Source organism: Desulfobotulus pelophilus (assembly GCF_026155325.1).
Taxonomy (GTDB): domain Bacteria; phylum Desulfobacterota; class Desulfobacteria; order Desulfobacterales; family ASO4-4; genus Desulfobotulus; species Desulfobotulus pelophilus.
The window spans coordinates 115,344-173,014 of record NZ_JAPFPW010000005.1 but is presented as its reverse complement, the minus strand read 5'-3'; the positions used below and the strand labels follow the sequence as shown (position 1 = coordinate 173,014).

General features: G+C 52.1%; 52 protein-coding genes, 6 tRNA genes and 1 riboswitch (1 of these 59 only partly in view). Of the genes, 36 read left to right on the top strand and 22 right to left on the bottom strand.

The window, feature by feature from the left end; genetic code table 11:
- Positions 1-90 precede the first annotated feature (90 nt).
- Together OOT00_RS06505 and OOT00_RS06500 are read left to right on the top strand one after the other, a co-directional pair.
- Positions 91-696 carry a MarC family protein gene (locus OOT00_RS06505; RefSeq protein WP_265424505.1) on the top strand — a complete coding sequence of 202 codons (606 nt, stop codon included), beginning with the start codon at positions 91-93 and terminating at the stop codon, positions 694-696.
- Positions 693-1,889, top strand: a complete 1,197-nt coding sequence (locus tag OOT00_RS06500) for a multidrug effflux MFS transporter (RefSeq protein ID WP_265424504.1) — start codon at positions 693-695, stop codon at positions 1,887-1,889. Before OOT00_RS06505 ends, OOT00_RS06500 begins: the two co-directional genes overlap by 4 nt.
- 98 nt (positions 1,890-1,987) lie before the next feature.
- On the opposite strand, the gene divK is transcribed toward OOT00_RS06500, so the two are convergent.
- From divK to OOT00_RS06470, 6 genes are all read right to left on the bottom strand, one after another.
- On the bottom strand, positions 1,988-2,341 hold the full coding sequence (gene divK, locus OOT00_RS06495) for a DVU0259 family response regulator domain-containing protein (RefSeq protein WP_265424503.1): 354 nt from the start codon (positions 2,339-2,341) through the stop codon (positions 1,988-1,990).
- A gap of 109 nt (positions 2,342-2,450) precedes the next feature.
- Positions 2,451-2,837, bottom strand: a complete 387-nt coding sequence (gene tmcA, locus OOT00_RS06490) for an acidic tetraheme cytochrome c3 TmcA (RefSeq protein WP_265424502.1) — start codon at positions 2,835-2,837, stop codon at positions 2,451-2,453.
- 17 nt (positions 2,838-2,854) lie between these two features.
- Complete coding sequence (tmcB, locus tag OOT00_RS06485) at positions 2,855-4,189, bottom strand: electron transfer complex ferredoxin TmcB (protein ID WP_265424501.1); 1,335 nt, start codon at positions 4,187-4,189, stop codon at positions 2,855-2,857.
- 10 nt (positions 4,190-4,199) lie between these two features.
- The gene (gene tmcC, locus OOT00_RS06480) at positions 4,200-4,862 is read right to left on the bottom strand and encodes a TmcC family electron transfer complex membrane anchor subunit (protein ID WP_265424500.1); all 663 of its coding nucleotides are present in this window, start codon (positions 4,860-4,862) and stop codon (positions 4,200-4,202) included.
- Positions 4,863-4,964: 102 nt separating this feature from the next.
- Entirely contained in the window at positions 4,965-6,242 is a 1,278-nt protein-coding gene (gene tmcD, locus OOT00_RS06475) for an electron transfer complex subunit TmcD (protein ID WP_265424499.1), read from the bottom strand.
- A gap of 487 nt (positions 6,243-6,729) precedes the next feature.
- The gene (locus tag OOT00_RS06470) at positions 6,730-8,196 is read right to left on the bottom strand and encodes a PAS domain-containing sensor histidine kinase (protein ID WP_265424498.1); all 1,467 of its coding nucleotides are present in this window, start codon (positions 8,194-8,196) and stop codon (positions 6,730-6,732) included.
- 246 nt (positions 8,197-8,442) lie between these two features.
- Between OOT00_RS06470 and OOT00_RS06465 the strand changes: the two genes are divergently transcribed.
- On the top strand, positions 8,443-8,799 hold the full coding sequence (locus OOT00_RS06465; RefSeq protein WP_265424497.1) for a hypothetical protein: 357 nt from the start codon (positions 8,443-8,445) through the stop codon (positions 8,797-8,799).
- On the opposite strand, the gene OOT00_RS06460 is transcribed toward OOT00_RS06465, so the two are convergent.
- Positions 8,789-9,154, bottom strand: coding sequence for a flagellar basal body protein (locus OOT00_RS06460; RefSeq protein ID WP_265424496.1), 366 nt, complete (start codon positions 9,152-9,154; stop codon positions 8,789-8,791). The two genes, OOT00_RS06465 and OOT00_RS06460, sit on opposite strands and share 11 nt — an antisense overlap.
- 125 nt (positions 9,155-9,279) lie before the next feature.
- On the opposite strand from OOT00_RS06460, the gene OOT00_RS06455 reads away from it, so the two are divergent.
- On the top strand, positions 9,280-10,257 hold the full coding sequence (locus OOT00_RS06455; RefSeq protein ID WP_265424495.1) for an alpha/beta fold hydrolase: 978 nt from the start codon (positions 9,280-9,282) through the stop codon (positions 10,255-10,257).
- On the opposite strand, the gene tsaD is transcribed toward OOT00_RS06455, so the two are convergent.
- Both tsaD and purM read right to left on the bottom strand, forming a co-directional pair.
- Positions 10,241-11,266: a tRNA (adenosine(37)-N6)-threonylcarbamoyltransferase complex transferase subunit TsaD gene (gene tsaD, locus OOT00_RS06450; protein WP_265424494.1), complete on the bottom strand. Its 1,026-nt coding sequence runs from the start codon at positions 11,264-11,266 to the stop codon at positions 10,241-10,243. The two genes, OOT00_RS06455 and tsaD, sit on opposite strands and share 17 nt — an antisense overlap.
- A gap of 78 nt (positions 11,267-11,344) precedes the next feature.
- The gene (gene purM / locus OOT00_RS06445; RefSeq protein ID WP_265424493.1) at positions 11,345-12,391 is read right to left on the bottom strand and encodes a phosphoribosylformylglycinamidine cyclo-ligase; all 1,047 of its coding nucleotides are present in this window, start codon (positions 12,389-12,391) and stop codon (positions 11,345-11,347) included.
- Positions 12,392-12,754: 363 nt separating this feature from the next.
- Between purM and OOT00_RS06440 the strand changes: the two genes are divergently transcribed.
- The 4 genes from OOT00_RS06440 to OOT00_RS06425 all read left to right on the top strand — a co-directional run bounded on the left by OOT00_RS06440 (position 12,755) and on the right by OOT00_RS06425 (position 15,384).
- Positions 12,755-14,119 (top strand): homoserine dehydrogenase, encoded by a 1,365-nt coding sequence (locus OOT00_RS06440; RefSeq protein WP_265424492.1) that lies wholly within the window; start codon positions 12,755-12,757, stop codon positions 14,117-14,119.
- Positions 14,120-14,197: 78 nt separating this feature from the next.
- Complete coding sequence (gene thrH / locus OOT00_RS06435; protein WP_265424491.1) at positions 14,198-14,806, top strand: bifunctional phosphoserine phosphatase/homoserine phosphotransferase ThrH; 609 nt, start codon at positions 14,198-14,200, stop codon at positions 14,804-14,806.
- An 18-nt stretch (positions 14,807-14,824) separates the two neighbouring features.
- The gene (locus OOT00_RS06430) at positions 14,825-15,145 is read left to right on the top strand and encodes a DUF167 domain-containing protein (RefSeq protein ID WP_265424490.1); all 321 of its coding nucleotides are present in this window, start codon (positions 14,825-14,827) and stop codon (positions 15,143-15,145) included.
- Between the two features lie 162 nt (positions 15,146-15,307).
- Positions 15,308-15,384: transfer RNA gene (locus tag OOT00_RS06425), tRNA-Met, on the top strand.
- Between the two features lie 58 nt (positions 15,385-15,442).
- On the opposite strand, the gene OOT00_RS06420 is transcribed toward OOT00_RS06425, so the two are convergent.
- The 6 genes from OOT00_RS06420 to OOT00_RS06395 form a co-directional block, all read right to left on the bottom strand.
- Entirely contained in the window at positions 15,443-16,276 is an 834-nt protein-coding gene (locus OOT00_RS06420; RefSeq protein WP_265424489.1) for a HesA/MoeB/ThiF family protein, read from the bottom strand.
- A gap of 4 nt (positions 16,277-16,280) precedes the next feature.
- Positions 16,281-16,505 (bottom strand): MoaD/ThiS family protein, encoded by a 225-nt coding sequence (locus OOT00_RS06415; RefSeq protein WP_265424488.1) that lies wholly within the window; start codon positions 16,503-16,505, stop codon positions 16,281-16,283.
- Positions 16,506-16,571: 66 nt separating this feature from the next.
- Complete coding sequence (locus tag OOT00_RS06410) at positions 16,572-18,308, bottom strand: aldehyde ferredoxin oxidoreductase family protein (protein ID WP_265424487.1); 1,737 nt, start codon at positions 18,306-18,308, stop codon at positions 16,572-16,574.
- Between the two features lie 29 nt (positions 18,309-18,337).
- Positions 18,338-18,459, bottom strand: a riboswitch (molybdenum cofactor riboswitch).
- A 97-nt stretch (positions 18,460-18,556) separates the two neighbouring features.
- Complete coding sequence (locus OOT00_RS06405; RefSeq protein WP_265424486.1) at positions 18,557-19,309, bottom strand: endonuclease/exonuclease/phosphatase family protein; 753 nt, start codon at positions 19,307-19,309, stop codon at positions 18,557-18,559.
- 4 nt (positions 19,310-19,313) lie between these two features.
- Entirely contained in the window at positions 19,314-20,285 is a 972-nt protein-coding gene (locus OOT00_RS06400) for an NAD(P)H-dependent flavin oxidoreductase (protein WP_265424485.1), read from the bottom strand.
- Positions 20,282-21,064: a M48 family metallopeptidase gene (locus tag OOT00_RS06395; RefSeq protein WP_265424484.1), complete on the bottom strand. Its 783-nt coding sequence runs from the start codon at positions 21,062-21,064 to the stop codon at positions 20,282-20,284. The genes OOT00_RS06400 and OOT00_RS06395 overlap by 4 nt, the downstream gene beginning before the upstream one ends.
- A gap of 182 nt (positions 21,065-21,246) precedes the next feature.
- On the opposite strand from OOT00_RS06395, the gene OOT00_RS06390 reads away from it, so the two are divergent.
- Both OOT00_RS06390 and lgt read left to right on the top strand, forming a co-directional pair.
- On the top strand, positions 21,247-21,876 hold the full coding sequence (locus OOT00_RS06390) for a nitroreductase family protein (protein WP_265424483.1): 630 nt from the start codon (positions 21,247-21,249) through the stop codon (positions 21,874-21,876).
- A 4-nt stretch (positions 21,877-21,880) separates the two neighbouring features.
- Positions 21,881-22,714 carry a prolipoprotein diacylglyceryl transferase gene (gene lgt, locus OOT00_RS06385; protein ID WP_265424482.1) on the top strand — a complete coding sequence of 278 codons (834 nt, stop codon included), beginning with the start codon at positions 21,881-21,883 and terminating at the stop codon, positions 22,712-22,714.
- A 105-nt stretch (positions 22,715-22,819) separates the two neighbouring features.
- Here the strand turns inward: lgt and OOT00_RS06380 are convergent, their stop codons facing one another.
- Positions 22,820-24,670 (bottom strand): peptidase U32 family protein, encoded by a 1,851-nt coding sequence (locus OOT00_RS06380; protein WP_265424481.1) that lies wholly within the window; start codon positions 24,668-24,670, stop codon positions 22,820-22,822.
- A gap of 247 nt (positions 24,671-24,917) precedes the next feature.
- On the opposite strand from OOT00_RS06380, the gene OOT00_RS06375 reads away from it, so the two are divergent.
- Together OOT00_RS06375 and glpK are read left to right on the top strand one after the other, a co-directional pair.
- Positions 24,918-24,993: transfer RNA gene (locus OOT00_RS06375), tRNA-Arg, on the top strand.
- A 115-nt stretch (positions 24,994-25,108) separates the two neighbouring features.
- Positions 25,109-26,608: a glycerol kinase GlpK gene (glpK, locus tag OOT00_RS06370; RefSeq protein ID WP_265424480.1), complete on the top strand. Its 1,500-nt coding sequence runs from the start codon at positions 25,109-25,111 to the stop codon at positions 26,606-26,608.
- A 43-nt stretch (positions 26,609-26,651) separates the two neighbouring features.
- On the opposite strand, the gene OOT00_RS06365 is transcribed toward glpK, so the two are convergent.
- The 3 genes from OOT00_RS06365 to OOT00_RS06355 form a co-directional block, all read right to left on the bottom strand.
- A tRNA-Gly gene (locus OOT00_RS06365) sits at positions 26,652-26,726 on the bottom strand.
- 29 nt (positions 26,727-26,755) lie between these two features.
- Positions 26,756-26,830, bottom strand: a tRNA-Gly gene (locus tag OOT00_RS06360).
- A gap of 18 nt (positions 26,831-26,848) precedes the next feature.
- A tRNA-Arg gene (locus tag OOT00_RS06355) sits at positions 26,849-26,925 on the bottom strand.
- Positions 26,926-27,292: 367 nt separating this feature from the next.
- Between OOT00_RS06355 and OOT00_RS06350 the strand changes: the two genes are divergently transcribed.
- The 17 genes from OOT00_RS06350 (at position 27,293) to OOT00_RS06270 (ending at position 51,098) form a co-directional block, all read left to right on the top strand.
- Complete coding sequence (locus OOT00_RS06350) at positions 27,293-28,231, top strand: sigma-70 family RNA polymerase sigma factor (RefSeq protein WP_265424479.1); 939 nt, start codon at positions 27,293-27,295, stop codon at positions 28,229-28,231.
- 257 nt (positions 28,232-28,488) lie between these two features.
- The gene (locus OOT00_RS06345; RefSeq protein ID WP_265424478.1) at positions 28,489-30,342 is read left to right on the top strand and encodes a tetratricopeptide repeat protein; all 1,854 of its coding nucleotides are present in this window, start codon (positions 28,489-28,491) and stop codon (positions 30,340-30,342) included.
- The gene (locus OOT00_RS06340; RefSeq protein ID WP_265424477.1) at positions 30,339-31,070 is read left to right on the top strand and encodes a hypothetical protein; all 732 of its coding nucleotides are present in this window, start codon (positions 30,339-30,341) and stop codon (positions 31,068-31,070) included. The genes OOT00_RS06345 and OOT00_RS06340 overlap by 4 nt, the downstream gene beginning before the upstream one ends.
- A gap of 208 nt (positions 31,071-31,278) precedes the next feature.
- Positions 31,279-32,106, top strand: coding sequence for an Mrp/NBP35 family ATP-binding protein (locus OOT00_RS06335; protein ID WP_265424476.1), 828 nt, complete (start codon positions 31,279-31,281; stop codon positions 32,104-32,106).
- A 46-nt stretch (positions 32,107-32,152) separates the two neighbouring features.
- The gene (locus OOT00_RS06330) at positions 32,153-33,295 is read left to right on the top strand and encodes a deoxyguanosinetriphosphate triphosphohydrolase family protein (RefSeq protein WP_265424475.1); all 1,143 of its coding nucleotides are present in this window, start codon (positions 32,153-32,155) and stop codon (positions 33,293-33,295) included.
- Positions 33,296-33,309: 14 nt separating this feature from the next.
- Entirely contained in the window at positions 33,310-33,612 is a 303-nt protein-coding gene (locus OOT00_RS06325; RefSeq protein ID WP_265424474.1) for a transcriptional regulator, read from the top strand.
- Positions 33,609-35,801 (top strand): hypothetical protein, encoded by a 2,193-nt coding sequence (locus OOT00_RS06320; protein WP_265424473.1) that lies wholly within the window; start codon positions 33,609-33,611, stop codon positions 35,799-35,801. Before OOT00_RS06325 ends, OOT00_RS06320 begins: the two co-directional genes overlap by 4 nt.
- A 537-nt stretch (positions 35,802-36,338) precedes the next feature.
- Positions 36,339-37,010 carry a substrate-binding periplasmic protein gene (locus OOT00_RS06315; protein WP_265424472.1) on the top strand — a complete coding sequence of 224 codons (672 nt, stop codon included), beginning with the start codon at positions 36,339-36,341 and terminating at the stop codon, positions 37,008-37,010.
- A complete protein-coding gene (locus OOT00_RS06310) occupies positions 37,007-38,986 on the top strand; it encodes an ATP-binding protein (protein ID WP_265424471.1) in 1,980 nt (659 codons plus the stop codon). Before OOT00_RS06315 ends, OOT00_RS06310 begins: the two co-directional genes overlap by 4 nt.
- Positions 38,987-39,019: 33 nt before the next feature.
- Entirely contained in the window at positions 39,020-39,775 is a 756-nt protein-coding gene (locus tag OOT00_RS06305; protein ID WP_265424470.1) for an IclR family transcriptional regulator, read from the top strand.
- A gap of 232 nt (positions 39,776-40,007) precedes the next feature.
- Positions 40,008-41,945 (top strand): DNA topoisomerase IV subunit B, encoded by a 1,938-nt coding sequence (gene parE, locus OOT00_RS06300; protein WP_265424469.1) that lies wholly within the window; start codon positions 40,008-40,010, stop codon positions 41,943-41,945.
- Positions 41,945-44,266, top strand: a complete 2,322-nt coding sequence (parC, locus tag OOT00_RS06295) for a DNA topoisomerase IV subunit A (protein WP_265424468.1) — start codon at positions 41,945-41,947, stop codon at positions 44,264-44,266. The genes parE and parC overlap by 1 nt, the downstream gene beginning before the upstream one ends.
- Positions 44,267-44,280: 14 nt before the next feature.
- Positions 44,281-46,458 (top strand): DUF4388 domain-containing protein, encoded by a 2,178-nt coding sequence (locus tag OOT00_RS06290; RefSeq protein ID WP_265424467.1) that lies wholly within the window; start codon positions 44,281-44,283, stop codon positions 46,456-46,458.
- A 93-nt stretch (positions 46,459-46,551) separates the two neighbouring features.
- Positions 46,552-48,546: a DNA translocase FtsK gene (locus OOT00_RS06285; RefSeq protein WP_265424466.1), complete on the top strand. Its 1,995-nt coding sequence runs from the start codon at positions 46,552-46,554 to the stop codon at positions 48,544-48,546.
- 1 nt (position 48,547) lies between these two features.
- Complete coding sequence (locus OOT00_RS06280; protein ID WP_265424465.1) at positions 48,548-49,594, top strand: Smr/MutS family protein; 1,047 nt, start codon at positions 48,548-48,550, stop codon at positions 49,592-49,594.
- A 34-nt stretch (positions 49,595-49,628) separates the two neighbouring features.
- Entirely contained in the window at positions 49,629-50,417 is a 789-nt protein-coding gene (locus OOT00_RS06275; RefSeq protein WP_265424464.1) for a substrate-binding periplasmic protein, read from the top strand.
- Positions 50,418-50,480: 63 nt separating this feature from the next.
- Positions 50,481-51,098 carry a tyrosine-type recombinase/integrase gene (locus tag OOT00_RS06270; RefSeq protein WP_265424463.1) on the top strand — a complete coding sequence of 206 codons (618 nt, stop codon included), beginning with the start codon at positions 50,481-50,483 and terminating at the stop codon, positions 51,096-51,098.
- Positions 51,099-51,835: 737 nt separating this feature from the next.
- Here OOT00_RS06270 and OOT00_RS06265 read toward each other — a convergent pair.
- From OOT00_RS06265 to OOT00_RS06255, 3 genes are all read right to left on the bottom strand, one after another.
- Positions 51,836-51,910, bottom strand: a tRNA-Gly gene (locus tag OOT00_RS06265).
- Between the two features lie 114 nt (positions 51,911-52,024).
- The gene (locus tag OOT00_RS06260; protein ID WP_265424462.1) at positions 52,025-52,234 is read right to left on the bottom strand and encodes an FmdB family zinc ribbon protein; all 210 of its coding nucleotides are present in this window, start codon (positions 52,232-52,234) and stop codon (positions 52,025-52,027) included.
- A gap of 90 nt (positions 52,235-52,324) precedes the next feature.
- Positions 52,325-52,954 carry a CDP-alcohol phosphatidyltransferase family protein gene (locus tag OOT00_RS06255; RefSeq protein ID WP_265424461.1) on the bottom strand — a complete coding sequence of 210 codons (630 nt, stop codon included), beginning with the start codon at positions 52,952-52,954 and terminating at the stop codon, positions 52,325-52,327.
- A 269-nt stretch (positions 52,955-53,223) separates the two neighbouring features.
- Between OOT00_RS06255 and OOT00_RS06250 the strand changes: the two genes are divergently transcribed.
- The 7 genes from OOT00_RS06250 to dnaB form a co-directional block, all read left to right on the top strand.
- Complete coding sequence (locus tag OOT00_RS06250) at positions 53,224-53,700, top strand: chemotaxis protein CheW (protein WP_265424460.1); 477 nt, start codon at positions 53,224-53,226, stop codon at positions 53,698-53,700.
- Positions 53,701-53,714: 14 nt separating this feature from the next.
- Positions 53,715-54,701 carry a DUF2804 domain-containing protein gene (locus tag OOT00_RS06245; RefSeq protein WP_265424459.1) on the top strand — a complete coding sequence of 329 codons (987 nt, stop codon included), beginning with the start codon at positions 53,715-53,717 and terminating at the stop codon, positions 54,699-54,701.
- A gap of 190 nt (positions 54,702-54,891) precedes the next feature.
- Positions 54,892-55,320, top strand: coding sequence for a 30S ribosomal protein S6 (rpsF, locus tag OOT00_RS06240; protein ID WP_265424458.1), 429 nt, complete (start codon positions 54,892-54,894; stop codon positions 55,318-55,320).
- Positions 55,321-55,325: 5 nt separating this feature from the next.
- A complete protein-coding gene (rpsR, locus tag OOT00_RS06235; protein WP_265424457.1) occupies positions 55,326-55,592 on the top strand; it encodes a 30S ribosomal protein S18 in 267 nt (88 codons plus the stop codon).
- 24 nt (positions 55,593-55,616) lie between these two features.
- Entirely contained in the window at positions 55,617-56,579 is a 963-nt protein-coding gene (locus OOT00_RS06230) for a DUF2232 domain-containing protein (RefSeq protein WP_265424456.1), read from the top strand.
- A 31-nt stretch (positions 56,580-56,610) separates the two neighbouring features.
- Positions 56,611-57,057, top strand: coding sequence for a 50S ribosomal protein L9 (gene rplI / locus OOT00_RS06225; protein ID WP_265424455.1), 447 nt, complete (start codon positions 56,611-56,613; stop codon positions 57,055-57,057).
- Positions 57,058-57,149: 92 nt separating this feature from the next.
- Positions 57,150-57,671, top strand: partial view of a replicative DNA helicase gene (dnaB, locus tag OOT00_RS06220; protein ID WP_265424454.1) — the start only. The gene runs 849 nt beyond the window's last position; only the first 522 of its 1,371 coding nucleotides appear in the window; its start codon is at positions 57,150-57,152; the stop codon falls past the right edge of the window.

The window sequence follows — 57,671 nt, the reverse complement described above, 5'->3', positions numbered from 1 at the left end:
ATCCCCTTCCCACTCAGATCCTTACCGGATACAAGAAGTTGGACCTGCAAGAAGCCGGATACAAAGGCTGCACCTGCCATTGGAGTTTTCATGCTACAAAATTTCATCAACCTTTACCTGAAAATATTTCTCCTTCTCACCCCTTTTTTTGTTTTATCCGTTTTTCTTTCCATGACCGCCGGCATGGCAAATGGAGAACGCCGTAAAATTGCTTGCAAAATCACCATTGCCGTGCTGATTGCCTCTTTTATTCTTTTTTTCTTCGGCCATTACATCTTTCAGATCTTTGGTATTACTATCGATGCTTTCCGCATCGGTGCAGGGGCCATTCTTTTTCTTTCCGCCGTCAGCCTGGTTCGCGGACCCGCTCCCGGTCCCTCGCTCCCGGGTACGGAAGGTGACTTTTCCGTTGTTCCCCTTGCTATCCCCATTACCGTAGGGCCCGGCACCATAGGCGCCCTCCTTGTTATGGGTACGGGGTATCAGAGTCTTAGCGACAAGCTTATGGCCTGCCTCTCCCTAACCGCCGCTGCCCTTTCCGTAGGCGCTCTTCTGTGGTGTGCAGGTGGTGTTGAGCGCATCATCGGCCGCCTTGGCCTCTCCATACTCACCAAGCTCACCGGACTCTTCGTTGCTTCCATCGCTGCCCAGATAATTTTCACCGGAATCCGAAACTTCATGGGGCCACTGCCATGAAAAAAAACACCATGGGCCATCTGATCGCTCTCATTGCCCTTCTATCGGCGTTTCCTCCCCTTGCCACAGACATGTATCTTCCGGCTCTTCCCACGCTGCAACGCCAGTGGAATCAGCCCCTCAGCACAGTCAACCTCACCCTTGTGGGCTTTTTTGTCACATACTGTTTCTTTTTGCTGGTTTACGGCCCCCTTTCCGACAGGTTCGGCCGCAAACCGCCCCTTATGGTCGGCATTATCATTTATGTAATTGCCTGCTTCCTCTGCGCCACTGCCCCATCCATTTATCACCTGATTCTTTACCGCGTACTTCAGGCATCCGGTGCAGCAGCCGCGTCCGCCATAGCCCTTGCCATTATCAAAGACCGCATACCGGGCCTGAAAAGAGAGCAGGTTATGGCGCACGTTGCCATCATCACCGCGATGGCTCCCATGATCGCTCCCGTAATCGGAGGCCTGCTCATGATGCGGTTTTCATGGCCATGGATTTTTATTCTGCAAGGAGTCCTCGGCATCATCTCCCTTGGCGGTGTTCTCATGATGGAGGAATCGCTCAAAAGAAACGATCAGACACCAAGCTCTTTCCTTCAACGATACATCGGTGTTCTCAAAAACCGCCGATTCATCTCTCTTGTTCTGGTCATCTCCCTTGTGGGACTACCGCTCTTCAGTTTCATCGGCGGCTCTTCCTATATCTATATTACGGCCATGGGCCTCTCAGAAAGCACCTTTGGCTTCCTTTTTGGCGGTAATGCCCTCTGCTTTATGATCGGGTCCTTCTGCTGCTCCAAACTCGCCCCTCGTATGGGCGGTATGCGCCTTATCACCATAGGTTTTTCCGGCATGCTGCTCGGCGGCCTGGGGATTCTCTTTCTGCCCTTGTCCGGGCCTGCAAAAATGGCCCTGCCCATGGCTTTCATAACCTTCTGCATCGGACTGAGCCGCCCTCCATCCAATAATATTGCCCTGGAGCAGGTGGATGTGGATGCGGGCAGCGCATCCTCCATTCTGATCTTCATCTACTTTGTCATGGGAGCCCTTGCCATGGCCTTCATATCACTGGACTGGGCTGATAAAATCCGGACTATAGGTTTAATGGCCACATTCAGTGGCGGTACATGCCTGCTCTGCTGGCAGCTTCTGAAACCCCACATACGCCTGCCGGTCATCGAAGCAGGCGCACAACGGGTATAGCCCCTTTCATGCATTCATAAAAAAACCAAGGGCAGCCCGTTTACGGTCTGTCCTTGGTTTTTTTTATGCAATCTGACAAATATTCCCGAAGGGAAAGTTCAACCTATGGTATTTTTGATAATGCCAATCAGCTTTTCCGGATCAAAAGGCTTATCCAGATAAGCGATGGCCTTATTGATGGAAAGATGGCGGCTCTGCATACCGGAAATCACAATTACAGGGATATTGGCAAAGGCAGGATTTTTGGTCATGCGCCGGTAAAAACGTGGCCCCCACTCATCAGGCATTTCAAGATCCAGAGTGATAAGATCCGGCATTTCCCTTTCCAGAATCTCTGAGGCCTCTGGCCCCGAAGCGGCACCACAAGCCTCATACCCATTATCATTAAATACGTTCATCAGGTACTTGCGAATAATAGGATCATCATCCACTACCATGATTTTTTTGCGCATAATTATCTCCTCCAGGGATGGGATTGCACCGGATAATTTCCGGCCAGCTCCGGAACAAAGGCCGACCTCAGGCTGGATGCCGTGCCATGAGCACAACATCCGGCCTGAATCAGGGAGCCTGATGGCAGCCCGCGCAGGTTACAGGGCCGGCTTTTTGCTCAATATGGCAGCTGCGGCACTGCTGATGATAGGCTTCAATAAGAGGCAAAGTATTACCGCCATCGCCCATATGACATTCAGAACAGCTCAATCCTTCGGACGACTCAAACTCCACCAGTTCACCGTCTTCATAGTAATGATGGCAGGTGGCACAATCCATGACACCTGGCGCATCCATATGCATATCATGATCAAAGAAAACAGCCCCACGGGTTTTTCGCTCAAATGCGGGATCGGTCACAGTACCTTCATCTATACCGGAAAAGGCATTCATGGAAAAGACAATACAGGCCAGGACCCCGACTACAGACAGAAAGGCGACGGATTTTTTTAACATAAACACTCCTTTGCGGCTCATTCTGGCTTCTCCATGACTTCATAGATAATATCACCGAAAAACTTCAGATCCATCTCCACACCATAATGGTGAATAATATCTTCCAGCCCTCCATGACAGTTGTGACAGGGTGCAATGATCACCTCTGCCCCCAGAGCTTTGGCATCAAACAGCTGCCTGGCTTTCACAGAGTTGGATTCCACACGTTTATCCTTGAAAGGAGGCCCGCAGTTAATGATACCTCCACCTGCATTACAGCAGATGTTGTGTTCACGGTTGGGTGTCATCTCCACAACCGTATCACAGAGAGCATGGGCCAGCTCTCGGGCCTTTTCATAAAGGCCCATTCCCCTTGCTATATTGCAGGGGTCATGCAGGGTAACGGGCTGACTGAATTTTTTGGTAATGCGGATTTTTCCATTACATACAAGATCATGATAAAATTCAACCGCATGAATAACTGGGATTGGCGGCATCTTGAAGCCCAGCCATCGATTGCCCACATCATAAACAGAACGGAAGGCATGGCCACATTCTCCCATCACAATCTTTTTTACCCGCAGGCGGGCAGCTGCTTCAAAATGAGCCCGCTTGATTCGGCCCATCATTTCATTGTCACCGCTGAACATGCACAGATCCGAGTTATCCCAGCCCGGAGAACCCGGCATGGTCCAGTCAGAGCCCGCAGCCTCAAAAATCATGGCTGCCTGATAAATCAGCTGGGCACGGAACTTTGGTTCCGGTCCTATAACGGAATAAAATATGTCTGCCCCCTCCTTATCCACTGGAATACGGATATCGGGTGCCTCATCCCTGGCCTCTTCTTCCTGCCAGAAAAGGGTATCCACCCATTCGTCTCCGTTAATCCACATCTGGTTGAAGTGCACGGACTGGCTATGGGCTGTATCCTGCATATACCTGGGCACCACCCCGAGAAGGTGACAGATACGACGCACAAGGGTCATAAGGTAACCCACATCAATACCGAAGGGGCAGTACAGCACACATTTTTTGCAGAGATTGCATTCACTGTATGCAACCATAGCTGCTTCTCGGATAAAATCCGCTGATACCTTTCCCTTTTTCTGCATCATCACACCGATGGTGCGCTTTACCTTCCCGGCGGGGGACAATTTAGGATCCCGGTTCATGGAAAGAAAATGATGACAGGCATCGGAGCAGAGACCGCAATGAACACAGGTCCGGGCATAGGTTCTGAGACGCGCTCCTGCCTCACGGTTCAGTACCCGTATAATCACGGATTCAATGCGCTCCGGCGTCAGACGGGCAAGGCCCGCCTCAATGCCTTCATCAACAATATTTTTTGTTGCCTGTATTGCCTGCTGTGTCATGACGCCTCCCTTACCAGTCGCGGGCATGGCGGATACCGCCGAATTCAGAGCCCATATAACCACGAGTCATGAAAAATAAAACCATATGCCCCAAACGCGTAAAGGGAATGGCCACCAGAAGAATTTCCCCGGACAGCATGTGGAGAAGGGTGATCCATTCAGCAGCCCACCATCCTTTAAACGCCCAGATACCCGTCAGAAAAGGCAGGGCAATCAGGATGAGAATCAGATAATCCGAAACCGTTGTCAGATAGCGCACTTCCGGCAGAATCAGCCTCCTGCCCATAAAAAAAAGCAGGGCAAGCAGCACAGCCCAGCTCACCCACTCCACAAAAACATCCGGAAGGGTTGGCCATGAAAGCCCGAAGGCCTCATACACCATGATCATGTGCGCAAAAATCAAAAAGGGCATCACCACCATTCCAAGGTGAAAAACAAAAGTCACCACTGTCATGATCGGATGGCGCCGCATGTTCACCGTGGCAAAGGGGGTCAGCCAGCGAAGAATGGATCGCAGGGCATAGCGGGGATGAAAATACTCGATCACCATCCGGTCCGATGCCGTCTGTCGGACCGCCATGGTAATTCGGTATACGCAGCCAATGACAAAGCCGATGATTGCCGCAACAGCCAGAGGGCCGGCAATAAAGGCATACAAGGTTTGCAGGGTCATGGATCCTCCTTTATCAACGTCCGGAAAAGGGCTTTTAGCACCTGCCAACGTTGTGTACAGTGCTTAAACAAAAAGCCCGAAGGCTGTCCGTTTCATCAGCATTTATCCGATCTCAAGAACTTCCCGGAAAATTTTACCAGCAAGGTCCCCCTCACTACCCACACCACGAATCAGAACACGCTGACCATCCGGGCTGAAAACCGGATCCCAGGCGAAAGCAAGTCCGGACACCATCGTTTTTCCATTTACATATACCCCAAAGCGTCCCTTATCCCGAGCACGGCAACCAACATGGTTCCCGTCGGGTGAAAACACCGGTGCCCATATCTGATCAAATCGCTGGTCCCATACCTTATCATCACAGGCAATGGTCCACATATCACCGTTTTTACCCGTGCATGCCAGCCGCCTGCCATCCGGACTGAATACGGGATCCATAACCATTTCGCCAAAACGCTGGCTCCAGACTTTCCCGTCTTCCACCAGAGTCCACTTACCAAACTCCGGAGCACAAACCCCGGCAATCTTTCCGCCTGCATCACTGACCACCAGCTGCCAGAGCTGCACAAAACTTTCCGCCCACAGAGGCTCTCCGTCAACACACAATCGCCATTTGCCTCCGGAACGGGCGGGGACAGCTATACGGCCATCTTTCAGAAACAGCGGCTCCCAAACACCATCAAAACGCTGCTTCCAGCTTTTGCCATCCACAACAACCGTGTAATCATAAAGGGTTGACCGGGCGGCAGCGGCAACCCTCCTGCCATCTTCTGAAAAACGCACATCCCAGAGATTCACAAAGTTCTGGTTCCAGGCTTCTCCGTTCACAGCAACCGTAAAACAGCCGCTCTGAAACTTTTCTATATCCCCCTCCTGCAGGGCCACGGTCTGCACAACAGCAGCCAACTGGTCACCAGCAGATGCCATGGCAAGATCATTAATGGCAAAAAAAGTCTTTTCCCACATGTTACCATCCAGAACGGCAGCATACTGCCGCCCCTGTTGCACAGCTGCACCGATACGGGTGCCATCCCGGCTCTGCAGGGGTGTCCATAAAAAATCAAAGCTTTCGTCCCACACCCTGTCATCCACGGCAACGGACCAGGCTCCCAGCTCGGAAACAAGGCAGGAAAAACGTCCGTCCGTACCATAGCCAGGTTTCCAGATTTTATCCCAACGACCTTCCCACAACTCCGTTCCGCAGATAACAGAATATTCCGCTTCATCCGTTCGTACAATGGCAGCGGCCTCTTCTCCATCAGGACGCATGAAGGGTTCTTCCACATAGCCATACTCTTTTTTCCACTGGTCCAGATCCGCCACTATGCGGCGACCGGTCTGCCAGTCCCATGCTGCTTGCGATATTGCATTCTGCATCATCGGCGCATCTCCTCAGAAATACGGTGGTTACTAACCACCGGCTGGATTGGAATGCTGGCCCTGCCACCCTGGCAGGCCTGCAGACGCCATTCTTGATGGTAGATCAAAAAGCAAATTGCAGGCCAAAGGATCAGAAAACCCCCTTTGCCAATCAAACTTTCTTTTACAAAAAAGAATCAGCCATTAGTTTTATTGATACAAAACAGAAAAAAACTCAGACCGGGCAATATAGACAGCAGGCAGGATACAGATAAAATAAAGGTGCCGTTTCCTTTTTCCTTTCTCACCGCATCCATCAATGCCGCCAGATACACGAGACAGAAAACAACAGAAAGATTATTCCAGAAAAAGATAACTGGCATCATACCATAAAAACACAAAGGGCAGGACCAAAATACAAAAGCAAAACGTTTCTGTTTTTTCTGCAGGCCATGCATACCTGCCAAAAGACTTAATTTTCGGACTCTTTTTCCAAAAAGTACGTTTTTCAGGACTTCTCCTGCTCAAGGATCTCCCGCTTTCCCCGTACCATTTCCCCCAGAATCTTCGGCATGCGAAGGGTAAAAACGGTTCCTTCTCCTGGTGTGGACTGAACACGGATATCGCCTCCATGCTGATGCACAATTCTGCTTGTGATAAACAGCCCGAGTCCCGTACCGCTCCTCCCTTTGGAGGAAAAAAAGATGGTAAACATACGCTTGCGGGTTTCCTCATCAATACCGGTGCCGTTATCCCGTATTTCAATGAGCACATCATTGGCATCATCCGATTCCCGGGCATGCATTTCTATGCGGTGCATATCTTTCTCAGCATCAGCTACACAGGCATCCAATGCGTTCTCCAGAAGATTGATCAGGGCCGTTCTGAAAATACCGGTATCCACCTCGAAAAAATCCAGGCCGGAATCGAAAAAAGGAATGAAGTGAATTCCTTGAACCCGAATTCTCGGAGCCATGGTCTGAAAAACATCCTCAAAAAAACTCAAGGCATCCACGCGCTCCCAATCCACCGGCCTGTCCTTTGCATAGAAAAGGATATCCAGAACAAGACTTCGCAAACGCTGTGTAATGTGCTTGACCGCCTCAAAGCCTTCCTCCATGTCCTCGGTTCTGTTTTTCAAAAAACCTGAGCTCATGAGATAAATACCCCCATCCATACCCGTAAGCAGTCCTTTGATACTGTGGGAAAGGGTACTGATCATCAACCCGAGATGGGAAAGGTGCTCACGCTCTCTGTGAAAATTGGTAACATCCGTACTCACCATCATGATTTCCTGAAAACCACCGCTCTCATCATAAATGGGGGCTGTCCAGACCAACAGTCTGACCTCCTCCCCCTTACGGTTGATCATCAGCATTTCTGACTGATGCATGGTCCCGTCCTGAATAGTTTTTTTTAAGGGGCAATTGGGACAGGGTGCGGACCGGACCTGAGGATCATCCCTGTAAACCATATAACAGGGCAGCCCCGCACGCACTCCGAAATCCTGGGCAAACCTCCTGTTTACCGCCCTGATATTACATTCTTTGCCCTGAATGGTGATATAACAGGGGGCACTGTGAAAAATCCGCTCCAGACGGAGGAATTCCCCTTCTTTCTGCCTGCGCTGTATGTGCCGACGGAGCAAAGCCGTCATATCCGAAGCCCTCAGGGGAAGAAACAGGAGATCCACAGCTCCCCTGTCCATGCATCGCAACATGTCTTCCTCCTGAGCAGTTTCCCCCAGAATAACAAGATCACAACGACCCGCCAGGCTCCGCACACGGTCCGCAAGTACCTTTGCCAGCTGGATGTCCGCTGGCATCTGCCAAATTACCAGATCAGCATCCCAGGCAAAAGGCTCCGCACTTTCCGGAGGATAAATGTGCAGCTGCACCGTATCCGTATCCAGAAAGGGAGAAAGCAAAAAAGTATTCTGGCTGTCTTTGGGTATCCACATGATACTCAGAACCATATGTCTATTCCATAAAAATATAATATAAATTGCATTTTCAGCAGTTTTCTGCTGTCTTGAACCCGGATTGTCCGTCCATTACGTCATGCAAAATATCAGCCACAAACTACTGGCTGCAAAACTCCCCACTCACAAAAAGCAATAGAACACGGCAGCCCCTAAAGAAAATGACCGTTTGTCCCGAAGAAATCATACGCAGGACTCTAAAAAAACAGATGGTAAAAAGTCTAGCACAGGAGACAGGAAATGGCACTCACCAGAAAAGAAAAAAAAATACCCGATAAGCTTTTCGAAGCAATTTTTACCAGAAAAACACTCATGGCTCTGGCCTTCTGCCTTCTTCTATTTCCGCCTCATCTCAAAGCGCAGGCCCCCCCGCGCCATCCCAGCCCGGACTGGACGCCTCCGGGGAACAGAGCCAATTACCCCGGCTATGAAATGAGGGAGCAGAAAAAGCAAAATCATCCGACCTGGCAACGCAACACAAACCGCCCCGGTGGCAACACACGAGGCGGCGGAACAACGAATTATTATGATTACCGATCCATTTCAGAGCAGACAGGAAAAATGGAAAACCGCAGGGCTGAAAAAATTATTCCCTGATGGAAAGAAGAGAACCCAGCATTTCGTCAGCAGTTCGGATCTGGCCCGCATTCGCTGCATAGCCATTTTTATCTTTGATCGAGCGGGCTGTTTCCACGGCCAGATCGGTCTCGGATGGCAAGGGTTGAGTTGTCAGCTGACGCCCTTTTTCACCGGCAAGCTGTGGAGGTACGGAACCGGCGCCCCTTTGAGGAAAATGCACCGTTGGGCCAGCATCTTTCTGCCCTTCTACCAGCACGGCCTCCTGAGACTTAAAACCGTTCGTGTTCACATTGGCAACATTATGGGCTGTCGCAGAAAACCGCGCGGCGATGGCCTTCATGGCAACTACACCGGTTCCGACAGATCTCAGCATGGCGTCCTCCTTTCGGGCTGCTCGGACTGAAAACCAAACAATATGCTTATTACAGTACGCATTCCCAAAGCAAGGGTCAACACCCGGCCACCGGCTCTCATCTTTACAAACAAGGAGCACACCTTTTGAAAACAGCACGGATTCTCATAGCCATCATCATTCTTCTTGTGGCCATTCCTTATGGCTTGTTGCAACTGTTTCCTGAAAAGGCATTTGAGCTGGCGCTGGATGCTGAACGGAAGCAATCCGGTCTTGAACGCAGGGAAATTCATTTTAGCAGAGATCTTTATTTTGTTTATCTTGAAGGAGGTCAGGGCGAACCGCTTGTCCTTCTGCACGGCTTCGGTGCGGACAAGGACAACTTCACAAGGATCGCCAAGTCTCTCACCCCTCACTACCATGTAATCATTCCGGATCTTACCGGATTCGGAGAGTCCGCCCGACCTGACGACTATGACTATACTCCGGCTGGGCAGGCTTCAGGCCTGCATACGTTTATCAAGGGCATGGGCCTGTCCGGAATTCATCTTGGGGGAAGCTCCATGGGCGGTCAGATTGCCATGGAGTATGCCAGTCTCTTCCCCGACTCCGTGGCCAGCCTGTGGCTTTTGAATCCCGGAGGCCTCTGGGACGGCCCCTTGGCCAACACCTGGAAAGAACTTCTCATCAACGGCGAGGACGCCAAAAATCCGCTTATCATAGAAAAGGAAGAAGACCTGATGGCCCTGACGCCTCTGGTCATGGAAACACCACCTTTTATACCCAAAGTTTTTCAAAAGGTGATGGCTGCAAGGCGTATCAAAAATGCCGCTCTGGAGAAAAAAATATTTGAAGATATCCTTGCCCACCCCATTACGGAGACCATCCGGGGTCTTGCTATTCCAAGTCTTATTGTCTGGGGCAAAGAAGACAGAATTCTCCATCCGGCCAATGCAGACAAACTGAAAGGCCTGCTGCCAGCATCAGAGGTCATTCTCATGGAGGGAGTCGGACATCTTCCCATGGTGGAATCCCCCCTGGAAACGGCCCGTGCCTACCTGGACTTCCGGGGGCGCATCCGCGAGGGGACACAAACAAACCATTCTACTAGCGATGCACCATAACCCTGCGTCCGGGATCCGTGGCTCTGGAAAACACATCGGCATCCAGAGCCAGTGTTTTCCCTGCTTTCAGATAATGAAATCCAGCAGCAGCTATCATGGCGGCATTGTCACCGCAAAGTGACACCGGAGGAATGTGAAGCCGGATGCCCCTGTCAGACGCCATCTGGGCCGCCCTTCGCTGCAGTCCCCGGTTAGCCGCAACCCCGCCCACAATGGCAAGGTCGCTGCATCCAGCGATTTCCACGGCAAGAAAGGCTTTGGCCACCAGCACATCTACCACAGCTTCCTGAAAAGAGGCGGCAATATCCATGCAAGATGTGGCTCCTTCATCCTCCGAAAGAAAGCGGGCCACCGCAGACTTCAGACCGCTGAAACTGAAATCCAGACTGTCTCCATCCAGAAGAGCCCTGGGAAAAACAAGCCCACCGGTCTTACCCTGTACAGCCATGGCGTCCAGAACGGCACCTCCGGGATATCCAAGCCCCATCATTTTGGCAACCTTGTCATAGGCTTCACCGGCAGCATCATCACGGGTTTGCCCGAGAAGAATCATGGTCAGAGAATCGACCACATGATACAATGCCGTGTGACCACCGGAAACCGTAAGGGCCACAAAGGGATAGGCAGGAGGATCCCTTTCTGGATCCAGAAATACGGAGTGGACATGGCCCAGAAGATGATTCACCCCCACACAGGGAATGCCAAGCCCAAAGGCAAATGCCCGTGCAAAACCAAACCCCACCAAAAGAGCTCCCACCAGTCCGGGGCCCTGCGTAACGGCTACCGCATCCACGTCAGACGGTGCCATACCGCAACCACCAAGAACTGCTTCCACAACGGGGCAGATGGCTTCCACATGATGGCGGGAAGCCAGTTCCGGCACCACCCCGCCATATCGGTGGTGAATATCCACCTGTGAGGCTACCTCGGAACACACAATCCGCACACCATCCTCAACCACGGCAGCGGCGGTTTCATCACAGGAAGATTCTATTCCAAGAACACGCATTTTTCCCCTCAGACAACAATGACCGGAAAAGCCATTTCTGACTGATTCCGGTCATTACTCACCGTATCCGAATTCCATTCAATCGAGCCACAACACCTGGGGCTCATCTCCTTCCCGGGGTACCACATCCCCGATCACAAATGCCTTTTCTCCCATGATACGCAGACGATCCATCACATCGGACACGGCATTCTCCGGCACAACGGCCACCATCCCGATGCCCATATTGAAGGTGCGATACATTTCCAGCTCCTCAACGCCCCCTCCCTTCTGAAGAAAAGGAAATACGGGTGGCACATCCCAGCTGTCCCTGCGGATACGCACCTTGCAGGCCTGGGGCAGAATACGGACAATATTTTCCGTGATACCGCCACCGGTAATGTGGGCCAGACCATGAACGGGCTGGTCCTTGATCAGAGACAGCACGGAATCAACATAGATGCGGGTCGGTGTCAGCAATACCTCGCCTATGGAAGCACCAAGGCTTTCCACAAAACTGTCCACCCTGAGCCCAAGGGTATCAAAACAGATTTTGCGAACCAGAGAAAAGCCGTTGGAATGCAGGCCGCTGGAAGCAATGCCCACCAGCTGATGGCCTCCCCGGATAAAGGAACCATCAATGATTTTTTCATTATCCACAAGTCCAACGGCAAAACCAGCCAGATCATATTCTCCATCGGAATACAGACCCGGCATCTCGGCAGTTTCACCACCGATCAAGGCACACTGAGCCTGACGACATCCTTCGGCAACCCCCTGAATCACGGCCGCAGCCACATGATTCTCAAGCTTTCCGATTGAAAAATAATCAAGAAAAAACAAAGGCTTAGCGCCCTGAACCAGAATATCATTTACACACATGGCAACAAGATCAATGCCAATGGTATCGTGACGGTTCATCATAAAAGCCACCTTAAGCTTGGTGCCCACACCATCGGTGGAGCTGACAAGCACAGGCCTCTCAACGTTGCTCAGGTTCAGGGAATAAAGCCCCCCAAACCCCCCAATCTCTCCCATAACACCCGATCTGGGCGTATTGTTGGCAATCTGTTTGATAGTTTGAACCAGGTTGTTGGCCTTATCTATATCCACACCGGCATCCGCATAGGTCAGGGGCTTGGTCATCAGGAGGATCCTCTATTAACGCTACTATTGAATATAAAAAAACCTTAAAAAAAATTCCCAAAAACCTTTAAAAATTACCCCTCCGAACCCCGAAAGTCAAAACAATTTTTGACTTCAGGCAGGAGCTATTGTAGGAAGAACCGGTAAGAAGACCCGGCTTCTATCCTATTTTTACCCGCTGCATGAAAACAGTTTGAACCTGATTTTTTTTATGTTCACAACTTCCTGTTCATAAGGTTTCAGAACGGAAAAATTATTTTATCCCATGACAGGGAGGTCGCTGACGCCCCTCCCCCATTCCCGGCCTGTGCCCGGAAAATCAATTACAAACCCCGGATTTCCTTATTACCCCACGGAGTCTGAATGAAACGGATGCAAATCGGTCTGATCGGATGCGGTACCGTTGGCGAGGGTGTCGCCCGTATTCTTATGGAACAGAAAGAACTGATCAAAAATCGCCTCGGCATGGAGCTTATCCTTAAAAAAGTTGCGGATACGGATACCACCAAAAAACGGTCTGTCACCTTTGACAAAGGAGTTTTCACCACGGATGCATCCGAGATTCTGAATGATCCCGATATTGATGTGGTAGTGGAAATGGTGGGCGGAACCGGTTTTGCCAGAAAAGCCATCCTTCAGGCGCTGGATTCCGGAAAGCATGTGGTTACAGCCAATAAAAAACTGCTGGCCCTGGAGGGTAACACCCTTTTTGCCAAAGCTGCCCGAAACAGCGTTACCATTGCCTATGAAGCCAGCGTGGGCGGCTGCATGCCCGTTATCAAAACCCTACGCGAAAACCTTGTTGCCAACCATATTTCTGCCATGACCGGCATTCTCAACGGAACCTGCAATTACATTCTCTCCGAAATCACCCGGCTGGGCCTTTCCTTTGACGAAGCCCTTTCCCAGGCGCAGCAAAAAGGCTTTGCCGAAGCAGACCCCACCCTGGACATAGAAGGCTTTGATGCAGCCCATAAGCTTGCCATTATCTCCGCCATTGCCTATGGAATGGAAATCGACTTTGAAGGTGTCTATGTGGAAGGCATTTCCCGCATTGAGCCCCTTGATATTCTCTATGCCGATCAGTTCGGTTATCGGATCAAGCTTCTGGCCATTTCCAAAAATCATGAAGACGCCATTGAAGCCCGCGTTCATCCGGCCATGATCCCCGTAGACAGCCTTCTTTCCCAGGTGGGAGGGTCCGTCAACGCCCTCAGCATTTTTGGAGACTGCACCGGAGAAATGATGCTGTATGGGCACGGCGCCGGCATGATGCCTACGGCCAGTGCCGTTGTGGCTGATCTTGCCGACATTGCCCGGGACATAAAAAGGGAGGATGGAGGCCGTCTTCCAGCCCTGGGGTACCCAGCCAGCAATATCCGACGGATTCCCGTGCTTCCCATTTCCGAAATCCGAACCCATTATTATTTCAGAATTTCCGCTGCCGATCAGCCAGGTGTGCTCTCAAAAGTTTCCGGCGTGCTTGCCAGATACAACATCAGTATCATGAGCGTGCACCAGAAAGAAAGGCACGCTTCCGACGCCGTACCCTTGGTCTTCATGACCCACAAAGCCAAGGAAGCCGATGTGCGCCAGGCTCTTGCAGAAATCCGGGCTCTTCCCGAGATCGGCAGTGATCCCGTACTGATCCGTATTGAAGACCCTGGAACCAACGGCCGGGATGAATCGCAAAACAAGACAGGTCAGCCGTCAGCAAGCTGCCTCTGACACTGACAGCATAAGTGCTGCAAGATTGATGCAACACAGCAGCCCTGTTTTCCCCAACCCCATACCATAAGGTTCACCATGCATATTATCTGTTCTGATCTTGAAGGTGTTTTTATTCCGGAAATCTGGATCAACGTTGCCGAACGCACGGGAATCAGCGAACTGCGCCTTACAACCAGAGATATTTCCGACTACGATGAACTCATGACCCACAGGCTGAAGGTGCTGGATGCCCACGGGTTAAAACTGCAGGACATACAGGCCGTAATCGCCACCATGGAGCCCCTGCCCGGCGCGTTTGAATTTGTCCGCTGGCTTCGGGAACAAAGCCAGCTCATTGTAGTTTCCGACACCTTTTTACAGTTCGCGGCCCCCCTCATGGAAAAACTCAACCGCCCCACCCTTTTCTGCCATGAGCTGGAAGTGGCTGCAGACGGCCGGATTACAGCCTACAAACTTCGCCAGAAGGACGCCAAAAGAAAGACGGTCAATGCCTTGAAAAGCCTTGATTACACCGTACTGGCCTTTGGCGACTCCTACAATGACACAGGCATGCTCGAAGCCTCTGACTTCGGGTTCTTTTTCCAGCCGCCGGACAATGTCATAAAGGATTTTCCCCAGTTCCCCGTCACAAGGGACTATGAGACCCTGAAAGATTTCATACGGCAGTCCCTGAAACTGACATAAAGGTCCCAGGGAAAAATCATGGCCGAATTTATGAAACCCCACAGAGAAGGGATCTCCCTTCTTCTGCATGTACAGCCTAAGGCTTCCAGAAATGAAGTGGCAGGCATTCACGGAGGGGCCTTGAAGGTCCGTATCAAGGCCCCTCCCGTGGACGGTGCCGCGAATGAGGCCTGCCTGAAATTCATGGCCACTTTTCTGGGCATGCCCCCCTCAGCCCTGACCCTCCTCTCCGGTCATAGCGGCAGGCAGAAAAAAATTCTTGTGACAAGGCCCCCAGACTGCAGCCCGGAAACTTTTTTTCGAAAAATACAAGAACTATTCCGGAACATTCCAAAATGATGGCCTCGTAAAAACACTCCATAAACCAGCATACACAAATGATTTTACCCGTAAAAAAAACACATCACACCGTGCCGCGGTAGCAGAACGCAAACTTTTTTATAAACAGGCAAAAAACAGCTTGACTAAACAGTGCCAGCAAAGTATTCTGTCTTTCGTTGCTGCGGGGTGGAGCAGTCTGGTAGCTCGTCGGGCTCATAACCCGAAGGTCGTTGGTTCAAATCCAGCCCCCGCTACCAAAAAAAAGCAAGCCTGCGGATATCACCGCAGGCTTTTTTTATTGGCTATCAACCAGTTTCATTTCGCAGGACAAACACCCGCCTTCTTCCCGCTCTCTGCATCCATCCACACCCACTCCGGCTCCATGCAATCCAGAAACCAATGCCCCCGTACTTCTTCAGACCCATATAAAAGCATACGGCAGGCAAGGGATATCTGAAGCGCTGCTGTAGCAAAAACTCCAAAAACCGGATTCCCCGCAGGTATGCCCCCATGACCTTTTTGAACATTTCCATATATTCTTTCTAGTCGTCCTTCCCCGGCATGGCAGACAGCCACCTGTCCAGCCCAGCCGGAAACAGCGCCGTGAATCAGCACCAGGCCCTTGCGACAGCACTCTTTTTCCAAAACAAGCCGGTCTTCTACGGTATCCAGAGCATCCAGAACCAGATCTACCCCATCAAGAAAATCGGCTGCCGTCTCCTTAGCAAACCGAGCCTGCACCGGAATCAGGCTGACCGCAGGGTTCACACAGCGGGCCCTTGCTGCTGCAACAGCAACCTTGGGCTCACCCAGACAGGCCTCCGTCAGCAAAATCTGACGGTTCAGGTTGGAAGGTCCGAATACATCCGGATCCATGATCTTCACGGTTCCCACCCCGATACGAAGTAACTGCTCCAGAAGGGCCGAACCGAGGGCTCCGCACCCAACTATCGCACAGCAGCTTTTCCGGATTCTGTTCTGCTCTTCTACAGACCATGGATTCCGCGCATAACGCTCCGGCATGACCCCGGCTTCCAGCACAAGGGACTCTGCCCGGGCAGAGGACAATGCGCCATTCCTTTCAAGGGTCCGCTGACTGGCCATGGAAAGAATACCCTCCTCTGCCTGCCCCAGAATCCAGTCTTTCATGGCTTCAGCCTCCCCCCACCACGGGAAAAAGGGAGAGAATATCCCCGGCCATGAGCGGTACATCGGGATCCGCATGACGACCATTCACAAAAATGATACCTACCTCTTCCGCGGGAATCCACAGGTGCTTCGCAATACTGCGGGGTGTCATTCCCGCCTCCCATGCCATGGTGCTTTCCCGAAAACGGTCTTTGCGAAAACCGGCAAAGAGCCGGACACCTATTTCCATACCCCTCCTCCAAAAACCTAAAGAACCTGCCGAACGGCAGGTTCTTTAGGACTCAGGCCCAATCAATCAGAAATCCCAGAAGGCATCCATTTCCGCATCTGTGAAGTCCCAGATTGTGTTATGCGGTGGCAGGATTTCTTCGCTGAAAAATTCAGGAAGCCGGTCTGCAGCTTCATTGAATCCAGCCTTCCGGTTAAATTCCCGCTCTGTTTTCAAGATGGATGCTCCAAGGGAAGAGACATCATCACCCGTCAGAGAAAGCCCGAAACGGGCATTAAGCATGTCGACAACAGCGTTGAAAGCTTCAGGAATATCCAGTACAGGAAAAGCCACAAAAAGACAAAGCCCTGTGGAATCGATAGCTGCCGTGGCGATCTGAAGGTTACGGGAGAGTTCCACCTGTCCCTCTTTTTTGAGAGGATCCACCGTACCGCCCACATTCAGAATATTCGAGGTAACGGTGTAGCCAGCCGTGTGATCCGCACCCATGGTGGATGTGGCGTAAGTAATCCCCATTCCCTTGACAGATCTGGGATCATAAGCTGGAATGGCCTGCCCTTTCACCGTGGGAACCCGACGCACACCATACACCTTACCCAGGCATTCGGCCCCGGCACCCACAAGTCGCCCCAGCGGGGTTCCTCTGGAAAGATCTTCCTTCAGAATACGCAGCATCCCCGCCGCATCACCAAAGGCAAGAATTCCCGCCTCCATGGCCACACCGATGGACACACCGAACTCCACCGTATCCACACCGATATCGTCCAGAATATGATCCGCTTCCGCAAGGGCGTCCAGATCATCAATACCGCAGTTGGCCCCCATGGACCACACACTTTCATACTCAAAACCGCTGGCCATAACCTTGCCGTCCTTATCCGGGTACACCTGAGAGCACTGGATCAGACAGCCGGGATGACAGGCATGACGCACCCGGCCTTCCCCTCCCCTCTCTTCGATGCGGGCATGCATGGTTTCACCGGATATCCCTTCGTGGCCGTCAAAACTGCCCGTACGGAAATTCCGGGTAGGCAGACCACCTGCTTCGTGAAGCACATTCAGGAGCACATTGGTTCCGTAGGTTGGCAAGCCCTCTCCACTCACGGGATGATCTGTAAGCGCCTTGGCAAAGACTCTGGCAGCTTCTTTAAAAGAGGCTTCATCCGCATAGGTAAGGCCCGGGGCATCTGCAGGATCAATGGCAATATACTTGATTTTTTTAGAACCCATTACCGCACCCAGGCCACCTCGGCCCAGACTGCGCACTCGACCCTGAGGATCTTTAACGGAAATATTGGCCGAAGGCATAAGCATTTCGCCCGCAGGACCAATGGACAAGACTCCTGATTTACCGCCTTCTTCCGCCACAATTTTTTCCACAACAGCAAAATTACCGGAACCTCCGAGATCCGTTTCCACAATGCGGACCTTATCTCTGGCAATATGGATACCGAACATTTTTTTTTCTTCCGGCCTGCCTTCGATAATAATCGCCTTGATTCCCATGAGGGCAAGCATGCGGGCAGCCGTACCACCGGCATTACTCTCTTTGATGGTACCGGTGAGGGGGCTTTTCGCACCTGCGGAGAGACGACCAGAATTGGCGGCACGGGTACCGGAAAGAAGGCCCGGCGCCAATACAAGCTTGTTGTTACTGCCAAGGGCATGACAGGTGGGGGGGACTTCCCCGGCGATGATGGTGGATGTCAGACCCCGGCCGCCAAGGCCGGCCCAGGCATCAGGCACAGGTTCAAAAACAGAGGTTCCGGTAGTCATGTTAATACGAAGGACACGATCGGACATGGCGATCCTCCTTTTCTATAAGGAAAGACCGGCCTTGGGGGAAAACTCCTTTCCACTGGGGAGGCACAGCCGTTTCCAGCTGCACCCCGTCCCGGTACCATGAGGCAGGCCGACACCTTTTAGGTCTCCGGGCTCGGAGCAGATCGACACCCTGCTCAGAACAGGCTGCCTTTGTGTTTCACACTAAGATTTCTAGCCCAGATACTTCAAAAATAGCAAGGGACAATCCTTACTGTAAAAAGCAACGATCATTCCAGCCTGAAAAAAAGCCGAACCGGGAAATGATCCGAAGGATAAAGACCGCCAAGGGATACATCCAGCCTGTCCATCCCCTTCACCTCCAGAGGACCACTGACCAGTATCCAGTCAATCTGATCCCCACGACCTCTGCCCGTAAATCCGTGGAAAGTAGGAGGAAAATCAGCGCCAAAGGGATTACGGAAACGCTGTTCTCCACCACCCGTCAACAGCTCAAGGGCAGCACTGCATGGGCCTGCATTGAGATCCCCTGCCAGCAATACGGGAAGATTTTCCGGATTCATCCGGAGAAGAGACAGCATCAGCGCCGCACTCTTCACCTGCACATCCTCAGCAAAATCAAAATGTGTGTTCAGCACAGCAAACCTGCCGGCAGAAGAATCCAGCTGAACCAGCACACCCTGCCGGGGCCATCGGCTTCCCTCAAAGCGGCTCTCCACATCCGGTGTGTCACTCAAAAAAAAATGACGGCTCCCTGCAACAGTAAAAGCAGAGCTGACGAAAACAGGATTATGCTGCCACTGCTCCGGAGCACCCTCTCTGCATCCCAGTACCTGATAATCAGGAAGCAATTCCTTAAGAAAATCCACCTGAAAATCATTAGCCTCCTGAAAGCAGAAAATATCCGCTCTGAATCGCTGCAAAAAATCAGGATAAATCTTTTTTCTCTGCCGCCAGCTATTTTCTCCGTCATCGGCAAGACCAAAACGCAGATTCATGGTAATCACTGAAAAACCATCCATTGCCTTATCCCGTCATGGAGGCCAGCCGTTTCCCGATGACAGCCTCTGCCTCTCTCACTATGCGGTCCAGCAGCTCCTGCACAGAAGGAATATCCCGGATCAGACCGGTAACCGGTCCTGCTCCCCACACCCCGCCGTGCACATCTCCTTCTTTCAGTGCCTGCTCTCCCCTCCTGCCCGCCACAAGGGGAGCCAGTTCATCTATGGTCACCCCTCCTCTTTTTTCCAGTGCTACGATTTCTTCGGCAAGGCGGTTCCGGAAAATTCTAGCCGTATTGTGCAGAGTCCTGAGAACAAGGGCCGTGCTATGTTCATCGCCATCCACCAGGGCCTTCTTGATATTGGCATGCACCGGTGCCTCCCGGGTAGCCACAAAGCGAGTACCCATATTGATCCCGTCCGCACCCAGAGCCAGGGCTGCTGCCAGACCCCGTCCATCAGCAAAACCGCCCGAGGCAAGAATGGGAATATGCAGCTGGTCCGCCGCCAGAGGGAGAAGGATCAGCCCGGGAATATCATCTTCACCGGGATGCCCCGCGCATTCAAACCCGTCCACACTCACAATGGCACAACCCATCTCCTGGGCTTTCAGAGCATGTCGTACGGATGTACATTTATGAATCACAGTCATTCCGGCATTCCGGAAAAGAGGCATGAATTCCGCAGGACTCCTTCCGGCTGTTTCCACAATGGTAACCCCCTTATCCACAATCATTTCTGCGTAATCCATGTACGGAACGGGCTGCAGGGTAGGAAGTAAGGTCAGGTTCACAGCTACGGGTTTATCCGTAAGGGAAAAGAGTCTGTCAATTTCCCGCCCCAGTGCTTCGGGATTCGGGAAAATCAGTGCCGTAAGAATGCCCAGTCCACCTGCGTTGGAAACAGCAGCTGCCAGATCAGCCGTACCCACCCATTGCATCCCGCCCTGCACAATGGGATGACGTATGCCCAGTTTTTCCGTAATACGTGTTTTCATTCCTGCTCCTTTTGCGACCCTTTTTTCGGGCCGAATGGGTTCAAGCCACCCCCGGACGGAGGATGATTCAGGCTTTCTTTCAAACTTCGCCACTCCGGCAAAAAAGTGTCCATCAGACGCCTGAACCGGTCATTATGAGATGGCTCCAGCAAGTGCGCGAGCTCATGAACCACGACATACTCAAGAACCGAAACAGGTCTGCGAACCAGCTCCGTATTCAGCCTGACCCTGAATGCGCGACAGTTGCAACTGCCCCAACGGGTCTTCATGCGGCGAATATAAACCTTCTCCACACGAACGCCCATGCGAATTTCCCACTTTCTGACCAGAAAAAGTGCCTTGGTAAGCAGTTGCTTCCGCATCCAACCCGCCATAACCGCTTCCCGACCACGGGCATCCGTTCCGGGTCGTACCTGCAGGTAAATCCGGCGCCCCTTCAGGCAAACACCGGGTGCTCCCGCAAATTCGCAGACTTCCAGCAGACAGGGCTTCCCCCACAGAAACTGCTCTTCTCCATTCCGGTAAAAAAGGGCGACGTCTCTGGGCTGGGACTGCACCTTCTCCCTGCTTCTCCGGATCCATCCCAACCGTGACAGGGCAAAACTGCGGACTTCATTATCTTCCATCCCAACAGGAACAGAAAGGCTGACCCTTCCTTCCGGAGCATGCACCTTCAGATACATATTTCTGATTGGCTTAACGATAACATCTACAGAAATCTCTTCAAGCCGAATACAAAAGGATAAAACAGACTGCTGGTCTTCATCTCTTCCCGCCATCTTTTTCACCTGCATAGAACCATCTATTTCAATGGAGTGTACAATATCAGAATCTTTCCCGAAACAGTAGAGATTGAAAATAACAGAGTAAGAACATTTTACGTACCATTCAGGATGATTTTTTTCATAATCTAAGCCTTTGTTTTTCCAGAATCCAGTTGAACATCATACCAGCAGGGGGTATGCTGCCAACTCTCCGGGCTACTAAAAAGGGCATACCCGAAGTAGAGAACGACACCTTTTTTACAGCCCTTCATTTCTTCCGCCAGACAGGGAGGCATATCATGTTTATGGATCTCATCCGTCAGCGTCGCAGCATCCGGAAATTTCTGGATACACCCGTTGAAAAGGAAAAAACAACCCTTCTTCAGGAGGCAGCCCTGCGCAGCCCCTCATCCCGCAGCCTCAACCCATGGGAGTTTATCTTTGTGACGGATGCACAGCTCCTGACAGAGCTCTCCGGTGTCAAGCCCCATGGGGCCTCCTTCCTCAAGGGAGCTCCCCTTGGGATCGCCGTCATCGCCGATCCCAAACGCTGTGATGTGTGGGTAGAAGACAGTTCCATTGCCACCATATTCCTTCAGCTGGCAGCTGAATCCATGGGACTGAAAAGCTGCTGGATCCAGATACGAGAACGAATGTTCAATGAGGCCATCAGTTCGGAAGAAGAGGTCCGCCGAATTCTTGGCATACCAGAAAACAGGAAGGTTCTTTCCATCCTGGCGGTGGGTTACGGGGCCGAATCCCTGAAAGGACATCCGGAGACAGATCTGATGCGAAAAAAAATCCATACCAACACCTACGGAGGCTGATCCCTTGCCATCTCCTTTGATCTGGAATACGGACCCCATTCTCTTCAGCATTGGCCCCCTTGCCGTTCGCTGGTACGGTTTTTTTTTCGCCTGCGCCTTTATCTGCGGCATGATCTGGATGCAGTATCTTTTCAGACAAGAGGCAAAAAATGCCGATCATCTGGAACCGCTGCTGTACCGGATCATGGCAGGAGTGATCATTGGTGCCCGCCTTGGGCACTGTCTTTTTTACGACCCTGTCTTTTACCTCAGCAACCCATTGGAAATCCTTAAAGTCTGGGAAGGTGGACTTGCCAGCCACGGAGGCATAATCGGACTCTTTCTCGCCCTGTACATCCACAGCCGGAAACATCCTGCAACCCCCCTGCCATGGCTGGCTGATCACCTCATGGTAGCCGGATGCTTGGGAGCCTCCCTAATCCGCATGGGTAACTTTTTCAACTCCGAACTGGTGGGCATTCCTACGACAGGGAGCCTGGGCGTTATTTTCACCCGTGTGGATCTCATTCCACGCCACCCTGTTCAGCTGTATGAATCCATAGCCTATGCGGCTTGCAGCTTCTTTCTTTTTTGGGCATGGAAAAAAGGCGCCGGAAACATCCCATGGAGGCTCACCTCACTGTCCCTCATAATGGCGGCTTCCGCACGAATTTTTCTTGAAACTCTGAAAACCCAACAGACAGCCTTTGCCCTTCCTGTCCATATGGGCCAGCTCCTCAGTCTTCCTTTTCTGCTCTGCGGCCTGGCCCTTTTTCTATATACCCGTACATATAAGGTTCTGCCGCAGCCACCTTCTGCCAACCATGCAACCCGATCCAAAAAGAAAGGAAACCGGTAGCTTTCTGCCGTACATGACAGCCTGCATTGTATAAGGCTGTCCGGCATGCTGCACTCAAAACAAACCCACCTGCAGCAATCTGCTTTTTACTTTCTCAAGCTGGCATCAGGCCAGAAGAATTCGCATGCGGCATGCGACACAATCAAATACAAGAGTAAAGACCCGCTCCTTTCCTTCCATCCGCCAGTTTTCATAGCTGCCGGAGCCATGATGGCGGGGGCAGGCCCCCAGAGCATACCGCAGACAATGGAGGGTAATCATCACACAATCTCCCCCATGAAGGCCTCCATTCTCATAACCCATGGAAAGAACCTTTGCTCCATGTTTCTCATAAAAAGTTCCGGCCATACGGTTCAGGACATTAAAGGAGGCATCCAACTCCCCATGGGGGTATTTCATGGCTTTAAAACCATCAGACGGAGTCCTGCGAAAAGACCGATGGAAGGCCTTTACACGAAGGGCCATCAAATCTGCCGTGATCTTACGCCGCAGACCGTTCAGTTCTGATGCCCTGATTAACCAGGAATCCGTATCCACACGGATATCCTCGGCCACAAAAGGTGTATCTCCCAGTTTTTCCAGCTGACGTCGGATACCGGCAACCGCGGCGTCAGGATTACTGGCAGAGACCCGCTCCAGAAGAGCATATGCACGGGCTGTGCACCCGGAGGCAAGATCTTTCATTTCAAGAAGAAAACCATCCCGATCTTCCTTGAACCGCACAGCAACCGGCAGCTTCCGGGTACTGCTCTTCTCTTTATCCAAAAGCTTTCGAAAACGAACATCATGGTTTCTGTAAAGCGAACTCCCCGCCACATCCACAGAGGCCAGCCCTGTAAGGGCTCCGGGAGAAGGCCAGATCTTCTTTCCTTCACAGCGATTAGCCTTCAAGCCCTGCAGCCGGCCCTTTCGATCCAGAAAACAGAGCCCGTCGCCGGGCGCAACATCTGCCTTCTCCCGGAGTATCAGCAGCCCCCCTTCCATGCCTTCGAGAACGGCGACCCTCTCCCCCAGAGCTTTGGGCGTATCCATATTCCAAATGGGTTGCCGATCTCCCGACAGACCATATTCCGTGCCCCCCCGATGGAAGGTTTTTGCCGGATCCGGCATAAACGTATACGCACAGCGTCCATGGGAAGCCGGACAAAGGTCGTCCCGGGCTTCCAGGGCCCTGTCCAGTTTCTGCCTGTAAAAAGCCGTTATATTTTTCACATAAGCCATATCCTTCAGCCGACCTTCAATCTTGAAGGAAGTAACACCCGCATCCAGAAGTGCAGGCAGACTTCCAGAGCGATCCAGATCTTTGAGAGAAAGCAGATGTCTGTCCCGACAGATCTCTCCTCCCCTTTCATCCACAAGACGCCATGGCAGCCTGCAGGGCTGACCGCAGACACCGCGATTGGCACTCCTGCCCCCCAGAGCCAGGCTCATCCAGCAGCGGCCCGAGTAACTGACGCATAAAGCTCCGTGGACAAACACCTCCAGCTCCACACCCGTCTGCCTGCCTATGCGGCCAATATCCCTAAGATCCAGTTCTCTGGCCAGGACAACCCGTGAGACACCGGCAGACTCCAGAAAAGCAATGTGGTCCGGTTCCACGTTGTGCATCTGAGTACTGGCATGAAGGGCAATGGGGGGCAGATCCATTTGCAGCAATGCCATATCCTGAAAAATAATGGCATCCACCCCCGCATTCCATGACTCCTCCACAAGGCTGCGAACCGCCTCCAGCTCATGGTCCCCCAAAAGCGTATTCAGGGCCAGATACACCCTTGCATGGTAAAGATGGGCAAAACGACAGAGTTCTTCGATATCCTGCATGGAATTACCGGCAGCAGCACGCGCACCGAAACGGTCTGCTCCGATATATACGGCATCGGCGCCATGCAGAATGGCCGCCCTGCCCGTTGCCGCATCCCTGGCCGGGGCCAGAAGTTCTATGGGAGTTTTCTTCATCTGCCTGCTTTCTCATTGGGCCTGAAAGGCATCTTTATAAAAAGGCCCCACTCCGGGCCGGGAATCCTCTCCATCACCGAAAATAAAATACACAAACAACACATCCTTTGTTCCGGCAGGAACTTCATCATCCGTACAAATCCATGGGAAACCCAGAAGAAGACCGGAAAGACAATCCTTTCCATTCCAAGGTTTACATAAAAGATCTTGACAGGCCAACGCCTTTCTTCTAATTATTCTTTTTGTTGCGCCCGTGGCCCAGTGGATAAGGCGTCGGCCTCCGGAGCCGAAGATCGCACGTTCGAGTCGTGCCGGGCGCGCCACAATCTGTAGAATAAAGCTCCGGATTTCTTCCGGGGCTTTTTTTATCCCGTTTTTCTTTTCAAATCATACTATTTTTCCCTACGACATCCAAAGACACCTCGCCTCTGGAGCACCATGGATCCATTCCCTCACATCCTGGCCATCGACCAGGGAACAACAAGCTCCAGAGCCCTTCTCTTCAACCGGAACAATGAAATTATTCATATCACCCAGAAGGAATTCACCCAGTATTTTCCAAAACCCGGATGGGTAGAGCAGGATGCCATGGAAATATGGTCGTCCGTACAGGCCGTTGTGGCAGAAATGCTGGGTAAACCGGATGTCAGCGGCACGACCATCGGGGCCATCGGCATTGCCAATCAACGGGAAACCACCGTTGTATGGGACAAAACCACTGGCAGACCCATACACAGGGCCATTGTATGGCAATCTCGCCAAAGTTCAGAGATCTGTGAAAAACTAAAAAACGAAGGCCACGAACCCCTGTTCCGCCAACGCACGGGGCTCCTGCTGGATCCCTACTTTTCCGGAACCAAAGTCCGCTGGATTCTTGATAACGTGGCTGGTGCCAGAGAAAAGGCTGAAACAGGCAAACTGCTCTTTGGCACCATCGATACCTGGCTCACATGGCAGCTGACAGGCGGCCATGTTCATGTCACGGATCTTTCCAACGCTTCCCGCACCCTTATGTGTAACATCCACACGAGAACATGGGATTCGGAACTCCTTTCCCTTCTGGGGGTTCCGGAAACGATGATGCCAAGCATCGTTTCCTCTTCAGGGATCTGCGGACACACCCTTTCAGAAACGTTTTTCGGACATGTTATCCCCATTGCCGGAAGGATAGGAGACCAGCAGGCAGCCCTTTTCGGCCAGGGCTGCCACCAGCCGGGCATGACAAAAAACACATATGGAACAGGCTGCTTCATGCTGATGAATACGGGAGAAATGGCCGTTACCAGTGAAAGCGGCCTGCTCTCCACCATTGCCTGGGATGTGAACGGACAGGTTCAGTACGCCCTTGAAGGCTCCGTATTCGTTGCCGGTTCCGCTGTTCAGTGGCTGAGGGACAGCCTTCGCATGTTCCGGAATGCCTGCGACTCAGAACTCTATGCTCTCAGGGTTGAGAACACCACGGGTGTGTATGTAGTCCCCGCTTTTGTGGGTCTAGGGACTCCGTACTGGGATTCTGAAGTCCGTGGAGCTGTTTTTGGCATCACCCGGGGGACAGCCAAAGAACACTTCATCCGGGCAACCCTCGAATCTCTGGCTTACCAGAGCCGGGATGTCCTTCTGGCCATGGAAAGAGATGCGGGTATTCCTATCCCGCTGCTGCGGGTCGACGGCGGAGCGGCCGCCAACAATTTTCTTATGCAGTTCCAAAGTGACATCCTGGGCATTCCCGTAGACAGACCCGCATGCATCGAAAGCACTGCCAAGGGTGCTGCCCACCTTGCAGGCCTGGCCTCCGGATTCTGGAAAAACAAAAAGGATCTTCATGGGAAGGAAACCCATCAACGGTTTTCACCACAAATGCCTGAAAAAGAAAAGGAAAAGCGCTGTAAGGGTTGGCTGAGAGCCGTGCAGGCTGCACGGCTCTTCCGTGATATATAAAAAAAGACCCTCTGAATATCAGAGGGTCTTTTTTATCTTGATATGGAGCGGGAAACGGGATTTGAACCCGCGACTTCAACCTTGGCAAGGTTGCACTCTACCACTGAGTTATTCCCGCATCAAAACAGGAAAGAAAAAAATTATATGTGGAGCGGGAAACGGGATTTGAACCCGCGACTTCAACCTTGGCAAGGTTGCACTCTACCACTGAGTTATTCCCGCCCATACAGGCTTTACAGGTGGCGCGCCAGGGAAGATTCGAACTCCCGGCCTACGGATTAGAAGTCCGTTGCTCTATCCAGCTGAGCTACTGGCGCTTAACGAAAAGATCTACTAACAGAGGGGACCCTCCTTGTCCAGAAAAAAAACTTCCCAACAGCTTTTTACACCGGTCAGCGGATAATTCATTACAATCCAGGCGGCCAATCCGTTTTTCTGCCTGACCACTACCCTGCACCAATGGGCCAGTGATGAAAGAGCAAACAGGCGAAAACAGAAATCATTTTGACCGAGGGAGCATCGTTTTCCCATAGATCCCATCAGAGGAAAAAATGCTATGAGGTTTACATCCTTTCACAGGCATGGGATGATAGAAACTTATGGCAGGTTGCAGCTCCTTGATCCGCAGCCTCCGACGCCTCAAGCCACAGCAACAGGGCAACCGCTCATCCTGGAAATATCGCCATGACCAAAAAAAAGACCACAACCGAAAATACCGTCAAAAAACATCTGCCAGCGCGTAAACAGGAAACCACCCAGGCTCTGGCCAAAATTGATCCACTTCAAAGTTATCTTTCAGAGATCAGTCGATATAAACTGCTGACCCGTGAAGAAGAAATTGATCTGGGCAGACGGGTACAGGAAGAAAATGACCCGGAAGCAGCCTATATACTGACCACAGCCAACCTTCGCCTTGTGGTAAAAATTGCCCTCGAATTCCAACGCGTGTGGATGCAGAACCTGCTTGACCTGATACAGGAAGGGAACATAGGTCTGATGCAGGCTGTACGGAAATTCGACCCGTATAAAGGGGTGAAATTTTCCTACTATGCCTCCTTCTGGATTAAAGCATATATCCTTAAATTTATCATGGACAACTGGCGTCTTGTTAAAATAGGAACAACACAGGGCCAGCGGAAGCTTTTTTTCAAACTGAAAAAAGAAAAACAGAGCCTGATTGATCAGGGCTTTGATCCAAAGCCAAAACTCCTTGCAGAGCGGCTCGGAGTTTCCCAGAAAGAGGTCATTGACATGGATCAGCGTCTGGATTCATGGGACCTTTCCCTCGATGCTCCTGTTCGGGAAGATTCAGAAACCGATCGTATGTCCTTTCTGGGGTCAGATTCTGTATCCGCAGAAGATGAGGTTGCCCGCAAACAGATCGAAAACATGCTCCATGACAAGATAGCATCCTTTACGTCCCAGCTGAATGAACGGGAACTGGAAATTTTTGAAAAACGCATTTTCTCCGATGAGCCTGTCACTCTGCAGGAAATCGGGGAAGCTCACGGTATTTCAAGGGAAAGGGTTCGCCAGGTTGAAAAAGGCATCATTAAAAAAATGCAGATCTATTTTCAAAAGGAGCTCCCGGACTTTGACATTTATACATCGGATATATCCTGAGACAGAGGTCTCTTTCTTCTCCGGCATCCCGGTTTCCGGCTGACAGAGGCCCTCCGATGAAGGGCACCCGGTTCACGTTTACCAGCAACCCTGATTCCATGAAAGCAGAGCGCTGTATGCACACCCCTTGGCATATCTTTCATGCATATACCTCCCCTCTAAAACCAGGGTTTTCCTGTTTTTTCATCATCCTTCTCCTTCTGCTGGGTGCGTGCGGCCCCAAAGCGATACATCCCCACCACGCTGAGCCCGAAGCCATGACCATACAGGTACAGGAAATGCCGGAGGTCCGCTTCGCACCACCGCTTCGCCAGGCATCGGAATCCTCCTATTATTATTTTACCGAAGCGCAGATACGACTGAACCGGAATCGCGTTCTTGAAGCCATCGGATTTCTGAGACAAGCGGTAGCTCTGGATCCCCAGTCAGCTTTCCTCCAGAAAGAACTGGCAGCCCTTCTGGTGCGTGCCGGACAGCCTCAGGCCGCCCTTCAGGCAATTCAACGATCCCGGGATCTGGATCCCCATGACCCGGACACCCTCGTCGTGCTTGCCGGCATTCGCCAGATGCTCGAACAGGATATCCAGGAACTGATTCCTATCTATGAGGAAGTTATCCGTCTGGATCCCGGCAGAGAAAGGATCTACCTGATTCTCGGCAACCTGTACATCGCCCAGAAGCAGCCCGCCAAGGCCGAAGAAACCTACAGAAAGCTGATTGCCCATCACCCCGGCAAGTACCCCGGATACTATTACCTCGGCCAGCTTCTTGTGCTACAGCAGCGATACGATGAGGCCTTGGATACCTTTGATGTTGTCATAGAAATAGAACCTAACCTTCTGGAGCCCTATCTCGAGAGGATCAAAATTCTCAGCCACAAACTGACCCGTTCCATTTCCGTTGAAATCCAAGAGGGTGATACCCTGGATGCCCTCCTGGTCCGCCATTCGGGCAGGCCATCGCCCTCCTTGCGCAGGCAGGCAATGGCCTTGAATCCCCTTCTGGAAAACGTGGATCATCTCGAAACGGGCAAAAAAATCCTCATGCCTCCCCGGAAAAACAACCCCCTGGTAGCCCAAATCCGTGAGGCCTATTCCCACCTCCTGCAAATGGACGCCATGCCCGTGGAGATTCGCATGGACTTTGCTGTTTTCCTCCGGCAGACCGGCGAAGATCATGAATCCATGGAAACCATGGCTGCCCTCAATGATGACGATACCCGGGAGGAAGTCATCCGTACCGTCTTTTCCGTTTTTGTGGAAAACAGACGCTTCAGTGAAGCCATCTTCCTTCTTGAAGGACTGCGAAGCCATGAACCTGAAAACCCGGAAATTCTCTACGCTCTTGGGCTTATACATGAGGAAGCGGGTATGCGGGATAAGGCCCGTAAGCTCTATGCATCCATCTCTCCCGATGATCCCGTATACCGCAAAGCGGTCATTCATCTCGCCTACATAGACCAGCAGACAGGGCAAACGGAACAGGGTATTCAGATACTGGAAAAAGCCCATTTTCGTAATCCGGAAGACATGACCATTCGTCTTTATCTCGGGGCCTTTTACGAAGAAACTGAACACTTTGAAAAAGCAGCGGTCATCTTTCAGGACAGCCTCCGCACAGATCCGGAGAACCAGCATATCCGCTACAGACTGGGTGTCGTAATGGACAAAATGGGGAAAAAAGATGAGGCCATAAAAGAAATGGAAATCCTCATCCATCAGAATCCCGATCATGCCAATGCCCTCAACTACCTTGGCTATACCCTTACGGAAATGGAAATCCGCCTGGATGAGGCCGAGTTTCTCATCCGCAAAGCCATGGAAATCAAACCCGGAGACGGCTACATCACAGACAGTATGGGTTGGGTCTATTTCAAACAGGGAAAACCGGCAAAAGCCCTTCCTTATCTGGAAAAAGCCAACCGTCTTCTCCCGGAGGATCCCCTCATTCTGGAGCACCTCGGTGATGTGTACCAGGCCCTCGGCAAAACCGATGCTGCTCGCAAGGCCTATGAAAAGTCCCTTCTTATTCAGGAAAGCTCCCAGATACGGGAAAAAATCCAATCCCTTTCCACCCCTTCTGCCGAAGAAAGAAAAGACATCCGCCCATGACCACGGCTTTTCGTTTTATTCTATGCCTGGCCTTTATGGCAGCTGCGGCTGCATGCAGCCGTACAACTCCCATGCCCATGGATTCGGGTGCCATTCCCGCCGTTCTCCAGGCCCGACAGACCTTACCTCAGCATTTCACAGGCCGAGCCGTACTGACCCTTCCTGAAAACCTGCCTCCGGGAGGAACCCTGCAACTCGCCTATGCCGTATCCCATACAAGAGGCATACGCATAGCGGCCCTTTCCCCCATGGGTACACCCGTCATGGAGATGACGGCAGGGCCAGATCAGGCTGCCATACGGGACTCTGAAACGGGAAAAATCCATAGGGCAGCATCCCTTTCTGCCATCACACGCAGACTTATGGGCCTTTCCCTCGATATGGATGAACTCTCCAGATTACTGGCAGGTGAAATTCCCCTGCCCCGCTGGACATCCGTAGTCTATGACGGACCGTCCACCTTCCTTCTTGTGGATGGCAGGCATGTTCAAGCCCGCATAGCACTGGATGAATCGGGTGAAATCCTGCGAATGGAACGTCTCAGGCGAAGGGCCGTTCTGTATACTCTGACCACCCTTTCCGACAATCCAAGGGTATGGGAAATTGAAAGCGGGGAATATATCCTGCGCCTGCGTATCCGCCAGATAACACCTGCAGACCCCATCGACCCCTCGGTTTTCCGGCTTACGACCCTTTCTCCGCCTCTCCTGCCCACCAGAAAAGCCTGAGAACGGACTTATGAGCCATGTCTCAAAACAATTCTATTGACGCCTTTCATCCAAGGCAATACAACCCTATCGGTCAACTTTTACTGCTTCTCCGGACTGCTTCCGGAAGAGTTTGGAAAAGCGGCGGTTCCCATCTGCGGGCTGTCTTTTTCCAGATTCAGCTGAAACATTCCCAACCCATAGCCTGTCTAACCGGTAGGAGAGAAAAATGATTCACGAAAAAATGCCCGATCAGAAAAAAAAGAAACCCGTAGATGAAAAAGAAGCAATGATGAAGGAATCCCTTGGGAAAATCCGACATAAGCTTCTGGTAATGAGCGGTAAGGGTGGCGTTGGCAAAAGCTCCCTTGCTACCAACCTCGCCGTTGCCCTTGCCGAAAAAGGCTTCAAAACCGGCCTGATGGATGTAGACCTCCATGGCCCCAGCATTGCCCAGATGATGGGACTTTCAGGGCTTTTGGATGTTTCCGAGGAAAAGCGTCTGATTCCTGCTGATGGAGGAAACAATCTGGGCGTTATCTCCATGCAGTCACTGATGCAGGACAAGGATCAGGCCGTCATCTGGCGCGGCCCTGCCAAATCCGGTATGATTCAGCAGTTCATCACTTCCGTTGAATGGGGAACCCTGGATTTTCTGATCATCGACGCACCTCCCGGCACCGGAGATGAACCCCTGACCGTGGTGCAGAGTGTTCCCGACGCTAAAGCCATTGTGGTAACCACACCCCAGGAAGTGGCCCTGGCCGATGTACGGAAATCCATCAACTTCTGCAAAACTGTCCACCTTGAAATTGCAGGTCTTGTTGAAAACATGGGTCCCTTTGACTGCCCCCACTGCAACCAGCGCATTGCCCTTTTCAAAACAGGAGGCGGACAGGCCACAGCCCTGGCAACGGGGATTGCATTTCTCGGCACCCTGCCCTACGATGCCAAGGTTGTGGATGCCTGCGATGCAGGAGAACCCATAGCCCGAACAGATTCCGGCTTTACAAGGGATCTGGAAACCGTTATCAAAAATCTCATGGATCGTCTCTGAAACATGCGGGCCGCCTGACATGCGGCCCGCTTTCCCCTGGAGGGCCATGTCTTCCCTTTCCAATGAAGTACAAAAAAACAGACCCTTTTGTTCCCATGCCGCCGCAGGCAAGGAAGCCGTGCGCCGCTGTTCCGAAGCAAAACTTACCACAGATTACCGTTTCCCATTCAGCGTGGACAGCGACCGCATTCTGCACTCCATGGCCTATACCCGATACATCGATAAAACTCAGGTATTCAGCCTCATCCGCAACGATCACCTCACACACAGGGTGCTGCATGTGCAGCTTGTGTCGAAAATAGGACGTACCATCGGCCGCTTTCTGGGGCTGAATGAAGATCTCATTGAAGCCATTGCCCTTGGGCATGACATAGGCCACTCTCCCTTTGGCCACGATGGCGAACGCTTTTTATCGGACATATGTCTTGCCTGCGGCATCGGGACCTTCCAGCACAATGCCCAGAGCGTTCAGTTTCTTGACAAAGTGGAGCGCAAGGGCAGGGGATGGAATTTAAGCATCCAGACTCTGGACGGCATTCTCTGCCACGATGGTGAAGTTCACGACATTGCACTGAAACCGGAAATTAATAAAAATTTCCGTACTCTTGAAACAGAAATAGACACGCTCATCCACCATCCGGAAACTCCGCTCACCCCCATGACCTATGAAGGCTGTGTCATGCGCATGGCAGATACCATTGCCTATATCGGCAGAGATATTGAAGACGCCATCCGCATCGGTATCATCCGCAGGGAAGATCTGCCTGCTGCATCCGTAGCTATTCTGGGGGAGACCAACGGAACCATCGTCTACCGCCTGGTCACCGATATTATTGCTAGCAGCCAGGCCGGTGAGGCCATCCGCTTCAGCCCTGAGATTTCCCATGCCCTTTTTACCCTCAGGCAATTTAATATGGAGGCCATTTATCTGAACCCTGCCATCAAGCAACACCTTCATGGCATCCGGGATCTCTTCCATCTTCTTTTCAGCCGATTTATGGACGATCTGGCTCTCAGAAGAGAAAACAGCCCTGTCTTCACCCACTTTCTTCATCACATGGATAAAGACTATATCCGCAGCCACAGGGATGCAGCCATTGTGCGGGATTTTATTTCCGGCATGACGGACAGCTATTTTCTGGAACAGTGCCCGGAGTCCCTCCGACCCCGAACCATACGCATGGGCTGACAGAAAGATTTCCAATGGAGCACACCCACAGGCAGAAAATCCGGCAACTTCTCATGGAAGGTCCCCATAGTCTGAGGGATTTATCCACCACGCTGAGGCTTTCTGAAAAGGAAATCCTCCGCGCACTTCCCCATGTGGAAAAAAGCCTCCGGTCGCTGAATCAACGAATTCATCATATTCCGGCAGAATGCCCATCCTGTGGGTATGAGTTCACGGACCGCAGGAGATTCACAAAACCGGGGAAATGCCCCCTATGTCACCATACGGCCATGAAACCACCATCCTTTCATATCGCCTCCGCACGGTCCGGATCATGAGACTGCGCACACTCCTGCTCTCCTTTTCCTCCCTTGTTTTACTCTGGGGCTGCACCCATTCTTCCTTTTATGAAAAAGAAACCAGGGTCTACCGGCTCAGCCTCGACAATCTGTACCCGCTGCCTGCGGATTACACCATGCACCCCGATGATCTTCCCGGTAATAACAACCGGGCAAGGGCAGCACTTTTCCACACTTCGGGGGCATCTCCCGCAAGCTTTGTGTGGCAGGTAATGAACCGTTTCCCCAATCCGGAGCAGCACCCCCATTATCATGAAATTCTGGCCCGTATTCTTCTCATGCGGGAAGAAATGGACGCAGCACTTCATGTGGCAGATACCCGGCTTGAGAAAAAAAACCGCTTCTTTGTCTACCGGCTGGCCTACTGCCACCTCATGGGGCTTGGCCTGGAAAAGGAAGCGTCAATCCTGCTGCAACGCCTGGATGCAAGCTTTCCGAAAAATGAAAGGAAAACGCTTCCTGTTCAGCTTCTATGGCTGGAGTTCCATCATTCTGAAAAAAATTATGAAGAAATGCAAAAAACCTTTCAGTCCATTGAAAACTACCTCAGAAAAAAAACTCCGCTACCCGAAGAAACTCTCCGCACATTTTACACCCTCCGAATTGCCGCAGGTATGGCCATTGACCGGCAGGATGTGATGACGGCAGAACGCATTGCCATCATCATGGAAAAACTCATTCCCCTGATCCGGAACTCCACAGGACAGTCCGGCTCTCAGGAAGAGGAAGATCTCGGCCACACTTATTTTATCACCCGTCAGGACTGGTGGCAGCCGGAAACACACCGCTCCATTGCAACAGTGCATCTCCTTCGTATTTACGGAGAAATAGGGAACCGGGAAAAAGTCAGCCAGCTGTATACCGTTCTAATGGCAGACTGGCAACAGGCCCTCCGTGCATCAAAATCCGGTAATAGCTTTGAGATATGGCTTCCTTCCGTCGGTGAAAGTCTTTTCTCATCCGGACTGCACGAAGAAGCCATGAACCTCCGGCATCAGATCCCAACGGTACTGCCCTTTATCATACATCCTGATCCTTCCATGGAACCGGAATCCCTTGCCATCCTGCAGGCGGATCTGCAACGGCACAATTTTCGCGCGCCTCCTCTCATTCAGAAGGATCTGGCCATCCGCCTTGCCTCGGCCATGGGTCCTGTTAAAAACGAAGAGGCCATTGTTGCATGGATTGCAAGCTGTGACCCTCCCACCCTCCATCGCACACTTGCCACACGGGCTCTTGCGTCACGCCTTGAAGCCGGCTTGCAGGCTCCTCTTCTAACTCAGCATCTGGCTGGCCTGCGCCAGTCTTCCCAGGGAAAAAAAATCCTGCTACCTGAAACCAGACGCCTGGCAACGGCCCTTATCCAGTCTGGACAGTATGAAAAAGCCCGATCCTTTGCAGAAGAAGAAATCGCACGCATTCACCATCATCTTTCCGGCCATGAGGCGGCAGAGTGCCTGGCAAGCCTTGCTCAGGCCTTTAGCGAATCCCTGCCATCGCTTGCCGAATCACTTTTTTCCATGGCCATGGATAGCTTTGAAGACATCACTCCTTCCCACCGCAGTGCAACCATCATCCACAGAATCGCCATTCTCAGCCGCAGTCTGAATGCCGGATCCCTGCACCGTCGGATTCTCACAGAACATGAACGAGTCCACCGGTTTCTTATGAATAATACGGATCCTACCCTGTACGGAGACCGGCTAATTGAAGAAAAACTGCAGTTTCTTTTTAAAATTTCCCGTATATATTATCATTTTGGCATTCGAGATGATCGTGCCCGTGGGATTCTTGCGGAATGTGCCGTCCTTGCTGACCAGTTTCATGACCCCCTCATCGCAGAACAGATGGCCTTTCGTACAGCAGAGGCATGGGGTTATATGGGATGGTTTCATGAAGCCTATCAAGCTTTAGAGGGCATAACCATAACCGAAGCAAAATTTCCAAAAGCCCTGCTTCGCATCCGGCAGGGAGTTCTTACTTATGACGCTTTTCCTGCTCTGGCCGCTGCCCGCTTTGACACAGACGGAGATGGCAGGCCGGACTTTTTTTCTGTACTGGCAACACAGGAAGTCATCGATGCAACGGGTCTTCTGCTCGATCCTGACTCAGACGGAGACGGTATCCCTGATGTATCCGACACCAGACCGTGGTTTCCCGACCGATAAACTCCGGGAAATTCCTTCAGAGCCTTTCCATACCTTTTTGAATATGGGAAGTCGGCAGCTTTTGGAAATTGAAAACAAAATCAATTTCTCTTTTACAGTAACATGCCTAAAAGTCACCATGCAGCATACGTAGCTGACGGTTTACTGTCATATGGCGCCAACTACGGAAACTGGCATCCAAGACAAACACCGCTTAACCATTTCGGACTGTGCGCCCTTTCCAGCTATAGCCCTGCGGTTTTAACTGACAGAAAAAAACGTCTGTTCCGGCTGCATGCGAAATCCCTTGCGACTCATATTGACTTCACCATACATAGGGACACAGAAAGCAAGGAAAAGGTTGCTGCTCAGTGGCCATGTTTTTTTGCCGTGACGGAAAAAACCACCCGGACAGGCGAACCCTGAACCCATGATTGAAATTTCATGACCTTTTTTTCTCTGCGGAATAGCGCCTTACTGCTTTTCTTTTACCTGGGCATTTGCCTTGGGCAGGGAAATCTGCGAGCCGACATACCCTACCTTCTCGGAACGGATCCCATGCCCCCCTGGGTAGAGGGAGGCTACGGCCCTACCAGCAAAGGGCCGGGCATCGACCTGGTTGCCACGATTTTTTCCCATACAGGCCGCCACATACAGGTAGTAATCCACCCATGGCTGCGCGTAGTCCGCATGCTGGAATTCGGCCGTCTGGATGGTGTTCTTCTGGTCCAGAAACAGGAATCACTGAACTCCCTTCTGCTCTACTCCGATCCCCTTTTTACCAGCCGAACCCTCATTTGCTACGATACCCGAAAATATGCACATATCCCATTTAACGACATATATGACCTCAGGGAATACACCATCGGGCTGGTTCCCGGCCATTCTCCCCATATCGAAGATGCTGCCAGAAAACATGGATTCAGGACTGAACTTCTCCCGGGAGTGGAGGCAGGCCTGCGAATTCTCGCTGCTGGTCGCATCGACCTGCTCATAGCCAAGGAAAGCAGTCTTCAGGCTCACCTTGCTGCTTCTCCCGACGCCATATTTCTTGACATCCATTCCCAGCCTCTGGATTCATGGGATCTCCATATCGGAATTGCCAGAACCAGTCCTGCAGCCATGCTGCTTCCGGCCATCAATGAGGCCATAGCAGAAATGAAAAAAGACGGCACACTGATTGATTATCTGAATGCCATCATCGAGCCCAGCCATGGGGGACCGCAATGAACGGACTATACCGGCATACCCGCCGCAAACTAGCGCTTCGTCAGGTACTATGGGTTCTTGCCCTGACCATGATCATGGGTCTTATTACCAGCGGAATCCGAGCCAGTCTGGATTACCTCAGCGAAATTGACATTCTGGAAGATCATGTGCATCAGCTTTTTGCCATCAGTGAAGCCTCTGCCGCCCAGGCACTGTATCATCTGGATGCGAAACTCGGCGAACGCATTGCCAACGGCCTTCTCAGCCTTCCAATCATTGGCCGTGTTCGCCTTGTGGATGATTTTGGCGCCGTTTTTGTTCAGAAAGATAATCTGCATGAGGTAGTTTTTTTCCGCCCATTACGAAGTGTGATTCCTCAGCCTCCCCCCTTCCGTCACTCCTTGATTTTTCAACCGGAAACAGATGGAAGCTATAATGAAACCGTAGGCTATATTGAAATAGAGATTGACGGCTACCCCATTTTTACGGGACTGCTCCGACGGACCGGAACCGGCCTTCTCATGGATCTTATCCAGTATCTCGTCATCGCCACGCTTCTTTCCTATATTTTCTACCGAAGCCTGGCCCGTCCCCTTCTGCGCATGACCCGGGAAATTGCCACCATCCATCCTTCCCGACCAGAAGAAAAACGCATCTCCATCCCGCCAGGCAATGAAGAGGATGAACTGGGACAGCTGGTCCATACCATTAACGAGATCCTCACCCGACTGCAGGCCCTGAATCAGGAGCTGGAAAAAAGGGTCGAAGAGCGGACAGCCACCCTCAATGAGGAAAGGGAACAGCTGCTATCTATTTTTGACAGTATCCATGAGGTGATCTATGTGACAGACCCTGCCACCCATCGCATTCTCTTTGTCAATCAGGCATTCAAGCAGTTATGGGGAGATGCAACGGGAAAAATCTGCCATGAGGTAATTCACGGTACACAGACTCCCTGTTCTCACTGCAACGGCCTCCATACCTATGGAGACCAGCCCCACACCCATGAGTTCTTCAACGAAAGCACACTCAACTGGTTCCGCTGCCTGAGCCGTGGCATACGGTGGCCCGACGGGCGCATGGTCCGATACGAAATGGCCTTTGATATTACGGTACAGAAGGAAACGGAAACCGCCCTGAGGGAACGAAGCCTTGAGCTGGAACGGATGAACCGGGAATTGCAGGAATCCATAGAAGCTCTTCAGAATACACGGGAGCAGCTGGTCCAATCGGAAAAAATGGCCTCTCTGGGCTCACTGGTGGCAGGTATTTCCCATGAAATCAATACCCCCGTGGGGAACAGCATCACAGCAGCCTCATTTCTTGGGGAAAAAACCCGGCAAATCCAAAAAACATTTTCTTCGGGGGAACTTCGCCAATCCGATTTCACTGCCTATATGTCAACGGCTGTAGAGGCAACGGATATCCTTGAAACCAATCTGAAGCGAGCAGCAGACCTCATAACGGGTTTCAAGCAGGTTGCCGTGGACCAGACCAGCAACCTGCAACGACGCTTTCTGCTCAGAAACCATCTGGAAGACACCATACTCAGCCTCACACCACGACTGCGCCATACCCATCACAAGACCATTATCCATTGCCCGGAAAAACTGGAACTTTACCAGAATCCCGGAGCCATTTCCCAGATTGCCACCAATCTCATCCTGAACTCCCTGACCCATGCCTTCGATCCGGAAGACAGGGGTGAAATGCATTTTGACATCCAACAAAGCGGTGATATGGTAAAGATGATCTACCGGGATAATGGGAAAGGTGTTTCCGCCCAGACCCTGAAGCATATTTTCGATCCCTTCTACACCACCGCAAGGGGCAGCGGAGGAACAGGTCTTGGCATGCACATTGTCTATAACCTGGTCTCCCAGACCCTGAGGGGAAGCATCCTGTGTGAAAGCCCGGAAGAAGGCGGCATACGTTTTGTCCTCCTTTTTCCCAGAATCCCGGAACAACCCGCTGCTGCCACAGCTACGGTCCGCTGACAACCGACCCGAAAAATCTGGAGCATTTTTTCCATGAGCATACAGTCCGTGCAACGCGCCCTGCGCATTCTTTCCTTTTTTTCCAGTAAAAACCCAAGACTTGGCATTACCGATGTCAGTAAACGAATGGAGCTGCCTAAACCCACCGTACATGGACTCATGCAGACCCTCCATGAAGAAGGTTTTCTACAGCAGGATCCGGAGACAAAAAAATACGCTCTGGGTCTTAAAATCTATGAGCTGGGTACCTATCTTTCCGCCACTCTCAAAATTAATCAGGTGGGAATGGCTCCGGCCCGCCGACTGGCGGAAACGACCAACCGGATGACCCGCCTTGCCATCTGGGACCGAAACGCCGCCCTTGTTACCATGAACCTGTTTCCCCATTTCCATGCCGGATTTCAGCACCATCTGGGTCCGAGACTGCCCGCCTACTGCACAGCCCTCGGAAAAGCCATGCTGGCCTCTCTTTCGGAAGATATCTGCAGGGAATTTGTGGATGAAACGGAATTTGCACCTTTTACACCCCGGACACGTACGGATAAGGCACTGTTTCAGGAAGAAATCCGCCAGATACGCTTTACGGGATTTGCCACGGAGTCCGAAGAGTATATGAACGGCATTAGCTGCATTGCCGCTCCCGTATGGGACAGCAGCGGAGAATGCGCCGGTGCCATCAGTATTTCAGACAGCCCAGGTCTCCTGTCCGGCCCGGACAGAGACATGCATACCCGTGATCTGCTGGCAACGGCCATGGAAATTTCCAGATCCATGGGCTTTCTTCCCTGATCCCCACCATGGCCGGTTTTTCCCTTTTTTATCCGGTACCTGCAGTCAGGTACCAGAAAGAACTGCCCACCGGGTGGCATTACCATGCTTTCAGAGACAGGTGCCTGACCGGGTCAAAATTTTCCATAGCCATCAGGATCCGGTTTCTATATAAGATTCAACTTTGGCAGCCAGCCGTCAGCTATCGGAAACTGCCTCCCATTGACAACCATGTACCGGTATCGGAATTTTTATGTTTGACAGATCTGCCCCTTCCGGCACAGCCTATACATCCGAATCCATTGAAGTTCTGAAAGGACTTGACCCTGTCCGACAACGACCGGGGATGTATACCGACACCCAGCGGCCCAATCATCTGGCTCAGGAAGTAATTGATAACGCTGTTGATGAAGCCATAGCCGGTTTTGCCAAAAAAATCAGCGTCATACTCCACAAAGATCAATCCATTTCCGTGCTGGATGATGGTCGGGGCATGCCTGTGGATCTCCACCCGGAAGAAGGACTTACCGGTGTTGAGCTCATTCTGACCCGTCTGCACGCAGGAGCCAAATTTTCCAGCAAAACCTACCGCTTCTCCGGTGGTCTCCACGGTGTTGGTGTATCTGTGGTCAACGCCCTTTCCCGGCGCCTTGAAGTGGAAATCCGCAGGGACGGTCATTGTTACGGTATTGTCTTCGAACAGGGATACAAGGTCAGCGACCTCCAGGTTCTGGACACGGTCAGCCGCAGAAATACCGGAACCAGGGTGCATTTCTGGCCCGAACCCCGCTACTTCGACACACCGGACTTTTCCGTCAGCAAGCTCCGCCATATTCTCCGTGCCAAAGCGGTTCTCTGCCCCGGTCTTGAGGTACTGTTCTCCAATGAAATTAAAGGGGAAAAAGAAAGCTGGTGCTACGAAGACGGTCTCAGGGATTATCTCGACACCACTTTGGGTATGCAGGAACGGGTACCGGAAGTACCCTTTACCGGTAACCATGACACAGAAAACGAAACCGTGGAGTGGGCTGCCACATGGATGGCTGAAGGACCGGGGCTGGTATCAGAAAATTATGTCAATCTCATACCCACCCCTCTGGGCGGAACCCATGTCAACGGGTTCCGGTCCGGCCTGCTCATAGCCCTTAAAGAATTCTGTGAATTCAGAAATCTTCTCCCGAGGGGGGTCAAGCTGGCACCGGAAGATGTCTGGGAGTCCTGTTCTTTTGTTCTGTCTCTCAAAATGTCCGAGCCCCAGTTCTCCGGCCAGACCAAAGAAAGACTTTCTTCCCGCCAGGCAGCCAGTTTTGTTTCCGCAGCGGTCAAGGACACCTTCAGTCTCTGGCTGAACCGCCACCCGGAGGTGGGAGAAGCCGTTGCCTCCATTATCATTCAGGCTGCCCAGAAACGCCTCAGAGCAGCCAAAACCGTATCGAGAAAAAAAATAACCTCCGGCCCCGCGCTTCCCGGCAAGCTGGCGGACTGCGTATCCCAGGAAAGCGCCCGAACCGAACTTTTTCTGGTGGAAGGTGATTCAGCCGGGGGCTCGGCCAAACAGGCCAGAGACCGTCAGTTTCAGGCTGTTATGCCCCTGAGGGGGAAAATTCTCAACACCTGGGAAATCGATTCAGCCCAGATTCTTGGTTCCAAGGAAATTCATGATATCTCCGTTGCCATAGGCGTGGACCCCGGCTCCGAAGATCTGTCTGATCTTCGCTATGCCAAAGTCTGCATTCTTGCGGACGCCGATTCCGATGGTCTTCACATTGCCACCCTGCTCTGCGCTCTTTTCATGCGGCATTTTCAGCCTCTGGTGACACATGGCCACGTATATGTGGCCATGCCGCCCCTTTTTCGTATTGATGTGGGTAAAGAGGTCCATTATGCACTGGATGAATCAGAAAAAAAGGCCATTCTGGACAGGATTGCACGGAAAAAAGGCAAAAAAGCCACGATTCAGGTTGTTCGCTTCAAAGGCCTCGGAGAAATGAACCCTTTGCAGCTTAAGGAAACCACCATGGCACCGGATACCCGTCGACTGGTCCGCCTCACCCTGAACAATGACATCCGAACCTTTGATATGCTGGATATGCTCATGGCCAGAAAGCGTTCTCAGGACCGCAGGGTCTGGCTGGAAAACCACGGCGACGAAGCCCTTGTGGAAGCAGAAGAAGAAAGGGAGGTACAGTGATGGGCCATGAAACCCCGGCCCCCGACAGGCTGGAAAATGATGAAGCTCTCGGTCTGGACGCCTTCGCGGAAGCTGCCTACCTTGAATATGCCATGTACGTGATTCTGGACCGCGCCCTGCCCCATATCGGAGATGGCCTGAAACCAGTACAGCGCCGTATTGTTTACGCCATGAGCGAGCTGGGACTGAAGGCAGGAGCCAAATACAAAAAATCCGCCCGTACGGTGGGAGATGTGCTGGGCAAGTACCATCCCCACGGTGATTCCTCCTGCTATGAAGCCATGGTGCATCTGGCCCAGCCCTTCACCTGCCGCTATCCTCTGGTGGACGGACAGGGCAACTGGGGGGCTCAGGATGACCCCAAAAGCTTTGCGGCCATGCGATATACGGAAGCCAAACTCACGGCCTACGCGGATCTTCTCCTGTCTGAACTGGGTCAGGGCACCGCAGACTGGATGCCCAACTTTGACGGCACCCTTCCGGAACCCAAAGTGCTTCCGGCCCGCCTTCCCAATGTTCTCATCAACGGCGCTTCAGGCATTGCCGTAGGTATGGCAACGGATATCCCGCCCCATAACCTTTCGGAAGTAGCGGCTGCCTGTATTCATCTTCTGGATCATCCGGAAGCGGACACCGATGATCTCTGTAAGCATATCCAGGGGCCGGATTTCCCCACAGGTGCAGAAATCATCACTCCCAAAGAAGACATCCGGGCCATCTATGAATCCGGCCATGGTTCCATTAAAATGCGGGCCGTTTATTCCACAGAAAACGGGGAAATCATCATTACAGCCCTGCCCCATCAGGCTTCCGGAGCCCGGATTCTCGAACAGATAGCCGCTCAGATGCAGACCAAAAAAATTCCCATGGTGATAGACCTGCGGGATGAATCGGATCATGAGGAACCTGTCCGGCTTGTTATCGTGCTGAAAAATACCAGGGTGGATGCCGGTGCTGTCATGGCCCATCTGTTTGCCACAACGGATCTGGAAAAAAACTGCAGGGTCAATCTTAATCTCATCAATCTGGATCGTAAACCCGGCGTACTGGGTTTGAAAAGCCTGCTAACCCAGTGGCTGATATTCCGCACGGAAACCGTCCGGAAACGACTCACCCACCGCCTCGAAAAGCTCACGGAAAGACTCCATCTTCTGGAGGGGTTTCTGCTGGCCTGCCTTCACATTGATGAGATCATTGCCATTATCCGCAATGAAGAAAAACCCAGGCCCGTTTTGATAGAACGTTTTGCCCTTACGGAAGTTCAGGCGGATTACATTCTGGATACCCGCCTCCGACAGCTGGCAAGGCTGGAGGAAATCCGGCTCAAGGCGGAACAGGATAGCTGCCGCAATGAAATTCAGCGGCTGGAGACCCTTCTGAGTTCCGAAAAAAAACTGAAAAATCTGATAAAAAAAGAAATTATCCAGGATGTAGCAGCCTACGGAGATGAGCGGAGATCTCCTGTTGTTGCCAGGGAAGAAGCGAGAGCTCTGCGCCAGGAAGAAATTCTTCCGGCAGAACCCGTAACGGTTATTCTTTCGGAAAAAGGCTGGATTCGATCTGCCAAGGGACACGAAGTCGATGGAAGCAGTCTGCCCTATAAATCCGGCGATGCTTTGCTGGTCAATGTACGGGGCAAAAGTGACCAGCAGGCCGTTTTCATTGACTCCACAGGGCGTTCCTATTCTCTTGCTGCCCATGGCCTGCCTTCAGCAAGGGGTTACGGGGAACCACTCAGCGGCCGCCTGAGCTTTCCCGCCGATGCCGTGCCCCTGCATCTGCTCATGGGACAGCCCGAAGACCGTTACCTTGTGGCCAGCGATGCCGGTTATGGCTTCATCGCACGGTTGGGCGACATGATGGCAAAGAACCGAGCTGGGAAAGCCTTTATATCCCTGACCCGGGGTGCCACACCGCTGCAGCCCATTCACCTTGCTGAAGAAAAAAACATGCTCCTTGTCTCCCTTACCAACGAAGGCCGCATGCTGATTTTTCCCCTGAAGGATCTGCCCTTTCTGCAACGAGGAAAAGGCAATAAAATTATCCATATTCTGCCAGCCCGTGCCGCCAGCGGAGAAGAGTTTCTCAAACACCTGATTCTTCTGCCCCAGGACGCAACCCTGACCATCTGGGCAGGGAAAAGAAGCCTGTCCCTCAAACCCGGCCAGCTGGAGGCCTTCAAAGGCATACGGGGACGCAGGGGCCAGCTTCTGCCCAGAGGTTTCCGCAATGTGCACAGTCTCACATGTCTGCAACCCGAAACAGAAAAGGGAACCATAGCGGCAGGCATTCCGGAACCCGACCCAACAGCATCTGAATAATCCAAAGGACTTTCATGGCCTTATCTCCAGGCGGAAAAATTCAGGGAATCAGTCTTCCCGCTTTTCTCCAGATGGTACAAATGGAAAAAAGCACCTGTACCCTGACCATTCAGGGAAACCATTCCAGCGGACAGCTCTATATCCGGGATGGGGAAGTTATCGACGCACGCTATGGGGATTTTCCCGGTCTGGAAGCGGCCTATGAAATTATCTGCCTTCCGGACCCTGTCATACAGATGCAGCGGGAGTGTACCACCTCAGAAAGGGTGATCCGCGTTCCCATGATGCACCTTCTCATGGAAGGTGCCAGGCGTTGGGATGAACGTCGCAATCAAAGCCCTGCTGAAAAACAACCCCTTCCCGTCGCTCCCCCTGCCCCCTCCCATAAATCCAGCGGGGGAAAAAAGGCTGTGGATACAGACGGAACGGATCCAGACCTGGCCGCACTGAGTGCCTATGTCTTTTCCGATGAAGAAGTACGCCACGCCATCCAGCCGGATTTCACTCAGCCAGAAGGGCTGGAAAACCTGCAACCCCTTCCCATCAGTGGAATCAACGGCCATGCTGAACCGGAAGCTCTTCAACCGCTTGCCGGAAAAAAGCCTCCGGGACCCGAACAGGCAGCCCCGAAGCCAGACCATTCTTCCGACAGGAAAACAAAATGGGCCAGCCTCATCCTCGTTTTTGCCCTGATCACCGTGGGTGCAGCGGCGGCCCGCTTTGCCCATGAAAGGTACCGGCACCATGATGCCTATCAGAGCCTTCAGCAATCTCTCACCCGACTGGAACTGCCCGAGCAGCAGGAAGTTATCCTCACCCGTTTTCTGGAGGCTTTTCCCCATAGCCCCCATAGTGAAGACCTTGTTCGTGCAAGAACTCGACTGCGGGAAATCATTCAGGAACGGGACTACCGGGAACTGGCATTGGAAAAAAAGAACCTTGGTATGGATTCCCATGGCTTTGAAATGGCCCTGCGCCTCTATGACAGATTCCTTGCCCGCCATCAGGAAGGCCCCAAAAGAGAACTTGTCATAGAGCTCCGTGAAAACCGCATACAAACCATGGCCCAGTCTATGGCCGACAGAACAGCAGCGGAAATCTCCAGGGAAAGCTGGCTGGAAGAAGCGCGGCGTTTCCAGTCTCGTTTTCCGGATAACCCCGGAAGAGAGATCCTTGAAAAGCATATCCGGCACATGGCCGATGGGCAACTGAAAGAGATACTGGCCCTTCCGGCCTCAGACGACAGAGAGCGGGCACATGCCGTACAGGCTATCCATGCATTTTCCAGAAATTACCCCCATCATCCGGACAAAGAAAGCCTGCAGGCTCACCTTTCCAAGCTTCTTCATCAGCAGCGCATAGCCGACCTCATTGCGGGTGCGGGTGAACGACCCACCCATGAAGAACAACTACGCTACTATGAACAGGCCCGCCGGAATGAAACCAATCCGGCCATTCTGGCTTTCATCCGTGAACGCATTACAGAACTTGAACAAAAAAGCAGAGAAGACAGAATGTGGGAAGAACTGGAAACAGGGCTGGCCCGTTCCGGCCTGACAGATTCGGCCCGCATGGCTCTGCTGGACCGCTATCTGACAGAATCTCCGCCTCCCCACTACCGTTACCGGGCACAGAGCCTTCGCAGCCGTATTCTGGAAGAGCAGCAGGTTCGGGAACAGCAAAGCCGGGACGAAATAGCCAGACAGCAGGCCCTTGCCCGGCAACAGCAACTGGCGGAAGAAAGGGCCCGGGCCACAGAAGCCAGAGAACGTCTTGCACTGGCTGTCCGTCAGATGCAGCAGTTATTGATGCATGTTCAGGATCGTTTTTCCCTTCAGAACAACGGCACCGTACGGGATAACCACACAGGGAAAATATGGATGCTAACCGATTCCGAAGCGCATACAGGCAGCTGCCTGACTTATGATTCAGCCCGTACTTTTGTACAGAATCTCACCCTCGGCGGAAACACGGACTGGCGCCTGCCCATGGAAAATGAACTGGCCCAGATCTTCAAAAATGCACCCTCCTATCCCCTGCCCCATCCGGACAGATGGTACTGGAGCAGTGAACTTTTCAGCCGGGGCTATCGCAGTGAGGTACGGGTGGTCACGGCCCGAAACGAACGGGTTTTCCAGAGACAGAGCCGATCCACCGAAAGCTGCGGCCACGTACTGGCCGTTCGCCCCTGAAGTACGATCAAAGGGATGCTTCCTTGATCCGGATTCTTTACAATGCTAGATTAGACAGGAGTAACTGTCATTGTTGACCCATATGGAGCACGCATGTCCCAGGCCGATCCCCGAGATATTGTAACCATTGATCTTTTCGGAACCCCCCACAAAATCCGGGCGTCTTCCGGCGTTTCGGATCCGGAGTCCGTACTTGCCCTGCTGAAGGAGGAACTGCAATATGTACAAAAGGCTACCCCTCCAAGCAAAAGCTCCGTGGGAAACGAAAAACTACTTCTCACGGCAGCCCTCAATCTTACGGGAAAGCTCCTTGCCCTGCAAAAGGAAGACCGGAATCTGACCCATGCGGTGCAGACCCGCTTCCACGGAATGATCTCCCAGCTGGACAGAGCCTCTGGCAGGCAACAAGCCGAAATTGTCTTCCCCGCACCCACAGGCAAGCAGACGGAGACAAAACCAACAGAACCGGCATCCACAGGGCTGAGTTCAGGGAAAAATCCCTCAGAACCGACAGAAACCCTGCCATCCTTGCCTGCCGCGGCCGTTCCAGTATCCCCTCCGTCTTTGCCGCCTGAACAGAAAAAAGCTTCCGTTTCCACTCCATCCGTCCCAGTACCTCTGTGGGAGAAAACGACTCCCACAGCACGGCCGGAGCCCCAGGCGGACTGGCAGATGCCGGATCCGGGATTCCTTACCCCGAAAGACCCGGCTCCGCCCACTCAGGACAGCGCCTCCCTGCAGACAAAGGCTGAAATTCTGGAAAGCAAACTGGGAGATTTCGGCATACGGGGGGAGGTGGTCCGCATTGTGCCCGGCCCTGTTATCACCACCTTTGAATACAGACCTGCACCGGGCATCAAAATCAGCAAAATTGTCAATCTTTCCGACGATCTCGCCCTTGCGCTCTCCGCTCTCAGCATCCGTATAGTGGCACCCATCCCCGGAAAAGATGTTATCGGCATTGAAATCCCCAACCAGGACAGAGAGATGGTAAGGCTTCGGGAAGTCATTGAATCACCCGCTTTCCTCCAGCATCCCTCCAAACTGACCCTCTGCCTGGGAAAAGATATCGAAGGTCGTCCTGTGGTGGCACCCATGGATCAGATGCCCCACCTCCTCATCGCCGGGGCCACGGGAACAGGCAAAAGCGTTGGACTCAACAGCATGATCACCAGCCTTCTCTACAAGGCCAGACCCGACGAAGTGAAGCTGCTGATGATTGACCCCAAACGAATTGAACTTTCTTTTTACAACGACATTCCTCACCTCATTTCTCCGGTGGTAACGGACATGAAACTGGCCACCAACGCCCTGTACTGGGCTGTAAGGGAAATGGAGCGGCGATACGGACTGCTGGCAGACCATCAGACTCGCAACATCACCGGATTCAATAAAAAAATGAGAGCCACGGGCCTGGACGCCCCCCTGCCCTTTATCGTAATCATTATTGATGAACTGGCAGACCTCATGATGGTGGCATCCCGGGATGTGGAAGTAGCCCTTGCCCGTCTTGCGCAGATGGCCAGAGCCGCAGGCATTCACCTGATCCTTGCCACACAGCGGCCGTCGGTGGATGTGCTCACCGGTGTGATCAAGGCGAACTTCCCCACCCGCATATCCTTTCAGGTTTCATCCAGAATTGATTCGCGAACCATCATTGACAGTATGGGTGCGGAAAGCCTGCTGGGTAATGGTGACATGCTTTTTGTTCCTCCTGGAACCTCCCGCATCCAGCGCATCCACGGAGCCTTTGTGGCCGAAGAAGAACTTTTCCGTATAACAGAATTCATCAAATCTCAAAAAGCTCCCGAATATCTGCCGGACGTCACGGAAACCGCCCATGCGGAATCCACCGAAAACGGCGAAACGGAATACGATGACCGCTATGACGAGGCCGTCGACCTGGTACTGCGCACCCGTCAGGCCTCCATATCATCCGTGCAGAGGCACCTTCGTATCGGCTACAACCGGGCCGCACGGATCATTGAGACCATGGAAAAAGAAAACATTGTCGGTCCGGCAGACGGGGCCAGGCCCAGAGAAATTCTTCTGCCCGAACCGGATGATACCAACGGAAACTTTGCCTGATATGAGTGTATTCGAAGGACTTCAGCAATTATTTCGGAAAAAATCTCCACAGCCAGAGGTGCCTGCCACGCCATCTCCCAATCCGGACTGTTCCGGAGAAAAGCCCCCCTCTGCTGCAGCCGCTTTTCATGAAAAACCTCCGGCTACCCAATCCGTGCTCACCCGCCACAAAAACAATATTCCCAGACTGGATAAGGCCGCAGAAGCTTTTTTTACCGATGAACCCGCCTCTCCCCCCGAAAAAATCACTCGGACCCCATCTCCGAAAAGGGAGACATCCGCACCAGCCCCTAAAAAAACCCGTCGCACTACCACGCGCTCCGGTCTTCCCCTGCTGGACGGAGAAAAGGATCTTTTCAGGGCCATGCTGTCTCCCAGAGGAAATGGGGACGAATCAAATCACAAACTGCCTTCCCATGCCCGGAGACAACAGCCTTCTCCAGCGGGAAAAAAACAGAAACCACTGCTGAAAGATAAAAACGGTATTCCCCTTTTACGGAATCAAACCGATTTCACTATGGTTTTTCGGGAAGAAACGAAATATGGGGGAAAAGCGACAGAGAGTATGTCCGTTCCAGCTACGGGAGCGGCCGCCAGAAAGTCGGAACCCCTTGATTTTTCCGTCCAGTTGCGCAACAGTCTGGGCGATAAAGGTACGGAACGACTTTTAAAAGAAAAAAAAACAGGGGTTTCCCAAGGCCCGGGCATCAGCCTCAAAGAACGGCTGCGCCGTTACCCCGCCCCCCAGAAAAACCTGGACCTCCATGGCTTTTCCGGTATTCAGGCCCACCTGAAAACGGAAATTTTTCTGCAACAGGCCAAAGAAGATGGCCTGTTCACCGTCCGTATCATTACCGGCCGGGGACGCAATTCCCAAGGGCCGGCGGTTCTTCCGGATATCGTAGATCAAAAAATTCGGGAAATGGCCAAAACCGGCCTTATTCTTTCCTGGCAATGGGGAAATGATAGCAGGGAACCCGGCGGCAGTGTCCTGGTGTATATCAACCACTTTGACACACCAGGGCGACCCCTGCCGAATGGCCGGTAAAACCCGTCCTTATTACAGGCAAGGAGAATCCAGGATGTCATTCCGTCTTTTTTCCATCGGCCTCTTCCTTTTCCTGCTTGTTCACAAAGCCCATGCCCTGACCATGCTGACCGATGATTTTCCCCCCTACAGCTATGAGCATCAGGGAAACATCCACGGCATCTGCATGGATGTGGTACACAGGGTGCTGGAGGAAAGCCACCATACCTACAGGGTATACCTTTTTCCCTTTGCCCGCGCCTATGTCACCACCCGGGACGAAAAAAACATTTTTGAATTCTGTGTGGCACGCACTCCGGAAAGGGAAAACCTTTTTCACTGGTTGGGGCCCGTTGGTCCCACCCTGGAAGGAATGCTCCGTCTTGCTGCCAGAGAAGACATCCACATAAAAGATGAAAAGGATCTGGCCGCCTACCAGATAGGTACGGTGATTGAGGATGTGGTGGATCAGTATCTCTCCGCACGGGAAGAAAGCCTCGGACTGAGCATCCAGAGAACATCCAGCTACCGCCAGAATATGCGCAAACTGATGGCAGGCCGGATAGACATCTGGGCCGGAAACATGATCACAGGTATGCAGCTGGCCCGTGAACTGGGCCATGAGGCAAAAGACCTCACACCCGTTCACCGTTTCCCCCAGCTCGACAGGGACTACTACCTTGTAACGGGAAAAAAAAGCGACATGGATCTTGTCCGGGCCATAGGCCAGCTATTTGATGATTTTGTGGCATCAGGAGGCTATGGAGACATGGCAGAAGATTTTAAAAACCAATGGATGGAGGTTCCGGAACTTTTTTTGGAAACAAGGGAAAAAAAACCTTGAAAACTGGTATTGTTTTGGTCATTATCATACAAAACTTAACCCTTTGAGACAGGGAGGTTCCGTATGCAAACCCAGGACACAGGTGACAATGAACCCTCCGATAACCTGCAGGAGCCGGATGCGGCGCAACAGGCAAAAGTAGAACCCATCCGGCGTCTCCGGGACATCAAAGCCATCAAAATTCTCATCAAAGACAACCCCCGCAATGCCGCCCTCTTTACTCTGGGAATCAACACTCCCCTCATGCCCAACGAACTTCTGCACCTCAAAGTCCATCAGGTAAGAAACCTCACCCCCGGCGGCCTGGTCACCATTGGTGACGACAGGACCGAACGGGCCAAAACCATTCCCGTCAACCGCATTTCCGTTCTGGCCATCCAGGCCCTGCTGGAGACGGACACCTACGGGGACGATGATTTTCTCTTCAAATCTCAGCGAGGCAACCTCGTGGTGCCATCCCTGCACCGGCTCATCACTAAATGGTGTAAAAGCATCGGCCTTGTGGGCAATTTCGGCTCCCACACCCTGAGAAAAACCTGGGGTTTCCATCAGAATCACAGCTTCGGCGTTGAAGTTTCAAGGCTTACTAAAATTTTTAACCACAGCAGCCAGAAACAGACCAGAGACTATCTCTGCATTGAAGAACCCGAAGAAACGGATATTTTCCTCAACGAACTCTGACATTCTCCAGCCAATGCCGAACCATGAAATGACGAAAGCAGGGAACCTTACGGGTTTCCTGCTTTTTTTACGACCTTTCCTCACCCATAAGACGTCCCGACTGCGTATCGTTCCGAATTGATGAAAGCAAGGAAATCGCTGGGGCTACTTCATTGAGGCAACGGTGGCACCCCGGAAATTTTTCACAACCTTCATAGGCCTCACCATGGGTCTTCTCATGGTCATCATCCCTACCCGTTCAGCCAGAAGCCGATCCTGATCTGTTACAACTAAGACATCAAAGCCCTTCCGCTGCAAGCGGAAGGGCTTTTTTCCTTTAGGTCACAGGAAGCCGTACCGATACTTCCCGGGCCAGTCCCATTACCAACACAATAGAAAGGATCTCGGACAGGGCTGATGCCCTCCCTTCTCCACATTTTACAGGGAGAAGCGTTCCTGTTTCTACCTGACCCATTAAGAATAAGCCTGCTTTTTCAAACCATTTATTGGGTATGCCCCAGCGACTGAGCTGACAGGCTGCCTTCCTCCATGAGTTCATTCGGATACACTGGAAGTCTCTTTTTTACTCCAGTTGTCTGAATTGCCTATGAAGACTCACCAGAAATATCCTTGCGACCCGAATTTATTTCTCCCCGGAAAGGGCATATCCATTTTCTTTCAAGTGGACGGAGTGCCGGTTTTGCCGGGCAAACACAAAAAGCCGCTTCCTGTTAACAGGAAGCGGCTTGATTTTTGACTGGAGCGGGAAACGGGACTTGAACCCGCGACCTTCAGCTTGGGAAGCTGACACTCTACCACTGAGTTATTCCCGCAGTGACCCGAACCTTTGTAATGCATCGAGCAGAACAAATCAACTTAAAAAAAACTCCGCTTCCTCTGTTCCAATCAGCATGCCACAGACGGACAGAACAACAGGGACAGCCGGTTCACTTTTTACACCCCCTGCCACTGCAGGATGGAGCATGAAACCCCCCACTGCCCTTTGGAATACCATCCGGCCGTATGGCACCGCAGGACATCAGGCGCTTTGTCTTTTCATAACCGCAGGCAGGACAACGCGGAACGGGATCTTTCAGCCCCATCAGCAGCTCAAAGGTATGGGAACATTTGGTACATGAAAACTCATAGATGGGCATTGGTACATCTCCTTGCATCCTCAATAAAAAACAAACTGTCAGCTTTGCAGACCTCAACAATATCCATAAACCGGTCAGAGTCTCCCCCCATCAGGGAGAGCCATTTCCATTATCAGCCGAAGCTCTTCCCTGCAGACGGAACAGCATGAGACTTTCCATAATACGCTGCCCTGCACTGAGAGTGACAAGCAGGGTGAAAAGAAGGGTCAAAAAGACACCGGCTCTGGGAAAAAGAATGATCAAAGTAAAAAAAAGAAAGCCCTCGCTGCGTTCCGCAAGACCCGGCTGATAACGAAAACTCGCACGGGTATCCCCCGGAGAGAGAGCTCCATGAAGGAGGAGGACCGTTACGGAAACAAGAAGAGCTGCCAGAAGAAAAATCAGAACCAGTCGCAGTTCCGGCCGCATGATGGCAAGGCAGACAATCACGGCCACCTCCACGCACCGGTCTCCCAGCACATCCAGAAAAGCACCTATCTCGGAAGTGGTTCCCCGCCTGCGGGCAAGAGCGCCGTCCAGCATATCGAAAAGCCCGGAGGCCCATAAAAAAATTACGGCCCAGAGGGGAGGATAGCCCTGCAGGAGACAGAAAGCTGCCACCATGCCCATGGCAAAGGCCATGAAGGTCAGGTGCATGGCCGTCACGCCACAAAGCACAAAAGGCCGGACCATCAGATTCAAAAGGGGCTGAATAAGGGGGCGTAAACGGCTGTCTAGCATCTGACTGGCTCCCATTGCTGTTTGACAACGTCATAAAGATTGTCAATGTACCCTTTCATAGCTGCAAACAAAAGCTTTTTTGCTGAAAAAAATAGAGAGGAACCCTACCGGAACCGCAGCCCGTGGCGTGTGGGCAGCTGATGAAAAACAAAGCCCAAGCTTTTCTTTTTCTTTCTGCCATTATTTATGGTAAAGTCAGTTCATGCAAAAAAACGGGGAGCCCGCATGCCATCCGCATCAGGGTGCCATCCATGAAAGGAGAAAGCAACATGAGCGAAACCGCCAGTGCAGGCAAATACCTGACCTTTTCCCTCGGTGAGGAGGAGTATGGCATCGGTATACTCAAGGTAAAGGAAATTATCGGCATGATGCCCATCACTTCTGTCCCCCAGACCCCCTCCTTTGTCAAGGGAGTGATCAACCTGCGGGGCAAGGTCATCCCCGTTGTGGACCTGCGCCTCAAGTTTGCCATGCCTCCTGCGGAATATACGGAACGAACCTGCATTATTGTCGTTGAAATTACAGGCAGTACGGGCTCTCTGCTCATGGGTTGTGTGGTGGATTCCGTATCCGAGGTTCTGAATATCAAAGCAGAAGAAATCGAGGCTTCTCCCACCTTCGGATCCCGGGTTCATACAGAGTACATTCTCGGCATGGCCAAAATGGATGGCAGGGTAAAAATTCTCCTGGACATTGACCGCGTGCTCACCAGCGAAGAAATTACCAGTATCACATCCGCCGCCTGAAATCCGGAGAGGCCATGGCACTTATCATCTGCCCTGAAACCGGTAAGGCCCGGTATGGTCGCCACTTGGACCGGGTTCATATCAACCTCAACGATTACCGTTTCCTTTCCGCCATGGGTACTCCCCTGCCCCGGGTGCTCATGCCCCTCCGGTACAGGCAATTTGTCTTTATCGGTCTCTCAGATAAAGATTTCTGCGCTGGCATAGCCCTGGCCGATCTGAAATTCGCTCAGCAGGCCTTTTTCTATGCCAGACATGCTTCCGGCCGGATAGTGGTTCAGGCTGCACCGCTTTGCCTCTTTCCCCGCAGATCTATGAATGGGGAAACGGAATTTCCGGACTTCTCTTTTGACCATGCAACCCTTTCCATCCGTTTTGCCCTGAACAGGCTGCAGGTTTCCTGCGGAAATGCCCTGCTGGATGTGGTGCTGGGGGAAGCAGCCTCTCCCCTGCGACTCTGTACCCCTACGGGTCGACAGGGCTGGACCTTTACCCGCAAGGCTGCATCCATTCCTGTGGAGGGACGGTTTTCGTGGAAAGATGAATCCATTGAACTTTCAGCATCTTCCTGCCGTGCCATTACGGACCGAACCGGCGGGTTTCTGCGCAGAGAAACTTTCTGGAACTGGGCCTCGGCCTCCTGCCTTCTTCCCGATGGCAGGGAATTTGGAATGAACCTCGCATGGGGAGTGAATGAAACGGGGTTTACGGAAAACCGGATCTGGCTCAACGGCAGCCCCACGGATTTCGGACCCGTCATTTTCCATGTACCGAAAAACCGTCATCAGGATTCCTGGCGTATCCATACAGAAAATCAAAGCATCGATCTCCTGTTCACCCCTTCATGGACCATGGCCCACCGTATGAACATCTTACTTCTGGCCACAGACTTTGTGCAGAATACCGGCCATTTCTCCGGATATATCCGCCTGCCGGACCAATCCCTTCTCCGCATTTCCGCCACACCCGGATGGACGGAAGACCACTATGTACGATGGTAGAAAGGTTCGGGCAATGAGCGTGAGAGAGGAATTCCAGCCGGAAGAGAGAAAGGTTCGCACAGGTCTTCCTTGACAAAAGCCCACCATCAGTAGTATTCAATCGTGATTTTGTCCCTCCTTCCCATGGGTGGGACTTTTCCTTGCTCCGGTATGGAATAAGACCGGGGCTTTAAACCCGAAAGGATTTTTCATGAGAAGATACGAAACCATCTTCATTCTGGACCCGGACCTCTCCGAAGAAGCCCGGACTCAGATACTGGAACGTACCACCGGTATGATTGAGACTGCTGGTGGTCAGATTGCCAAAATCGATGAGTGGGGCAATCGCAAGCTGGCCTATCCCATTGCCAAAAAAGTTCGTGGTCACTATTGGCGCCTCGACTATCTCTGCGAAGGTGATCTCATTTATGAAATGGAGAGAACCTTCCGCCTTGATGACAAGGTCCTCAAATTCCTCACCGTTCTTCTGGACAAGTACAGCAGCCTTGAAAAAATTGAGGCAGAAACGGCTGCAGCTGAAAAAGCTGCCGCCGAGGCAGCCGCTGCGCTGGAAAATGCCAGAGATAACGATGACGACGATGATGATGATGATGATGACGACTACGACAAGGAGGACTGATATCCATGGTAAATCCCAGAACAGCCAAAATCTCACGTAAAAAGAAAAGACGGGTTTATCATCGCAGAAAAGTATGCCGTTTCTGCGCGGATACCAAGCTTGCCATTGAATATAAAGACCCAAAAAGCCTGAAGTATTTTGTTACGGAACGGGGCAAGATTATCCCCCGTAGAATTACCGGAACCTGCTCCAGACATCAGCGGCTTCTGACAACGGCCATCAAGCGTTCCCGCAATATTGCCCTTATGCCCTTTGTGGGAAATGTGGATTAAACCGCAACGGTCAGGGAGCTGAGAATGGTTACGGACGGGGAAAAAGGGTTCCAGCTAAGGGGATCCATCAGTATTTTCATACTGGCAGCACTTCTGGCAGCAGCCGGTATACTGCTGCCTTTTGTGGGTGTATTTCCTGTTCTCTTTCTCCCCCTGCCCATGATAGTGATGCGGCTTGAAAACCGGGAAACCGCTTCCGCCCTGATTCTTGCGGGCGTTGTGCTTGCTGTACCTCTGCTCTTTACGGGCAGAATCAGCTCAGACATGCTTTTTTATGCAGGCATGCTGCTCTTTGGCTTTGTCATCGGAGAAGGATGGCAGCAGGGCATTCATAAAGAAACGGCTGTCCTTCGAGCCATCCTGGCCGTACTGGGTATGGTGGCTCTCATGATCATTGTGCTGGCCGTGACAAAAAGCATGGGGCCTGTGGCACTGATCCAGAACCACGTGGCAGCCAATCTGGCCATGACCCTTGAAGTGTACCGCCATATGGAAATGCCGGAAGAGACTCTGGCTGTTTTTGAGGCGGCACTTCCAAGGCTGGAGTATACACTGGCCCGTCTTCTGCCAGCCATTTCCGCATGCATCCTCATTCTTGCGGCATGGCTGAATCTTCTGGCAGCGCGATCCATGATCCGCCACAGAAAAATACAGGCACCGGATCTTGGTCTTTTCATGAACTGGGGGGTCCCTCCCCTGTTTATCTGGGGACTGATACTTGCAGGACTCATCCTGATGATCCCCATACCCTTTGTGCGGATTCTGGGACTGTCCTGCCTTCTGGTGATGATGCCCCTTTACTTTCTTCAGGGTATGGCCATTGTGGCATACTGGTTCCATCACAGGGGTGTACCACCTCTTATCCGGCATGCGCTGTACGCACTGATGCTGATACAGCAAATTCTGTTCCTGGTGGTTCTGGTGCTGGGCATTTTCGATACCTGGCTGAATTTCCGTAACCGGATACAAACCAAGCCCAAACCCTAGCAAATATCCTCACAGACACTTGGAGGTTCATATGAAAGTTATTCTTAAAGAAACCATAGAATCCCTCGGAATCATCGGTTCCGAGGTGAATGTGGCGGACGGGTATGCACGTAACTACCTGCTCCCCCAGAGTAAGGCTATTCCCGCAACACCCCAGAATCGCAAGGTAATGGAGCAGATCAAAGTGCGGGTTCAGGCTCAGATCGCAAAAGAACGGGCCATTGCCGAAGAACTGGCAGCCCTCCTTTCTCAAATTTCGATTACCATTTCTGCCAAAGTGGCGGATGAGGGCAAGCTGTACGGCTCCGTATCCGTTCAGGATATCACCCGTGCCCTGCAGGATCAGAACGTTGAAGTGGAAAGACGTCAGCTTCTGCTGCCGGAGCCCATCAAGGCCATCGGCATCTATAAAATTCCCGTGCGGGTTTATAAAGGTGTGGAACCGGAAATTACCGTTGAAGTGGTTCCTGCCACCTGATCCGGCAGAACCCCTTAGATTCTGAACCAGCATAATGAAGGTCAGGCGGAAACCATAGGGTTTTCCGCCTGACTTCTTTGAGGCACCCCCCCATGGCCGAAATATCCACAAGAGAAACCGATCCCCTTTTCTCGCGAACCCCGCCCCACAGCCCGGAGGCGGAAATCTCCCTTCTGAGCGCCATTCTACTTGACAATGATGTGCTCCTTGACATTGTGGACATACTGGATCCCGAACATTTTTACCGAAATACAAATCAGAAAATTTACGCTGCCGCAACGGCTCTTTTTGCCAGAAATCAACCGGCTGATCTTGTTACGGTTGCTAACTTTCTGCAGGACAGCGGACAGCTGGAAAACATTGGCGGGGCTGCTGCCCTCGCCCGCATTGTGGATACCATTCCCGTTGCCCCCAACGCCGTTGAATATGCCCGTATCATACGGAAAAAATCTGATTTACGACGACTCATAGAACGGGCTACCCAGATTGTCGGAAAATGCTTTTCCAATGCGGACGATGTGGATGGTGTCATTGATTTTGCCCAGAGCGTTATTTTTGAAATTGCTGAAAACAAAAGTAAAAAAGCCTTTTTACCTTTGCATCAGCTCATCGAC

Excerpts from the sequence above, each read along its gene's own strand:
- OOT00_RS06505 (WP_265424505.1), top strand. The coding sequence starts at position 91 with ATGCTACAAAATTTCATCAACCTTTACCTGAAAATATTTCTCCTTCTC.
- OOT00_RS06500 (WP_265424504.1), top strand. The coding sequence starts at position 693 with ATGAAAAAAAACACCATGGGCCATCTGATCGCTCTCATTGCCCTTCTA.
- divK (WP_265424503.1), bottom strand. The coding sequence starts at position 2,341 with ATGCGCAAAAAAATCATGGTAGTGGATGATGATCCTATTATTCGCAAG.
- tmcA (WP_265424502.1), bottom strand. The coding sequence starts at position 2,837 with ATGTTAAAAAAATCCGTCGCCTTTCTGTCTGTAGTCGGGGTCCTGGCC.
- tmcB (WP_265424501.1), bottom strand. The coding sequence starts at position 4,189 with ATGACACAGCAGGCAATACAGGCAACAAAAAATATTGTTGATGAAGGC.
- tmcC (WP_265424500.1), bottom strand. The coding sequence starts at position 4,862 with ATGACCCTGCAAACCTTGTATGCCTTTATTGCCGGCCCTCTGGCTGTT.
- tmcD (WP_265424499.1), bottom strand. The coding sequence starts at position 6,242 with ATGATGCAGAATGCAATATCGCAAGCAGCATGGGACTGGCAGACCGGT.
- OOT00_RS06470 (WP_265424498.1), bottom strand. The coding sequence starts at position 8,196 with ATGGTTCTGAGTATCATGTGGATACCCAAAGACAGCCAGAATACTTTT.
- OOT00_RS06465 (WP_265424497.1), top strand. The coding sequence starts at position 8,443 with ATGGCACTCACCAGAAAAGAAAAAAAAATACCCGATAAGCTTTTCGAA.
- OOT00_RS06460 (WP_265424496.1), bottom strand. The coding sequence starts at position 9,154 with ATGCTGAGATCTGTCGGAACCGGTGTAGTTGCCATGAAGGCCATCGCC.
- tsaD (WP_265424494.1), bottom strand. The coding sequence starts at position 11,266 with ATGCGTGTTCTTGGAATAGAATCTTCCTGTGATGAAACCGCCGCTGCC.
- purM (WP_265424493.1), bottom strand. The coding sequence starts at position 12,391 with ATGACCAAGCCCCTGACCTATGCGGATGCCGGTGTGGATATAGATAAG.
- OOT00_RS06440 (WP_265424492.1), top strand. The coding sequence starts at position 12,755 with ATGAAACGGATGCAAATCGGTCTGATCGGATGCGGTACCGTTGGCGAG.
- thrH (WP_265424491.1), top strand. The coding sequence starts at position 14,198 with ATGCATATTATCTGTTCTGATCTTGAAGGTGTTTTTATTCCGGAAATC.
- OOT00_RS06430 (WP_265424490.1), top strand. The coding sequence starts at position 14,825 with ATGGCCGAATTTATGAAACCCCACAGAGAAGGGATCTCCCTTCTTCTG.
- OOT00_RS06420 (WP_265424489.1), bottom strand. The coding sequence starts at position 16,276 with ATGAAAGACTGGATTCTGGGGCAGGCAGAGGAGGGTATTCTTTCCATG.
- OOT00_RS06415 (WP_265424488.1), bottom strand. The coding sequence starts at position 16,505 with ATGGAAATAGGTGTCCGGCTCTTTGCCGGTTTTCGCAAAGACCGTTTT.
- OOT00_RS06410 (WP_265424487.1), bottom strand. The coding sequence starts at position 18,308 with ATGTCCGATCGTGTCCTTCGTATTAACATGACTACCGGAACCTCTGTT.
- OOT00_RS06405 (WP_265424486.1), bottom strand. The coding sequence starts at position 19,309 with ATGGATGGTTTTTCAGTGATTACCATGAATCTGCGTTTTGGTCTTGCC.
- OOT00_RS06400 (WP_265424485.1), bottom strand. The coding sequence starts at position 20,285 with ATGAAAACACGTATTACGGAAAAACTGGGCATACGTCATCCCATTGTG.
- OOT00_RS06395 (WP_265424484.1), bottom strand. The coding sequence starts at position 21,064 with ATGGCGGGAAGAGATGAAGACCAGCAGTCTGTTTTATCCTTTTGTATT.
- OOT00_RS06390 (WP_265424483.1), top strand. The coding sequence starts at position 21,247 with ATGCTGCCAACTCTCCGGGCTACTAAAAAGGGCATACCCGAAGTAGAG.
- OOT00_RS06380 (WP_265424481.1), bottom strand. The coding sequence starts at position 24,670 with ATGAAGAAAACTCCCATAGAACTTCTGGCCCCGGCCAGGGATGCGGCA.
- glpK (WP_265424480.1), top strand. The coding sequence starts at position 25,109 with ATGGATCCATTCCCTCACATCCTGGCCATCGACCAGGGAACAACAAGC.
- OOT00_RS06350 (WP_265424479.1), top strand. The coding sequence starts at position 27,293 with ATGACCAAAAAAAAGACCACAACCGAAAATACCGTCAAAAAACATCTG.
- OOT00_RS06345 (WP_265424478.1), top strand. The coding sequence starts at position 28,489 with ATGACCATACAGGTACAGGAAATGCCGGAGGTCCGCTTCGCACCACCG.
- OOT00_RS06340 (WP_265424477.1), top strand. The coding sequence starts at position 30,339 with ATGACCACGGCTTTTCGTTTTATTCTATGCCTGGCCTTTATGGCAGCT.
- OOT00_RS06335 (WP_265424476.1), top strand. The coding sequence starts at position 31,279 with ATGATTCACGAAAAAATGCCCGATCAGAAAAAAAAGAAACCCGTAGAT.
- OOT00_RS06330 (WP_265424475.1), top strand. The coding sequence starts at position 32,153 with ATGTCTTCCCTTTCCAATGAAGTACAAAAAAACAGACCCTTTTGTTCC.
- OOT00_RS06325 (WP_265424474.1), top strand. The coding sequence starts at position 33,310 with ATGGAGCACACCCACAGGCAGAAAATCCGGCAACTTCTCATGGAAGGT.
- OOT00_RS06320 (WP_265424473.1), top strand. The coding sequence starts at position 33,609 with ATGAGACTGCGCACACTCCTGCTCTCCTTTTCCTCCCTTGTTTTACTC.
- OOT00_RS06315 (WP_265424472.1), top strand. The coding sequence starts at position 36,339 with ATGCCCCCCTGGGTAGAGGGAGGCTACGGCCCTACCAGCAAAGGGCCG.
- OOT00_RS06310 (WP_265424471.1), top strand. The coding sequence starts at position 37,007 with ATGAACGGACTATACCGGCATACCCGCCGCAAACTAGCGCTTCGTCAG.
- OOT00_RS06305 (WP_265424470.1), top strand. The coding sequence starts at position 39,020 with ATGAGCATACAGTCCGTGCAACGCGCCCTGCGCATTCTTTCCTTTTTT.
- parE (WP_265424469.1), top strand. The coding sequence starts at position 40,008 with ATGTTTGACAGATCTGCCCCTTCCGGCACAGCCTATACATCCGAATCC.
- parC (WP_265424468.1), top strand. The coding sequence starts at position 41,945 with ATGGGCCATGAAACCCCGGCCCCCGACAGGCTGGAAAATGATGAAGCT.
- OOT00_RS06290 (WP_265424467.1), top strand. The coding sequence starts at position 44,281 with ATGGCCTTATCTCCAGGCGGAAAAATTCAGGGAATCAGTCTTCCCGCT.
- OOT00_RS06285 (WP_265424466.1), top strand. The coding sequence starts at position 46,552 with ATGTCCCAGGCCGATCCCCGAGATATTGTAACCATTGATCTTTTCGGA.
- OOT00_RS06280 (WP_265424465.1), top strand. The coding sequence starts at position 48,548 with ATGAGTGTATTCGAAGGACTTCAGCAATTATTTCGGAAAAAATCTCCA.
- OOT00_RS06275 (WP_265424464.1), top strand. The coding sequence starts at position 49,629 with ATGTCATTCCGTCTTTTTTCCATCGGCCTCTTCCTTTTCCTGCTTGTT.
- OOT00_RS06270 (WP_265424463.1), top strand. The coding sequence starts at position 50,481 with ATGCAAACCCAGGACACAGGTGACAATGAACCCTCCGATAACCTGCAG.
- OOT00_RS06260 (WP_265424462.1), bottom strand. The coding sequence starts at position 52,234 with ATGCCCATCTATGAGTTTTCATGTACCAAATGTTCCCATACCTTTGAG.
- OOT00_RS06255 (WP_265424461.1), bottom strand. The coding sequence starts at position 52,954 with ATGCTAGACAGCCGTTTACGCCCCCTTATTCAGCCCCTTTTGAATCTG.
- OOT00_RS06250 (WP_265424460.1), top strand. The coding sequence starts at position 53,224 with ATGAGCGAAACCGCCAGTGCAGGCAAATACCTGACCTTTTCCCTCGGT.
- OOT00_RS06245 (WP_265424459.1), top strand. The coding sequence starts at position 53,715 with ATGGCACTTATCATCTGCCCTGAAACCGGTAAGGCCCGGTATGGTCGC.
- rpsF (WP_265424458.1), top strand. The coding sequence starts at position 54,892 with ATGAGAAGATACGAAACCATCTTCATTCTGGACCCGGACCTCTCCGAA.
- rpsR (WP_265424457.1), top strand. The coding sequence starts at position 55,326 with ATGGTAAATCCCAGAACAGCCAAAATCTCACGTAAAAAGAAAAGACGG.
- OOT00_RS06230 (WP_265424456.1), top strand. The coding sequence starts at position 55,617 with ATGGTTACGGACGGGGAAAAAGGGTTCCAGCTAAGGGGATCCATCAGT.
- rplI (WP_265424455.1), top strand. The coding sequence starts at position 56,611 with ATGAAAGTTATTCTTAAAGAAACCATAGAATCCCTCGGAATCATCGGT.